The 55,976-nt window shown below is 68.5% G+C and carries 53 protein-coding genes and 1 tRNA gene (1 of these 54 only partly in view); 34 read left to right on the plus strand and 20 right to left on the minus strand.

What is annotated here, in order from left to right; all coding sequences use genetic code 11:
- The 4 genes from ACP96_RS07480 to ACP96_RS07495 all read left to right on the plus strand — a co-directional run.
- A protein-coding gene (locus tag ACP96_RS07480) for a thioredoxin domain-containing protein (protein WP_050032862.1) crosses the window boundary here: on the plus strand, positions 1-297 show its end. Its footprint begins 390 nt before the window's first position; the window shows 297 of its 687 coding nt (coding positions 391-687); its start codon lies beyond the left edge, outside the window; it ends in the stop codon at positions 295-297.
- A 75-nt stretch (positions 298-372) separates the two neighbouring features.
- A complete protein-coding gene (locus ACP96_RS07485; protein ID WP_050032863.1) occupies positions 373-1,632 on the plus strand; it encodes an MFS transporter in 1,260 nt (419 codons plus the stop codon).
- Positions 1,633-1,729: 97 nt separating this feature from the next.
- Complete coding sequence (locus ACP96_RS07490; RefSeq protein WP_050032864.1) at positions 1,730-2,503, plus strand: prephenate dehydrogenase/arogenate dehydrogenase family protein; 774 nt, start codon at positions 1,730-1,732, stop codon at positions 2,501-2,503.
- Positions 2,504-2,528: 25 nt separating this feature from the next.
- Entirely contained in the window at positions 2,529-3,986 is a 1,458-nt protein-coding gene (locus ACP96_RS07495; RefSeq protein ID WP_050032865.1) for a small ribosomal subunit Rsm22 family protein, read from the plus strand.
- Positions 3,987-4,028: 42 nt separating this feature from the next.
- Here the strand turns inward: ACP96_RS07495 and ACP96_RS07500 are convergent, their stop codons facing one another.
- Positions 4,029-4,283, minus strand: a complete 255-nt coding sequence (locus ACP96_RS07500) for a hypothetical protein (protein ID WP_050032866.1) — start codon at positions 4,281-4,283, stop codon at positions 4,029-4,031.
- A 60-nt stretch (positions 4,284-4,343) separates the two neighbouring features.
- The gene (locus ACP96_RS07505) at positions 4,344-5,066 is read right to left on the minus strand and encodes an SOS response-associated peptidase (protein WP_050032867.1); all 723 of its coding nucleotides are present in this window, start codon (positions 5,064-5,066) and stop codon (positions 4,344-4,346) included.
- Between the two features lie 86 nt (positions 5,067-5,152).
- On the opposite strand from ACP96_RS07505, the gene ACP96_RS07510 reads away from it, so the two are divergent.
- A complete protein-coding gene (locus tag ACP96_RS07510) occupies positions 5,153-5,917 on the plus strand; it encodes a ribonuclease H-like domain-containing protein (RefSeq protein ID WP_050032868.1) in 765 nt (254 codons plus the stop codon).
- Positions 5,918-6,275: 358 nt separating this feature from the next.
- On the opposite strand, the gene ACP96_RS07515 is transcribed toward ACP96_RS07510, so the two are convergent.
- Positions 6,276-7,424 (minus strand): polymer-forming cytoskeletal protein, encoded by a 1,149-nt coding sequence (locus ACP96_RS07515; RefSeq protein WP_050032869.1) that lies wholly within the window; start codon positions 7,422-7,424, stop codon positions 6,276-6,278.
- A gap of 153 nt (positions 7,425-7,577) precedes the next feature.
- Here ACP96_RS07515 and ACP96_RS07520 point away from each other — a divergent pair, with 153 nt between their 5' ends.
- The 3 genes from ACP96_RS07520 to ACP96_RS07530 all read left to right on the plus strand — a co-directional run bounded on the left by ACP96_RS07520 (position 7,578) and on the right by ACP96_RS07530 (position 9,364).
- The gene (locus tag ACP96_RS07520) at positions 7,578-7,760 is read left to right on the plus strand and encodes a DUF5786 family protein (protein WP_050026968.1); all 183 of its coding nucleotides are present in this window, start codon (positions 7,578-7,580) and stop codon (positions 7,758-7,760) included.
- A gap of 91 nt (positions 7,761-7,851) precedes the next feature.
- Positions 7,852-8,049 (plus strand): DUF5800 family protein, encoded by a 198-nt coding sequence (locus tag ACP96_RS07525; protein WP_050026971.1) that lies wholly within the window; start codon positions 7,852-7,854, stop codon positions 8,047-8,049.
- A gap of 112 nt (positions 8,050-8,161) precedes the next feature.
- The gene (locus ACP96_RS07530; RefSeq protein ID WP_050032870.1) at positions 8,162-9,364 is read left to right on the plus strand and encodes an LEA type 2 family protein; all 1,203 of its coding nucleotides are present in this window, start codon (positions 8,162-8,164) and stop codon (positions 9,362-9,364) included.
- Positions 9,365-9,547: 183 nt separating this feature from the next.
- Here ACP96_RS07530 and ACP96_RS07535 read toward each other — a convergent pair.
- The 3 genes from ACP96_RS07535 to ACP96_RS07545 all read right to left on the minus strand — a co-directional run bounded on the left by ACP96_RS07535 (position 9,548) and on the right by ACP96_RS07545 (position 11,196).
- Positions 9,548-9,722, minus strand: a tRNA-Trp gene (locus ACP96_RS07535).
- Between the two features lie 123 nt (positions 9,723-9,845).
- A complete protein-coding gene (locus tag ACP96_RS07540) occupies positions 9,846-10,073 on the minus strand; it encodes a DUF5795 family protein (RefSeq protein ID WP_050024053.1) in 228 nt (75 codons plus the stop codon).
- A gap of 100 nt (positions 10,074-10,173) precedes the next feature.
- A complete protein-coding gene (locus tag ACP96_RS07545; RefSeq protein ID WP_050024051.1) occupies positions 10,174-11,196 on the minus strand; it encodes a DUF5794 domain-containing protein in 1,023 nt (340 codons plus the stop codon).
- Between the two features lie 523 nt (positions 11,197-11,719).
- Between ACP96_RS07545 and guaB the strand changes: the two genes are divergently transcribed.
- The 3 genes from guaB to ACP96_RS07560 all read left to right on the plus strand — a co-directional run bounded on the left by guaB (position 11,720) and on the right by ACP96_RS07560 (position 16,018).
- On the plus strand, positions 11,720-13,207 hold the full coding sequence (gene guaB / locus ACP96_RS07550; RefSeq protein WP_050032871.1) for an IMP dehydrogenase: 1,488 nt from the start codon (positions 11,720-11,722) through the stop codon (positions 13,205-13,207).
- A gap of 151 nt (positions 13,208-13,358) precedes the next feature.
- Positions 13,359-13,955, plus strand: a complete 597-nt coding sequence (locus ACP96_RS07555; protein ID WP_050024049.1) for a HalX domain-containing protein — start codon at positions 13,359-13,361, stop codon at positions 13,953-13,955.
- A gap of 83 nt (positions 13,956-14,038) precedes the next feature.
- The gene (locus ACP96_RS07560) at positions 14,039-16,018 is read left to right on the plus strand and encodes a DEAD/DEAH box helicase (protein WP_050032872.1); all 1,980 of its coding nucleotides are present in this window, start codon (positions 14,039-14,041) and stop codon (positions 16,016-16,018) included.
- 86 nt (positions 16,019-16,104) lie between these two features.
- On the opposite strand, the gene ACP96_RS07565 is transcribed toward ACP96_RS07560, so the two are convergent.
- On the minus strand, positions 16,105-17,172 hold the full coding sequence (locus tag ACP96_RS07565) for a phytoene/squalene synthase family protein (protein ID WP_050024047.1): 1,068 nt from the start codon (positions 17,170-17,172) through the stop codon (positions 16,105-16,107).
- Between the two features lie 178 nt (positions 17,173-17,350).
- On the opposite strand from ACP96_RS07565, the gene ACP96_RS07570 reads away from it, so the two are divergent.
- A complete protein-coding gene (locus ACP96_RS07570; protein ID WP_050032873.1) occupies positions 17,351-18,496 on the plus strand; it encodes an acyl-CoA dehydrogenase family protein in 1,146 nt (381 codons plus the stop codon).
- Between the two features lie 26 nt (positions 18,497-18,522).
- Here ACP96_RS07570 and ACP96_RS07575 read toward each other — a convergent pair whose 3' ends face one another.
- Together ACP96_RS07575 and ACP96_RS07580 are read right to left on the minus strand one after the other, a co-directional pair.
- Positions 18,523-20,364 (minus strand): PH domain-containing protein, encoded by a 1,842-nt coding sequence (locus ACP96_RS07575; RefSeq protein WP_050032874.1) that lies wholly within the window; start codon positions 20,362-20,364, stop codon positions 18,523-18,525.
- The gene (locus ACP96_RS07580) at positions 20,361-20,825 is read right to left on the minus strand and encodes a PH domain-containing protein (protein ID WP_050024043.1); all 465 of its coding nucleotides are present in this window, start codon (positions 20,823-20,825) and stop codon (positions 20,361-20,363) included. The genes ACP96_RS07575 and ACP96_RS07580 overlap by 4 nt, the downstream gene beginning before the upstream one ends.
- 217 nt (positions 20,826-21,042) lie before the next feature.
- On the opposite strand from ACP96_RS07580, the gene ACP96_RS07585 reads away from it, so the two are divergent.
- The gene (locus tag ACP96_RS07585; protein WP_050024041.1) at positions 21,043-22,350 is read left to right on the plus strand and encodes a Glu/Leu/Phe/Val family dehydrogenase; all 1,308 of its coding nucleotides are present in this window, start codon (positions 21,043-21,045) and stop codon (positions 22,348-22,350) included.
- A 493-nt stretch (positions 22,351-22,843) separates the two neighbouring features.
- Here the strand turns inward: ACP96_RS07585 and ACP96_RS07590 are convergent, their stop codons facing one another.
- Positions 22,844-23,557, minus strand: a complete 714-nt coding sequence (locus ACP96_RS07590; RefSeq protein ID WP_050024036.1) for a YqjF family protein — start codon at positions 23,555-23,557, stop codon at positions 22,844-22,846.
- 69 nt (positions 23,558-23,626) lie between these two features.
- On the minus strand, positions 23,627-24,562 hold the full coding sequence (locus tag ACP96_RS07595; RefSeq protein ID WP_050032875.1) for a cation diffusion facilitator family transporter: 936 nt from the start codon (positions 24,560-24,562) through the stop codon (positions 23,627-23,629).
- A 138-nt stretch (positions 24,563-24,700) separates the two neighbouring features.
- Here ACP96_RS07595 and ACP96_RS07600 point away from each other — a divergent pair, with 138 nt between their 5' ends.
- The 5 genes from ACP96_RS07600 (at position 24,701) to ACP96_RS07615 (ending at position 31,559) form a co-directional block, all read left to right on the plus strand.
- Positions 24,701-26,134: a DUF7289 family protein gene (locus ACP96_RS07600; RefSeq protein ID WP_050032876.1), complete on the plus strand. Its 1,434-nt coding sequence runs from the start codon at positions 24,701-24,703 to the stop codon at positions 26,132-26,134.
- A 178-nt stretch (positions 26,135-26,312) separates the two neighbouring features.
- Positions 26,313-27,014, plus strand: coding sequence for an HD domain-containing protein (locus tag ACP96_RS07605; RefSeq protein WP_050024031.1), 702 nt, complete (start codon positions 26,313-26,315; stop codon positions 27,012-27,014).
- Positions 27,015-27,132: 118 nt separating this feature from the next.
- On the plus strand, positions 27,133-27,282 hold the full coding sequence (locus ACP96_RS18580) for a hypothetical protein (RefSeq protein ID WP_154020429.1): 150 nt from the start codon (positions 27,133-27,135) through the stop codon (positions 27,280-27,282).
- Complete coding sequence (locus ACP96_RS07610; protein ID WP_050032877.1) at positions 27,279-28,973, plus strand: COG1361 S-layer family protein; 1,695 nt, start codon at positions 27,279-27,281, stop codon at positions 28,971-28,973. The genes ACP96_RS18580 and ACP96_RS07610 overlap by 4 nt, the downstream gene beginning before the upstream one ends.
- An 87-nt stretch (positions 28,974-29,060) precedes the next feature.
- Entirely contained in the window at positions 29,061-31,559 is a 2,499-nt protein-coding gene (locus ACP96_RS07615; protein ID WP_050032878.1) for an efflux RND transporter permease subunit, read from the plus strand.
- Here the strand turns inward: ACP96_RS07615 and ACP96_RS07620 are convergent.
- From ACP96_RS07620 to ACP96_RS07630, 3 genes are read right to left on the minus strand one after another with little or no spacing between them, the layout of a single operon-like run.
- A complete protein-coding gene (locus ACP96_RS07620; protein ID WP_152663324.1) occupies positions 31,556-32,560 on the minus strand; it encodes a metal ABC transporter permease in 1,005 nt (334 codons plus the stop codon). The two genes, ACP96_RS07615 and ACP96_RS07620, sit on opposite strands and share 4 nt — an antisense overlap.
- Positions 32,557-33,336, minus strand: a complete 780-nt coding sequence (locus tag ACP96_RS07625) for a metal ABC transporter ATP-binding protein (protein ID WP_050024029.1) — start codon at positions 33,334-33,336, stop codon at positions 32,557-32,559. Before ACP96_RS07625 ends, ACP96_RS07620 begins: the two co-directional genes overlap by 4 nt.
- Complete coding sequence (locus tag ACP96_RS07630; protein WP_050024027.1) at positions 33,333-34,415, minus strand: metal ABC transporter substrate-binding protein; 1,083 nt, start codon at positions 34,413-34,415, stop codon at positions 33,333-33,335. Before ACP96_RS07630 ends, ACP96_RS07625 begins: the two co-directional genes overlap by 4 nt.
- 160 nt (positions 34,416-34,575) lie before the next feature.
- Here ACP96_RS07630 and ACP96_RS07635 point away from each other — a divergent pair, with 160 nt between their 5' ends.
- The 9 genes from ACP96_RS07635 to ACP96_RS07675 all read left to right on the plus strand — a co-directional run bounded on the left by ACP96_RS07635 (position 34,576) and on the right by ACP96_RS07675 (position 45,643).
- Positions 34,576-34,821, plus strand: coding sequence for a YhbY family RNA-binding protein (locus ACP96_RS07635; protein ID WP_050024024.1), 246 nt, complete (start codon positions 34,576-34,578; stop codon positions 34,819-34,821).
- The gene (locus tag ACP96_RS07640) at positions 34,821-35,738 is read left to right on the plus strand and encodes a mechanosensitive ion channel family protein (RefSeq protein WP_050032879.1); all 918 of its coding nucleotides are present in this window, start codon (positions 34,821-34,823) and stop codon (positions 35,736-35,738) included. Before ACP96_RS07635 ends, ACP96_RS07640 begins: the two co-directional genes overlap by 1 nt.
- 126 nt (positions 35,739-35,864) lie before the next feature.
- Positions 35,865-37,202: a Trk system potassium transporter TrkA gene (gene trkA / locus ACP96_RS07645; RefSeq protein ID WP_050032880.1), complete on the plus strand. Its 1,338-nt coding sequence runs from the start codon at positions 35,865-35,867 to the stop codon at positions 37,200-37,202.
- 6 nt (positions 37,203-37,208) lie between these two features.
- Positions 37,209-38,711, plus strand: a complete 1,503-nt coding sequence (locus ACP96_RS07650) for a TrkH family potassium uptake protein (RefSeq protein ID WP_050032881.1) — start codon at positions 37,209-37,211, stop codon at positions 38,709-38,711.
- Between the two features lie 79 nt (positions 38,712-38,790).
- Positions 38,791-40,359: a TrkH family potassium uptake protein gene (locus ACP96_RS07655; RefSeq protein ID WP_050032882.1), complete on the plus strand. Its 1,569-nt coding sequence runs from the start codon at positions 38,791-38,793 to the stop codon at positions 40,357-40,359.
- A 116-nt stretch (positions 40,360-40,475) separates the two neighbouring features.
- Entirely contained in the window at positions 40,476-40,916 is a 441-nt protein-coding gene (locus tag ACP96_RS07660; RefSeq protein ID WP_050032883.1) for a universal stress protein, read from the plus strand.
- Positions 40,913-43,195: an amino acid permease gene (locus ACP96_RS07665; protein ID WP_050032884.1), complete on the plus strand. Its 2,283-nt coding sequence runs from the start codon at positions 40,913-40,915 to the stop codon at positions 43,193-43,195. Before ACP96_RS07660 ends, ACP96_RS07665 begins: the two co-directional genes overlap by 4 nt.
- 68 nt (positions 43,196-43,263) lie before the next feature.
- Entirely contained in the window at positions 43,264-43,947 is a 684-nt protein-coding gene (locus tag ACP96_RS07670) for a potassium channel family protein (RefSeq protein WP_050032885.1), read from the plus strand.
- A 1-nt stretch (position 43,948) separates the two neighbouring features.
- On the plus strand, positions 43,949-45,643 hold the full coding sequence (locus ACP96_RS07675) for a potassium transporter TrkG (protein ID WP_050032886.1): 1,695 nt from the start codon (positions 43,949-43,951) through the stop codon (positions 45,641-45,643).
- A gap of 22 nt (positions 45,644-45,665) precedes the next feature.
- On the opposite strand, the gene ACP96_RS07680 is transcribed toward ACP96_RS07675, so the two are convergent.
- Complete coding sequence (locus ACP96_RS07680) at positions 45,666-46,031, minus strand: hypothetical protein (RefSeq protein WP_050024011.1); 366 nt, start codon at positions 46,029-46,031, stop codon at positions 45,666-45,668.
- Positions 46,032-46,158: 127 nt separating this feature from the next.
- Here ACP96_RS07680 and ACP96_RS07685 point away from each other — a divergent pair, with 127 nt between their 5' ends.
- Complete coding sequence (locus tag ACP96_RS07685; RefSeq protein ID WP_050032887.1) at positions 46,159-47,859, plus strand: acyl-CoA mutase large subunit family protein; 1,701 nt, start codon at positions 46,159-46,161, stop codon at positions 47,857-47,859.
- Positions 47,860-48,402: 543 nt separating this feature from the next.
- Here ACP96_RS07685 and ACP96_RS07690 read toward each other — a convergent pair.
- The gene (locus tag ACP96_RS07690) at positions 48,403-48,639 is read right to left on the minus strand and encodes a hypothetical protein (RefSeq protein ID WP_050032888.1); all 237 of its coding nucleotides are present in this window, start codon (positions 48,637-48,639) and stop codon (positions 48,403-48,405) included.
- 190 nt (positions 48,640-48,829) lie between these two features.
- Here ACP96_RS07690 and ACP96_RS07695 point away from each other — a divergent pair, with 190 nt between their 5' ends.
- The 3 genes from ACP96_RS07695 to ACP96_RS07705 all read left to right on the plus strand — a co-directional run bounded on the left by ACP96_RS07695 (position 48,830) and on the right by ACP96_RS07705 (position 51,367).
- Positions 48,830-49,591 (plus strand): 4-phosphopantoate--beta-alanine ligase, encoded by a 762-nt coding sequence (locus tag ACP96_RS07695; RefSeq protein ID WP_050024005.1) that lies wholly within the window; start codon positions 48,830-48,832, stop codon positions 49,589-49,591.
- A gap of 98 nt (positions 49,592-49,689) precedes the next feature.
- Positions 49,690-50,139 (plus strand): Lrp/AsnC family transcriptional regulator, encoded by a 450-nt coding sequence (locus ACP96_RS07700; protein WP_050024003.1) that lies wholly within the window; start codon positions 49,690-49,692, stop codon positions 50,137-50,139.
- Between the two features lie 73 nt (positions 50,140-50,212).
- Positions 50,213-51,367 carry a DUF63 family protein gene (locus tag ACP96_RS07705; protein WP_050024001.1) on the plus strand — a complete coding sequence of 385 codons (1,155 nt, stop codon included), beginning with the start codon at positions 50,213-50,215 and terminating at the stop codon, positions 51,365-51,367.
- 28 nt (positions 51,368-51,395) lie between these two features.
- Here ACP96_RS07705 and ACP96_RS07710 read toward each other — a convergent pair whose 3' ends face one another.
- Both ACP96_RS07710 and ACP96_RS07715 read right to left on the minus strand, forming a co-directional pair.
- Positions 51,396-51,692 (minus strand): DUF7111 family protein, encoded by a 297-nt coding sequence (locus ACP96_RS07710; protein WP_050023999.1) that lies wholly within the window; start codon positions 51,690-51,692, stop codon positions 51,396-51,398.
- 75 nt (positions 51,693-51,767) lie between these two features.
- Positions 51,768-52,310, minus strand: coding sequence for a carboxymuconolactone decarboxylase family protein (locus tag ACP96_RS07715; RefSeq protein ID WP_050023997.1), 543 nt, complete (start codon positions 52,308-52,310; stop codon positions 51,768-51,770).
- Positions 52,311-52,456: 146 nt separating this feature from the next.
- Here ACP96_RS07715 and ACP96_RS07720 point away from each other — a divergent pair, with 146 nt between their 5' ends.
- Positions 52,457-53,386: a 1,4-dihydroxy-2-naphthoate polyprenyltransferase gene (locus ACP96_RS07720; protein ID WP_050032889.1), complete on the plus strand. Its 930-nt coding sequence runs from the start codon at positions 52,457-52,459 to the stop codon at positions 53,384-53,386.
- A gap of 3 nt (positions 53,387-53,389) precedes the next feature.
- Positions 53,390-54,469 carry a mandelate racemase/muconate lactonizing enzyme family protein gene (locus tag ACP96_RS07725; RefSeq protein WP_050032890.1) on the plus strand — a complete coding sequence of 360 codons (1,080 nt, stop codon included), beginning with the start codon at positions 53,390-53,392 and terminating at the stop codon, positions 54,467-54,469.
- Positions 54,470-54,517: 48 nt separating this feature from the next.
- Here ACP96_RS07725 and ACP96_RS07730 read toward each other — a convergent pair whose 3' ends face one another.
- Entirely contained in the window at positions 54,518-54,931 is a 414-nt protein-coding gene (locus ACP96_RS07730; RefSeq protein WP_050026734.1) for a halocyanin domain-containing protein, read from the minus strand.
- A gap of 150 nt (positions 54,932-55,081) precedes the next feature.
- Here ACP96_RS07730 and ACP96_RS07735 point away from each other — a divergent pair, with 150 nt between their 5' ends.
- The gene (locus ACP96_RS07735) at positions 55,082-55,543 is read left to right on the plus strand and encodes a DUF5799 family protein (RefSeq protein WP_050026733.1); all 462 of its coding nucleotides are present in this window, start codon (positions 55,082-55,084) and stop codon (positions 55,541-55,543) included.
- 58 nt (positions 55,544-55,601) lie between these two features.
- Here ACP96_RS07735 and ACP96_RS17645 read toward each other — a convergent pair.
- Positions 55,602-55,976: zinc ribbon domain-containing protein (locus ACP96_RS17645; RefSeq protein ID WP_154020430.1), on the minus strand; the 375-nt coding region annotated here is incomplete at its 5' end.

Genomic DNA, 55,976 nt, shown 5'->3' on the forward strand with positions numbered 1-55,976 from the left:
GGGGTCGGCGCGCGGCAGGGCGCCGAGGCGTTCTTCTCGTTCGCCTCGGCGGCGTTCGAGTCTCAGGGGAACTACAGCGGAGAGGCGATCGGCGCCGCCGCGGAGGCCGCCGGCGCGGACCCCTGCGCCGCCATCGCCGACGCGGAGTTCGCGGCGTACGAGGAGGCGTCGATGAACGACCGGAGCGAGGGCGAATCGATGGGCGTCTCGGGGACGCCGACGATCTTCGTAGACGGCGAGGCGGTCGAGGACTACCGGGCGGAGACGATCGCGACGGCGATCGACGACGTCCTGTAGGTCCGGTTCCGCGGCTCTCCTCTCACGTGTTCCCGAGCGTCGGCCTTTTGAGCGTTCGGCACGTTTTATAAGTAGATGACGGAGGACGACCGCGGCGACCGGCGGCGGCTGGGCGCCGTCGTGCTCGCCGTGTTGATCTCGCAGGTGCTCCTCTACCCGGGGGTTCCGGATCTGGTGGTCGCGCTCGGGGCACCCGCCGGGATCGACGCCGGGATGTGGTTCCTCGTCGCGGAGTTCGGCGCGTTCGTGACCTTCGCGGTCGTCTGGGGCGCCGCGAGCGACGCGCTCGGACGGCGGGCGCCCCTGATCGTCGCCGGCGCGTTCGGGGGCGCGGCCTCGTACGTCGCGCTCGCCGCGGTCCCCGAGTTCGGGTTCGGCTTCCGGGCGGCGCTCGCGGTCCGGGTCGTCGGCGGCGCGCTCACCATCGGCGCCTTCTCGCTGGCGATCACCTCGCTGATGGACCTTCGGGGCGGCAACGGGCGCAACATGGGGACCGCCGGGGTCGCCATCGGGCTCGGCGCGGCGGTCGGCTCGGTCGTGGGCGGGGCGCTCGCCGAGCTGAACGCCTTTTACCCCGTCTACGCCGGCGCCGCGGTGCTCGCGGGGGCGGGAGTACTCGCGGCCACCGTCGACGACCGGGTCGTCGCCGATCGGTCGAACGCCCCGAGCGGGGGCGATTCGGACAGCGACGTGGGATTCCGCGACGTGCTCGCCCGGGCGCGGACGACCCGCGGACTCCTCGTTCCGCTCGCGTTCGGCTTCGTCGACCGGCTCACGGCCGGCTTCTTCGCGCTCGTCGGCGTCTACTACTTCCAGGACCCGGAGACGTTCGGCCTCTCGGCGGGGGCCGCGGGGGCGACGCTCGCGCTCTTCTTCGTCCCCTTCGCGGTGCTGCAGGCCCCGTTCGGCTCGCTGTCGGACCGGGTGGGGCGCTTCCTCCCCGTCGTGCTCGGGTCGGTCGCGTACGGGATCGTCACGATCGGCGTCGGCGTGGCGCCGGTATACCCTCTCGCGGCCGCGCTCATGGTGCTCGTCGGGGTCTGCGGCGCGTTGATGGCGCCGGCGACGATGGCGCTCGTCACGGACCTCGTCGAGCCGGAGGCCCGCGGCGCGGCGATGGGGCTGTTCAACGTGTTCGGCTCGCTCGGGTTCCTCGCCGGCTTCCTCATCGGGGGAACCGCCACCGACCAGTTCGGCTACACCCCCGCGTTCCTCGCGGTCGGCGGGCTCGAACTCGCCATCGCGCTGGCGCTGTTCCCGGCCGTGAAGGCGATCGCGCCGGGCGGCGGGCTCCTCGGGCTCGGCGGCGAAACCGGGGGGTCGCCGTCGGAGTGACTCCCTCCGACGCGGCTCCGAGCGGCCCGAGAGGTAGCCGTGCGCCCGCCCGAGTCGAGCCCTTTTAAGGCGCTCGTCCCCACCGTACGGACGACAGATGGACATCCTCGTGGTGGGCGCGGGCGAGATCGGCCGCTGGATCGCCGACACCGTGTCGGCCGACGAGTCGCCGATCGACGCGACCGTGGCGTTTGCGGACCGCGACCCGGACGTCGCCGCCGACGCGGCCGCCGGACGCGACGCGGAGGCGGTCCCGGTCGACGGCGACACGGCCCACGACGCGGTGTGTCTCGCGGTGCCGATGTCGGCCGTTCCCGCCGCCGTCGAGGCGTACGCCCCGCGCGCGGAGCGGGCGATCCTCGACGTTTCCGGAGAGATGACCGACGCGGTCGCGGCGATGCGCGAGCACACCCCGGGCCGCGAGCGCGCGAGCTACCACCCGCTGTTCGCGCCGCCGCGCGTCCCCGGCAACGTCGCCGCGGTCGTCGACGAGGGCGGCCCGGTGATCGAGGGGATCTCGGCCGCGATCGAGGCCGGCGGCAACGAGGTCTTCGAGACGACGCCCGCGGAGCACGACGAGGCGATGGAGACGGTGCAGGCCGGCGCGCACGCGGCCGTACTCGCGTGGCGGCTCGCGGGCGACGACGTGCGCGAGGAGTTCCACACGCCGGTCTCGGCCGCGCTCGACGAGGTTGCCGACACCGTGACCGAGGGGTCGCCCGCGGTGTACGCCGAGATCCAGCGCGCCTTCGACGGCGCCGACGACGTGGCCGCGGCGGCCCGCGAGATCGCCGACGCCGACTCGGAGGCGTTCGCCAACCTGTACGAGGCGGCCCGGGGCGACCGCGAAAGCCGCGAGCGACACGAGTGAGCCGATCGACCACGCCAGTGATTTCATGATAGACAGAGCAGCCGTCCGGAACAACGCCAACTACCTGCGCAACGTCAGACCGATCGACCCCGAAGAGATCGCGGAGTACATCGAGGGGGGCGCTCACCCCGCCGTCGTCCGCGAGACGCTCCGCGAGGAGGCGTTCGACCTTCGGCTCCGCGAGCGCGAGGACGGCGCCTTCGAGCCCGTCCCCGAGGAGCCCGTCTCCGACCCCCGCTGGGCGCCGACGGCGTTCCCGGAGGCGTACTCGTTTGCCCTCGAAGACCTGCTGGTTCGGGAGTTCGGCGCGAACTGGCACCGCGGGGACTCCGGCGACGAGCTGCGGGAGGCGGTGCGCCGGCTGAAGGACGACTACCTCTACGGGAACGACGTGGCGTACGACCGGGTCGCGGCGCTCGGGTACGCGATCTACCACCTGCCGGCCTACTACGCGACGGTCGGCTACGTCCTCGACGACCTCGTCGAGAACGGGCTGCTCGACCGGACCCTCCGCGTCCTCGACGTGGGCGCGGGCGTCGGCGGCCCCGCGCTCGGCCTCCACGACTACCTCCCCGACGACGCCGTCGTCGACTATCACGCCGTCGAACCGAGCGCGGCCGCCGACGTGCTCGATCACATGCTTGACGAGACGGGACGGAACTTCCGGCCGACGATCCACGAGGAGACGGCGGAGACCTTTTTCGGACTCGACGGGGGGGCGACGGGGAGCGGTGATGACGGAGGCGCGGCCCCCGACGCGTTCGATCTGGTCGTGTTCGGGAACGTCCTCTCGGAGCTCGAAGACCCGGTCGCGGTCGCCGACGCGGCCCTCAACCGACTCGCGGACGACGGGAGCGTCGCCGCGTTCGCGCCCGCCGACCGCAACACCGCCATGGGGCTCCGCGAGGTGGAGCGGGCGGTCGCGACCCCCGAGAGCGGCGTCGACACGTACTCGCCGACCCTCCGACTCTGGCCGAACGCGACCCCCTCGGACGGCGGGTGGTCCTTCGACGTGGCCGGCGACCTCGAGGTCCCGCCGTTTCAGCGTCGCCTCGACGAGGCGGCCGAGCGCGGCTCCGGAGACGAGCCCGGCGAGTTCGTCAACGTCGACGTGCAGTTCGCGTACGCGATCCTCCGCTCGGACGGGAAGCGGCGAGTCGACGTGCGGGCCAGCGACGGTCGCTGCGCGCGCATGGCCGACTCGGAGGCACACGTCACCGACCGCGTGAACTTCCTCGCCGTGAAGCTGAGCCACGACCTCAGCGACGGCGACAATGCCCTCTACCGCGTCGGCGACGGCTCGCAGACGGTGGATCACTACCTCGTCTGCACGCGGGAGACAGTGCTCAACGACGATCTCCGGACGGCCGACTACGGCTCAGTGGTCTTCGTCGAGAACGGGCTCGTGCTCTGGAACGACGACGAGGGGGCGTACAACGTGGTCGTCGACGACGAGACGGTCGTCGATCTCGTCGCGCCCTGAGCGGGCCGCGGTCTCCGCCCGTTGAGGGGCGAGAGAACGTTCTCACGGGCGGCTCTTCACGGTCAGCCCGTTCCCTCCGACCTCGTCGCGGACGACGAAGTAGAGCGCCCAGACCACCACGCCGCCGAGAAGGGCCGCGACCGTCCACGCGAGCACGTGGCGGCTGTTCCGATCCACCGCGTCCAGATAGATGATCAGAGACGCAAGCACCAGCGGGACGGCCACCACCGTAGCGAGGAAGAGGACGATGAACAGTTCCACGCCGCCGGGAACGCCGACTTGGAGGGGGAGGGGCATCAATCATCGTTTATCTAACATGAATATAAAGATTACTACAAACGGACACGTTGAGGACAGTCACCCGACCGGTTCGATCAGTTCCGGTGCGTCGACGCCGGGGGAGTTCACGCGCGTCGAGACCGGATGGGCCGTCATCTCGTCGGCCGGGCGCGGATCGAGCAACGCGGCGGCCTCGTCGGGGGCGCCACGGAGCCACGTCTCCTCCTCGTCTGGATCGAGGATCACCGCCATCCGGTGGTGGAGATCGGCGACGAGGTCGTTCGGCTCGGTCGTGACGATCGTGAACGTCTCTACGGGCCCACCGCCGTCGTCTGAATCGCCGCCTTCCTCCGCTCCGCCACCGAACGCCCCGAGCCCCGTCTGCGTCGTCTCGGGTTCCGGCGGCTCCCACCGCTCGTAGAGCCCGGCCATCGCGAACGGGCGGTCGTCCTCGAAGGCGACGCGGTAGGGGGTCTTGCCGCCCGATCTCCCGTCCTCCTCGACCCACTCGTAGAACCCGTCCGCGGGGACAAGACACCGCCAGCGCTCGAAAGCGTCGGCGAAGCTCCGCTTCTCTCGGACCGTCTCCGCGCGGGCGTTGATGAGGTCGAACGACTCGTCGGCCCACGAGGGAGTGAGCCCCCACTCCATCCGCGTCGCGGCGCTCGGGTCCTCATCGGCGATCACCGGGAGGTCTTGGCCGGGCGCGCAGTTGTAGCTGGGCTCGACGCCCGCGAAGTCGGCGTCGAACCGGGCTTCGAGGTCGGCGGCGGGGGTGAAGAGGGTGTAGCGGCCGCACATGCGTATCCGTTCTTTCCGCCTGCGGCAACATAAATCGCGCCGCCGCCTCCCGTCGGGTTTTTGCCCGCGCGCCGCCGCGATCCGGTATGCGCATCGAGAACAGCTTCATCCCGGTCGAGGGAGTCGGCGAGACGACGGAGCGCCGACTCTGGCGCGACGGCGTCACCACGTGGGAGACGTTCGACCCCGCGGTCGACGTGCCGGGCGTCGGCCCGACCACCGCAGACCGGATCGAGTCGTTCATCGCCGAGGCGCTGACGCGCCTCGACGACGGCGATTCCGCCTACTTCGACCGAACCTTCCCGAGCGGGGAGCGCTGGCGGCTCTACGAGAACTTCCGCGAGGAGACCTGCTTCTTCGACATCGAGACGACCGGCCTCGACGAGCATCGCAATCAGGTGACGACGGTGAGTTTCCATCAAGACGGCGAGACGACGACGCTCGTCGCCGGCGAGGATCTCACCGCGGAGCGCCTCCGGGAGCGGTTCGCCGACGCCAGCCTGCTCGCGACGTTCAACGGCGCGCGGTTCGACGTGCCCTTTTTAGAGACCTCCTTCGACATCGAGATCGACACGCCCCATCTCGATCTCATGTACCCCTGCAAGCGGATCGGGCTCTCCGGCGGGCTGAAGCCGATCGAGAAAGAGATCGGCATCGAGCGCGACCGCCCGGACATCTCGGGGCGGGACGCCGTCCGGCTTTGGCGCGAGTACGAGCGCGGCGACGACGACGCGCTCGAGACGCTGGTCTCGTACAACCGCGAGGACACGGAGAACCTCCGGACCCTCGCGGACGTCGTCACCGAGACGCTCCACGAGGACGTGTTCGTCGGCGCGAGCGTCGAGGGGTAGTCTCCGCAGACAGAGCGGCGAGCGATTTTGGGAGTAGGTATTGCAGATCGGTGGTGGTAACGTGGTATTTAAAAGCAAATGAGCGACGGCGACGGTCGCTTATAAAGAACGGTACGGTGGCGTGCGCCTGCGAGCGCCCGAAGGGCGCGAGCAGCCCGCACGAGGGAGTCAGTCGCCGGAGCGAAGCGGAGGCGACTGACGAGGCTGGGGAGGCGTGAGGTGCTGTGCGGTTGCGGGTGGGTGGGACTCAAAGCGCCCGCCTCGCCGGCTGGGGCTTTGGGGGTGTTCCCCGCAGCACCATCAACCACTTATGAACAGCCGACAGCAACTCCACTCGATCGCTTATAAACGACTTCAGCTACGTCGCTTCAGCGTCGGCGTCAAGTTCCTCGGGCTCTGGCTCATCCATATCTGAACCCTTCGCCGCCGAGTCCTCGGGATCGGACTCATCGGCAGAACTCTCACCGTCGGACTCGGCCTCCTCGCCGGTCGCGTCGCGTCCGTCGGCTGCGTCGTCCCCGTCGGGTTCGGTCACCGTTTCCGAGTCCGACGTATCGTCGTCCGTGAGGTCGTCACCGTCAGACGCTTCGTCACCGTCGGACTCCGCGTCATCAGCGTCCGTCTCGTCGCTCTCGGCCTCTCCCTCCCCGTCTCCACCTTCGTCGCCGCCGGTCTCCTGAACGAGCTTCATCTCGCCGCGGGCGCGGAGGGTGCCGTCGATCTCGGCGCCGTCGTGAACGACGAGGTCGCCGGCGGAGACGTCACCGAGGACCCGCGCGCCGGCCTCGACCGTGACGGTTCCGCCCCGAGTGGTGACGTCGCCGTGGATGACTGTGCCGGCGCCGACCGTGATCTCCTCGCGGGCGCGGAGGGAGCCGAACACCTCGTTGCGCTCGCCGACGCGGATCGACTCCGCGCGGAGGTTGCCGTGGAGCCGGCAGTCGTCGCCGACGGTCGCGGGCGTCGAGACGCGCCACGCGTCGTCGGAGATCTCGGCGCCGCGCGGGATCAGGAGGGGATCGCGCACCTCCTCGCCGTCAGCGAGCGCCTCCGCGAGGTTATCTGCCGCGTCGGTCTCGCCGAGCCGCAGGAGCTGGGAGAGGACGATGAAGTAGAAGACGAGCGTGGGGACGGGGTTCCGGATGACGATCCAGCCGTTCGCCTCGAACCCCTCCTCGATCGTCACGTCGTCGCCGATATCGAGGTCGCCGGAGACCATCAGCCGGCCGGTGACGGTCACGCGCTCGCCGAGGTACGCGTCCTCGCCGACGAGGACGTTGCCGTCGACGGAACACCACGTGTCGAGCCGGCAGTCGCCCTCGGCCTCGATGTCGTTCTCGACGCTCACGCGCTCGCCGAGGGCGACGTTGCGCCCGCGGAGCCCGAACTCCACGGTCGACTGGCCGCCCACGAGCACGTCGCCGTCGACGACGAGATCGTGCTCTTCGACGGTCGTCCCGGACGGGACAGTAAGCTCCTCTATCGGACCGCCTCCCCTCAGCGACACACCTGGAACACTCTCTCCGCCCGTATAAACCGTATGGGGTCGTCCGACGCTCGTCGGACGGCGAGGATCGATCCGTCTCGACTCTGTGTGCGACCCGTTGTCGAAGCGTCGCGGTGTCACTACCCTTTTGAAGCCGGCGCTGAAGGGATATACATGGGATTCGGATCGTACGACGAGAGCGAGCAGAAGGATCAGGACGTGGACACCGACGACGACAGCGCCGTGAACGTCCACGAGAACGACCACGACGGCGAGGTCTCCATCGAGGGCGGCGCGTCGACCGACGACCTCGTCGGGCGGCTCTCGGAGATGAAAGACGACGAAGACGACGAGTAGATCGCGGGGTTACCGACCACGGAACCGCTGCTTTTCCGGTTGGTGCGACCGTGTCACGCCCCTTTTATCCGGTCGAAACCAACCGACTTCCATGAGTACCGACCTGACGTTCACCGACGACGGCGTCGACGTCGTCTACGAGGGCACCGAGTTTGAACTCGACAAGGACTTGATCGAGGAGGCGACCGGGAAGGGCTACCGCGACGTCACCGACCACGAGGTGTTGCAGATCGTCGCCGAGGAGCCCGATCTCGACGGCGAACCGGTGCGGATCGGCGACGTGCTGTAAGCGGTCGCGGCGGTCGTAGCGGTCCGGACAACCTGACCGATAACTAATCCGGGTGATTTGCGATTCGATGCCGATGCGGTACGATTTTACGATCCGACTAGGTTGAGGGAGTATGAGTCCGAGCGACGCCGTCTCCGCGCTCGTTGGTTCGAAGCTCAGGATCGCGCTCCTCGGGGTGCTCGTCCTCGGTGGAGCCGTCGGCGGGGCGTTCACCCTCGGAATTCTCGGCGTGCCGAGCGTCGCCGCCGTCGACAACACCTTCGGAAATGTGACCAACGAGACCACGGAGATCGAGACGGATCTGGTCGTCTCCAACCCGAATCCCGTCGGGATCGGTCTCGACGGCGTCTCGGTGAACTACACGGTCTCGATGAACGACATCGAGATAGCGCAGGGCGGCCGGGAGGGCGTACGCGTCGGCACCGGGAACTCCACAGTGGATCTGGAAACGCACCTGCGGAACGAGGAGATCCCTCCGTGGTGGGTGAGCCACGTCCGCAACGGCGAGCGGACGGCCCTGGACATCGAGGCGACCGCGACCTCGGATCGACTCGGCCGGGGCGTCGACTTCTCGCAACGCCGCGAGATCGAGACGGATCTTCTCGGCGCCTTCAATTCCGACGAGACGCGACCGGTGAACGCCGACAGCCCCCTCATGAGCGATCCCGTGCTCTACGTCAACGAGACGCGGGGCGAGTGGGGGACCGTCAGCGAATCGGAGACGCCGATCGAGATGGCGTTTACCGTGTACAACCCGAACATCGAGCCGTACGCGGTCACGGAGATCGGCTACGACATCACCATGAACGGGGTGGAAATGGGTTCGGGCCAGACCGAGGAGGGGTACGTGATCCCCTCGCACAGCACCGAGACGGTCGAGTTCACGACGGCGCTCCAGAACCGCCACCTCGACGACTGGTGGGTCACCCACCTCGACGAGGACGTCCGCGGGCATCAGGTGACGGGCCTTCGAATCGAGTTCTACGCCGTGATCGAGTTCCCGGGGGGCGAAGAGGTCACCGTCCCGCTTGACGACCTCACCTACGAGGAGACGATCGAGACCGACATCTTCGGCGAGGGCGACGACGTGCGGGACGGAAGCGACTCGTCCGGCTCCGAGGACGGGTCCAATTCCGAGGACGGCAGGAGTGAGACCGACGGCGGTACGTCTGATGACGGTAACACGACCGATGGCGAAAACGGAACCGACAGCGACGGTGGCACCTCCGAAAACGAGACCGACGACGGGTCGGGAGACGGAACGGAGAACGAAACCGACGACGGGGACGATGACGGCGGCGTGCTCCCCTTATAACGACTTGTAGGCGATTACGTTCGCATTCGGGCTGTCGGTCCGGATTCTGACCCGACCGGCGAGTTCTTCCACCCTCAGCCAGTTCTAAAGGAGTCGGACACAGATCGCCGGCACTAACCGGGACTATTCGAGGACTGGTATTCGGAGACGTTCGCACCGCTCAGCGGTTAGAAACCGAGATAGTGGGGCCGGAGGGATTTGAACCCCCGATCGACTGATATCTCCGGTGCGCCTCGGAACTCCAGAGGGTCGTCAACACGACCGATGATCAGTCGGCCGCTCGGTATATCAGTCTGGAGTGTCGTCCCGGGCGCAAGCCTCTGGAGTCAGTCGCCATGCCTGGCTTGGCCACAGCCCCGCGCTATCTCGTTAACGCTGCTTACCGAAACGCGGATAAAGGGGTTTCGATCGCGAGCGATCGGGCGACGGGACGGCCGAGCGGGGCGGGACGAGGCAGGGCGAAGACGGCGACGCCGCAAGCTTACTCGTCCCGGTCGTCGGCGCTCCAGTCGCACTCCTGGCATTTGTAGCCCGTGACGAATTCGGTGACGCTCGGCATGTAGCCGACGGTGATGACGTCGCCGCCGCACTCCGGGCAGTCGCGGTCGGCGTCCGCGATCGATTCGGCTTCGAGGATCGACTCGCCCTCGACCAGCTCCGCGAGCTTCTCGGGCGTCACCATCCGCCCCTGCACGACGCGATTGGACATACCCGCCGTACAGCGCCGAGCACCTAAACCCCGGCGACACGCCGGGGGAGAGAACGAGTCCGTCCGACCGCGTTCCCTAGTCTCCCGGCTCAACCGGCGCCTACAGCCACGGCGCCCGAGAGTCGTCGTCCGCGAAGGGGTCCGTGCCGTCCCCGTCGTCGCTCGCGGTCGAGGGATCGCCGCCGTTGGCGAGCACCGCCACGTCGTCGTCGACGATGGGGCCGGGAGCGGTCGGGGCGTCGAGCGGCGGTTCGGACTGCTCCACGTCGCTCTCGTCGTCCCCGGCGCCATCGACATCGCTCGTGCCGTCGGCGTCGTCCCCGGCGCCAGCGTCGGGGTCGTCACCGTCGTCGCCGACGCCGTCGCCCGCGGGGCCGTCCGCCGGTCCGGCGTTCGGATCGTAAGCGAACAGGGTCGTCACGCCGAGCACCGCCAGCGCGATGGGGGCCTCAGTCTGCATGAGGTCGAAGGGGCCGAGCAGGATCGGTAACGCGAGCACGCCCAGCGCGACGGCCGAGCCGAACCGGAACCGGTCGATGTCCACGCGCCCGCGGAGGTGCGGCGACAGCAGCGCGATCGACAGCGCGAACGCGACGCCGACGCCGGCCGCGGCGGCACCGTTGAGCACGTACTCTGGAGAGGCCCGAATGGCGAACCCCGACGGCTCGAAGCTGGCGACGAGCCCGAGCGAGATGATGACGCCGGGGCTCGGCAGGTACTCGCCGATCTCCGAGCTCGCGGTCTTGGCGGCGATCGTGAGGATCACCAGGCCGGCGAAGCGCTCGAAGACGGGGAGATTCAGGAACCCCCTGAACGTGGGTGCGAAGGCGGCCTCAAGCGCGGCGAGCGGGATGACGATCGCGCCGATCAGCAGCACGGATCCGGCCATCTGTCGGCGGCTGCCGTCCATCTCCGCGAGGATCACCGCGGCGGTCGCGGAGCCGCCGAAGATGAGAATGCCCGTCTCGATCACGCCCGTCGCGGTCGTCAGGACGCCGGCGACGACTAAGGCGGGGAAGATCCCGTCGATGAGCGGCAGCACCATCACCGTCGCGAGCAGCTTCGTCGCGCTCCCGACTCGCTGCTCCAACCGGAGGGCGATCGGGTGACGAGAGGTGCTCATTCAGGGACGATGCCCCTGACCGACGGGTACATGGTGGGAAGCGGACGACCCGCGATAGCCGAGGGCCCGGCGTACGGAGTCGAATCCGCGAGTGGCCCGACGAGCCCATGTAAAGCGTTTGCGCGAATTGCCGGCTGTAAAGCGGGCGCCGAGATTGAGAATCGGCTGGCCGGCGATGCGCGCGTTCACGGGACTGTCGGAGTCCATACCTCATATACGTGTTTTGGTTGCGTTAAAGGTTGTGTGAGGTGTGCCCGCACGGAACGAGAGATCGCTGCAGAATATTTATATATGGTTCGTAGATGTGACGACGCAATCCGGATACGAGCAACAATTCATCGGCCTCCGTCGCCCTCGACGCCAGATCCGTGTACGGTCTTCTTCTCGTCGGACCGAGGGGACACGAACGATACCGATCCGAGTGTAGTGCACAAGTATGCATATTACGTGAATCTGGATGACAACGACGTACACGTCCGTGCTGACTCGCAACGCTTTTTATCGGCGACTCACGACGGTTTATATGGCGACAGACTCCGGTCGATTCTCGGCGAAACTCGACGTCCCGGAAGCGCTGACGTTCGACGACGTGCTCTTAAAGCCCAAGGAGAGCCGCGTCGAGCCCGACGACGCGGACCTCTCCGCGCGCGTCTCGAAGAACGTCGAACTCACCGTCCCGGTTCTCTCGGCGGCGATGGACACCGTCACCGAGAGCGACCTCGCGATCGCGATGGCCCGCGAGGGCGGGCTCGGCGTCCTCCACCGCAACATGACCGTCGAGGAGACGGCCGCGGAGGTCGAGCGCGTCAAGCGTGCGCACGAGCTGGTCATCCGGCGCGAGAACGTCGTGACCGTCTCGCCCGACGACACGGTCCGCGAGGCCGACGCCGTGATGGAGCGGCAGGGCGTCTCCGGCGCCCCGGTCGTCGACGGGGACGACACGGTCTTGGGGATCATCTCGGGCACCGACATCCGTCCCTACCTCGAGGTCGGCGAGGACGACGCCGTCAGCGAGGCGATGACCGATGAGGTCATCACGGCTCCCGAAGACGTCGACGCCCGCGAGGCGCTGGAGCTGATGTACGACCACAAGATCGAGCGCGTCCCGATCGTCGACGACGCCGACGGGCTGGTTGGGCTCGTCACAATGCAGGGAATCCTCCAGCGCCGCGAGCACGAGGAGGCCGCCCGCGACGAGGACGGGCGCCTGCTCGCCGGCGTCGCGGTCGGTCCCTTCGAGGAGGAGCGAGCGATCGCGGCCGACGAGGCCGACATCGACGTGATCTTCATCGACTGCGCGCACGCCCACAACCTCAACGTGCTCGACTCGGCGCGGGCGATCAAAGAGACCGTCGACGCCGACGTGGTCGTCGGCAACGTCGGCACGCGCGAGGCCGCCGAGGCCGCCGTCGACTTCGCGGACGGGCTGAAGGTCGGTATCGGTCCGGGCTCGATCTGCACCACCCGCGTCGTGAGTGGCGCGGGGATGCCCCAGATGACCGCCGTCTCGCAGGTGGCCGACGTGGCCGCCGAACACGGCGTCCCGGTGATCGCCGACGGCGGAATTCGCTACTCCGGCGACGCGATCAAGGCGCTCGCCGCGGGCGCGAGCGCGGTCATGCTCGGGTCGTACTTCGCCGGCACCGACGAGGCGCCTGGCCGCGTCATCACGATGCAGGGGAAGAAGTACAAGCAGTACCGCGGCATGGGCTCGGTCGGCGCGATGAAGTCCGGCGGCGGCGACCGCTACCTCAAGGAGGAGGACGAGGACGAGGAGTTCGTCCCCGAAGGCGTCGAGGCGGCGACCCCGTACAAGGGGAGCCTCGCCTCCGAGCTCCACCAGCTCACGGGCGGCATCTGCTCCGGCATGGGGTACGTCGGCGCCGGGACCGTCCCCGAGCTCCACGAGCGCGCCGAGTTTGTCCGCGTCTCCAGCGCCGGTCAGACGGAGGGCCACCCGCACGACGTGATGATCACCGACGAGGCGCCCAACTACAGCCCGAACGAGTGACGCGGCGACGGCGCGGGTTCGCGAGTTCGACTTGACCCCACGGCGGATTCGAACCGATCCGGAACCGGTGACGTGGACCCGAAGAGGTATTTTAATATAGTCCGCGGAGAGACGAAACGTGTGAGCGAACACGTCGTCGCTCCGAGAATCCATGAGTGAGCAACCGCCGCTGGTCCTCGTGGTGGAGGACGAACCAGACCTGGCCGACCTGTACGCCGCGTGGCTCGGCGACGAGTATCGCGTCCGGACCGCGTACGGCGGCCAGGAGGCGTTAGACGAGATCGACGAGGCCGACGACGAGGTCGACGCGATACTTCTGGACCGACGGATGCCCGGGCTCTCCGGAGACGAGGTTCTCTCTGCCGTCCGGGAGCGCGGCATCGACTGCCGCGTCGCGATGGTCACCGCCGTCGAACCCGACTTCGACATCCTGAGCATGGGCTTCGACGACTACCTCGTGAAGCCGGTCACCAGCGACACCCTCCGCGAGACGGTCGAGGGGCTGCTCCGCCGCGGCGAGTACGACACAGAGATGCAGGAGCTGTTCTCGTTGACCTCGAAGAAGGCGATGCTGGAGACCGAGAAGAGCGCCACCGAGCTCGCGGACCACGAGGAGTACCAGCGGCTCACCGACCGGATCGAAGCGCTCCGGTCGCGGGCCGATCAATCGCTGGAGGCGGTGACCGAGGACGACGACGACGACTTCGAAAAGCTGTTTCAGGAGTTCGACACCGACGCCGACGAGTGACTACCGCCGTCGACGCGTGATCGCCGCCGTCGATGCCGTCCCGCGCGACTTTTTAAATACGTTCCCGCCGAAGGCGGTACCCAATGCGCGTTCGCGATCTCCCGCTCTCGGAGCGGTTCGTCGATCACTTCGCCGACCGGGGGATCCGAGAGCTGTATCCGCCGCAGGCGGCCGCGGTCGACGCCGGCGTCTGCGAGGGCGAGAACGTCGTCGCCGCGGTGCCGACCGCCTCGGGGAAGACGTTTATCGCCGAACTGGCCCTTCTGACCGCGGACGGACCCGGACTGTACGTCTGTCCGCTCCGGGCGCTCGCCCGCGAGAAGTACGAGGCGTTCGCGGCGCTGCCCGGCGTTGAGGCCGCCATCTCGACTGGCGACTTCGACGCGTCGGGTGAGGCGCTCGCGGGCACCGATGTGGTGGTCGCCACGAGCGAGAAGGTCGACTCCGCGATCCGCAACGGCGCGTCGTGGGTCGACGATCTCGCCTGCGTCGCCGTCGACGAGGTCCACCTCCTCGGCGCGGAGCGCCGCGGCCCGACCCTCGAAGTGACCCTCGCGACGCTCCGCCGCCGGAACCCCGAGCTACAGGTCGTCGCGCTGTCGGCAACCGTCGACAACCCGGAGGCGATCGCGGAGTGGCTGGACGCGGCCCTCGTGGAGTCCGAGTGGCGCCCCGTCGACCTCCGAACCGGGGTCGCCGTCGGCGGAGACGTGACGTTCGACGACGGGACGGCGATATCGGTCGAGGTTGGGGACGGCACTGCGGCCGGAAACGGCGACGGTGCCGGAAGCGACGACTCACCCGACGACACCGAGGTCACCGCCGCCCTCGTCGCCGGCGCGGTCGATCGGGGCGGTCAGTGCCTCGCGTTCGTCCGCTCGCGGACCGAGGCGGTCGCGCTGGCCGAACGCCTCGTAGACGACGGGCTCGCCGAACGGCTGGGGGTCGAGTCGGCCGCCGCGGCCGCGGGCGACGAGGCCGCCGACGTGGACGGCAGCGCGACCGGTCGACAGCTATCCGATTGCCTGCGGTCCGGCGTCGCGTTCCACCACGCCGGCCTCCGGGCCGGCCACCGGGCGGTCGTCGAGGAGGCGTTCCGCGACCGCGAGCTCGCCTGCATCTGCGCCACACCGACGCTGGCCGCCGGCGTCAACGTCCCCGCGCGGCGGGTCGTGGTTCGCGACCAGAAGCGATACACAGGGTCGGGGATGGAGTGGCTCCCCACGCTCGAGGTCCACCAGATGTGCGGGCGCGCCGGGCGTCCGGGGATGGACCCGTACGGCGAGGCCGTGCTCGTCGGCGACGCGGACACCGAGGCCGAACTCGTGGCGCGGTACGTCGAGGGGGAGCCGGAGGCTGTCGAGTCGAAGCTCGCCGACCCGGCGTCGCTGCGGACGCACGTCCTCTCGGCGGTCGCGACCGGGTTCGCGGAGACGGAGGCCGAGATCCTCGGCGTGTTCGAGGGGACGTTTTACGCGCGCGAGGCGGGAGCCGGCGGACTGGCCGACGCCGTCGCTGTCGCGGTCGACGACCTCGCGGCGGCCGGGCTGGTCCGCCGGGAGACAGGCGGAGGCGGCGTCGAGGCGTACCGACTGGTCGCCACCCCGGTCGGAGAGACGGCCTCGAAGCAGTACGTCAGACCGGAGACCGCAGAGCGGATCGTCTCCGGGCTCCGGACCGCGGCGGGGATGTCGAACGCGACGACGCTCACCGTTTTCGAGGTTATCTGCGACACGCCAGACATGCAGGACACCTACCTCGGCAACGCGGAGCGCGCCGATATCTACCGGTTCGCGCGGGCGAACGCGGGCGCGCTAACGACCGCGATGGACGAGACGGACGACTTCGAGGAGTGGCTGGAGTCGGTGAAGACGGCGCGGATCCTCGACGAGTGGATCGGCGGCGCGACCGCCGAGGAGCTGGTGGAGTCGTACCGGATCGGGCCGGGCGACCTCGACTCCCGCGTCGAGCGGGCAGAGTGGCTGTTGAGCGCGGCCGAAGCGCTCGCCGAGACGATCGGGGTGCGCGTGCCGGCGATCACGAGGGCGCGCTCGCGGCTGTGACTGGAGCGGGGCGAAAGCGGGCGAGAGCAGGGAGAGCGAGAAGAGTGAAGAGCGAGAAGAGTGAGAAGAGGGAGAGAGGACGCCGGTCAGTCCGCGGGCTCGACCGCTCGGTGGAAGGGGGTCCGCGCGATCGTCTGCCGGAGCTCCGCGAGGGAGCCGCGGCCGGCGTCGTTGGCGACGGACATCACCGCGAACACCTCTTGCCGAGAGATTTTCACGCCGGTCTCGGTGAGTGCGTCCTCGGGGCGGGAGCTGAGCTCGCGGAGGGTGCCGACCGCGAGCAGGTACGGGACGGTCCACGCCTCCATCGTGTTCCCGTTCGAGAGCGGCATCGTCTCTAGGTACGCCTGCGCGTCGTCGAGGAACGATCGGGCGTACTCGGCGGTTCGGTCGACGACGCGGGCGGACGACTCGCGGTTCTCCGGGTGGACGACGCGCTCCTGATCGACCCCCTCGTCGGCGAGCCACTCGGCGGGGAGGTAGACGTTGTTCTCCTCGGTGTAGTCGTCGTACACGTCCTTCGAGACATTCACGAGCTGTAAGAGGAGCCCGAACTCCTCGGCGGTGTCCCGGAGGCGGCGCGCGCGGTCCTCCGTGATGTCGCCGCGGGTGAGCAGGTTCGTGATGAGGTTGCCGACCGTGCCGGCGGCGTAGTAGCAGTACTGCTCCAACTCGTCGCGGTCGTCGATGCGGAGCCCGCCCTCCGTGGCGTGGCGGTCGACGAACATCGCCATGCCGTCGACCATCTCCACCACGGGCGGGACGATCGCCTCGCGGGCCTCGGGCTCGAACTCGGCGAAGGTCGCCACGATCGTCGGCGCCTCGGCGACGACTTCCCAGTCGTCGTTGCGCTCTTCGGGCGCGGGGAGCCACTCGTCGACCGCGTCGCGGAATGCCGCGATGTCGGTGTCCTTATCGGGGTCGATTGCGCGCCGGTACGTCCGCAACACGTCGCTCTGGGCTTTCGGGGGGATGTGTCCGGCGTCCTCGACGGTGTCGGCGACCCGACAGAGGAGGTACCCCACGCAGATGTGTGAGGCCATCGGCTCCTCCAACACGTCGACCGTTAGCGCGAAGGTCCGGGAGACACCCTGAACCGCCTCGTGACACCATTCGAGGTCGGGCTCGACGGGACCGTGTGCTCGTCCGCTCATTCGGTTACAGGCTCTTACGGCACAACGCATAAAAAGCCTCGTGGAACGACGGGGACGCTCACAGAACCGATCGAGGCTCCGCGGTGTCCGCTTTTCGCTCGCGTCGCGTTCCGCCCAACACCGAATCCGTGTACAACCGTGTAGAAACGGCTAAGTTCCCGTGCGGCCACCGGCGATCATGGACTTCTCCCTCTCCGGAGAGCAGCGTCAGATCCGGGACACGGTCGCGGAGTTCGTCGACGAGGAGGTCGTTCCGCGCGCCGCCGAGATCGACGAGACCGACGAGTTCCCGGCCGACCTGATCGACGAGATGGCCGATCTCGGGCTGATGGGGATGCCCTTCCCGGTCGAGTACGAGGGCGCCGGGCTTGACTACCACAGCTACGCGATCGGACTCGAAGAGATCTCTCGCGGCTCCGGTGGACTCGGAACCGTCGTCGCCGCCCACACCTCGCTCGCGGGCAACATGATCTACGAGTTCGGCGACGAGCGACAGAAGGAGGAGTACCTCACCGCGCTCAACACCGCCGACGACATCGGCGCCTTCGCGCTCTCGGAGGCCGAGGCCGGCTCGGACGTGCCCGCCATGTCGACCACCGCGGAGCGCGACGGGGACGGCTACCTCGTCAACGGCGGGAAGCTCTGGATCTCGAACGGCTCCGTCGCGGACACGGTCACCCTCTTCGCGAAGACCGACCCCGACGCGGGCCGGAAGGGCATCTCCTCGTTCGTCGTCCGGCCCGAGGAGGACGACGGGTTCGTCGTGGAGGGGACGGAAGACAAGCTCGGCGACAAGGGGTGTCCGACCGCCGAACTCCGGTTCGACGACATGTGGGTCCCCGAGGATCGCCTCCTCGGTGAGGAGGGAGAGGGGTTCGTTCACGCGCTGAAGACGCTCAACGGCGGCCGGATCACTATCGCGGCCCGGTCGGTCGGGATCGCACGCGCCGCGCTCGACGAGGCGAAGTCGTACGCGCAACAGCGCGAGCAGTTCGACCGCCCCATTTCCGATTTCCAGGCGATCCAGCACAAGCTCGCCGACATGGACACGAAGGCGCGCGCCGCGGAACTGCTGATGCACGAGGCGGCCGACCTGAAGATCCGCGACGAAGAGTACATCAAAGAGGCCGCGCAGGCGAAGCTGTACGCCTCCGAGATCTCCCGCGAGGTCGCCAACGAGGGGATCCAGATCCACGGCGGCTACGGCTACACGAAGGACTTCCCCGCGGAGCGCTTCTACCGCGACGCGAAGCTGTCAGAGATCTACGAGGGGACGAGCGAAGTGCTGCGGAACACGATCGCTCAACAGCTCCTCGACGAGTAGGGCGGTACGGCGACGTAGGCGACGCGCTATCTCTCGCTGTCGTTCGTATCGTCGCTGGGGTTGTCAGCGCCGCCCTCGTCGTCATTTTCGTCTCTCTCGTTACCGCCCATGTCCGAGGGGTTACGGTCCACCGCGTACTCGCCGGTGTCGATCCGTTCTGCCGGCTCGGAGTAGTCGCGATCGCTTCCCGAGAAATCGGGGCGGATAACGCCGTCGTCCGGGACCTCCGTCCGGCCGTCGTCGCTCTCGCCGCGGTCGTCGGGAGAGTTCCCGTCGTCGACACCGGAGGTCGACGCGTCGCCGTCATTGGTCGAGTCGCCGTCTTTACCGGACACATCTGCGCCGCCCTCGAACCACTCGAACCGGTCCCGTCGCTCGCGGTGCTCCACGACGGCGACCCGGAGTCGCTCCCGGAGAGTCTCGCGAAGGTCGACCGCCTCCTCGGTCGCGAAGTCGACGGCCGCGGCGTCGTTTCCGGCGATAGAGCTGCTGCCGGCGGTGTCGGCGACGATCGTCGCCACGTCCCAGCGGCGCTGGAAGACGGTCCGCGTGTCGATGACGTTCTGGATCCGGTAGTACGGAACGACGGTCACCGTCCGGCTCCAGAACCCGTTTCGGGTGAGGAGGTGGTCCTCGCCGAGCCAGTAACCGCGGTGTTTCCACTTCAGGTGCGCGGCCGGCGGCACCGCGAGTAGGAGCGCGGCCGGGGCGTACCACGGGGCGCCGGCGCCGAGGTACCAGTCGATCCCGAACGCGACCGCGACGAGCAGGCCGACGATGATGGTGTAGCGGAACGCGTACCGCCACCGGATCCGCTTGGGCGGCCGGTTGAATCGCGGGTCACCGAACGACTCGACCTCGCGCGCCAGCCGGTACACCCGGTCGGTCGTCGCGATCGGGACGGCCGCCTGACTCTCCTGTTCGCTGCCCTGTCCGGGGGCGTAGCCCGCGGTCTCGATCGAGAGGCTCGCGTAGCCGAGCGCGCGCTTCGCCGGATTGTCGGCGATCCGGAGCGACTGCACCTTCTCCGTGGGGATCGAACCGCTGTACCGGCGGAACAGCCCGCGCTCGTACCGGAGTTCGTCGCCGGCGCGGGAGAGCCGGAACCCGTAGTAGTTCGAGAAGGCCACCCCCGCGCCGAGGATCCACGACACGAGGAACAGCCCGCCGACGCCGACGATCGCGGTCGCGGTGAGCGCGACCGCCGACGCGTCCGGGATGAAACCGGAGAGCACCGGAACCGACCCGGAGCTTAAGAAGATCAACAGCCCGATGAGCCGACCGTCGAACGACAGCGCTCCCACCAAGGCGAGCTCGCCCGGCGAGATCGCGAACAGTTCCTCCTCGTCCGGGCCGACCGCGTCCGCCCCGGAACCCGTCCCGACATCCACCTCGCTTCCGGCTCTGTCCGCGCCTTCACCGTGCGCCTCCGTGCGAGATCCGGTCGACTTGCGGCGTTGAACCTCTCGTTGGAGTCGCGTCGCCTCGCCGGGCGTGACGAAGCGGATCGACCCCTCGGTGCTGGAGCCGCCGGCGGTCTCCAAGTCCACCGCGGCGACCCCGATCGCGCGCTGGATCACGCTCCGACTCACGTCGACGTTCTGGATCCGGCGATAGGGAATCTCCCGCTCGCGCCGCGAGATCACGCCGGAGGAGATGTCGAGGGTGTCGTCGGTCAGCTCGTAGTCGAACCGCCGGTAGTACGCCACCTCGTACCCGATCGCGGCGAGGACGACCGCGCCGGCGACGCCGATCGCGACCGCGAACCCCCAGCCGGGGTTGTTGTTCACGACGAAAAAGAGGATCACGACGATCCCGGACACCTTCTGGAGCGCGCGGTACGGGACCGACTGGGGCGCGAGCTTCACACCGCGTCCTCCCCGTCCGCGCGGATGGCCAGTCGTTTCAGCTCCTCGCGGAGGTCGCTCGCGCCGTCGGCGGTGAGGCCGGGAATGCGAACGTCCGCGCCGCGAGAGCCGGCCGTGTACACCACGCAGGAGGCGAGCCCGACCCCGCGCTCGACGGGACCGCGCCGGGAGTCGACGTGCTGGATCCGCACCAGTGGTACCGTCGTTCGGACCTCCGTGACCACGCCGCGGTCGAGGTACAGCGCGTCCTCTCGGATCTCGTAGCTCCAGCGCCGGTACCGGAGGAGCGCGTGCCCCACGCCGAGCGTGAGGAAGATCGCGCCGGCGGCGATCGGCGCCCACTCCGGAAGCCGATCGAAGTAGACCGCGCCGGCGAACGGCGCCGTCAACACCGCGGCGATGAGAACCGCACGGAGGACCCACACGACCTGAACCCGGGGATGAAGCGTCTGCGTCGTCATCGACGCACCCCCGGCGCGCGTCCGAGTGTCATGCGCCGTCGTTGTCGGCCCCGACGTATAAGTCCGGGCGGAAACGCCGGGGTCGGCCGCCGTCGATCCGTCGTCGACGATGCGCCGACATCTCGCCGCCGGTTCGCCGGTTCAGCATGGGTGATATTCTCTGTCACTGGCGATAATTGCCGAAACCGATATCACTCGGGCCCGAGTCGAGCCCACCATGGCCGACGATCCGTTCGAGAATATGCTCGCACAGATGGACCGCGCTGAGGAGTACGCCGACGTGGATCACGGCATCTTCGAGCGGCTCAAACACCCGGAGCGAACGCTCAAGGTGACGCTCCCGGTCGAGCTGGACTCCGGCGAGGTCGAGGTGTTCGAGGGGTACCGCTGTCAGTTCGACAGCGCCCGCGGTCCGTTTAAGGGGGGCGTTCGGTTCCACCCGTCTGTCACCCAGCGTGAGGTCGAGGCGCTCGCCGGGTGGATGACGTGGAAGACCGCGCTGGTCGACCTCCCGTACGGCGGCGCGAAGGGCGGCGTCATCTGCGAGCCGAAGGACCTGACCAAGGACGACTTGGAGAGCCTCACCCGGCGGTACACCGAGGGGATCCGCCGGATGATCGGCCCCGAGACCGACGTGCCCGCGCCGGACATGAACACGAACCCGCAGACGATGGCGTGGATGATGGACACCTACTCGATGTACGAGGGCCACTCCGTCCCGCAGGTCGTCACCGGGAAGCCGCTGGAGATCGGCGGGACGCCGGGGCGCGTCGCCGCGACCGGCCGCGGCGTCTCCATCGTCACCGAGCGCCTGTTCGAGTACCTCGACCGCGATCTGTCGGACGCCAGCGTCGCGATTCAGGGGTTCGGCAACGTCGGGTCGCACGCGGCCCGGCTCCTCGACGAGGCGGGCGCGCGGATCGTCGCCGCCTCCGATGTGACCGGCGCCGCCTACGACCTCGACGGGCTCGACGTGGCGGCGCTGGCCGCCCACGTCGACGCCGGCGGCCTGATGGAGGAGTACGTGGCCGGGGAGCCCCGGGCCACGCTCGAGGACCGGCGCACCAGCGGGAGGAACCAGTGGGACGACCCCGAACAGATCACGAACGAGGAGCTGTTGACGCTCGACGTCGACGTGTTGATCCCGGCCGCGGTCGAGGGCGTGATCACCGCTGAGAACGTTCACGACTTGCGGACCTCCGCGATTGTCGAGGCGGCCAACGGGCCGACGACGGTCGCCGCCGACGAGGTGCTCACGGAACGGGACATTCAGGTCGTCCCCGACATCCTCGCGAACGCCGGCGGGGTCATCGTCTCGTACCTCGAGTGGGTCCAGAACGCCCAAGAGTTCTCGTGGCCGCTGGAGACGGTCAACGCCGAGCTGGAGCGCCGCATCGGCACGGCGTTCGACCAGACGATCGACCAGTACGACCAGAAGGAGCTGCCGGACCTCCGGACCGCGGCGTACACGCTCGCGCTCGAACGCACCGCGAGCGCCCACGAGTACCGCGGGCTGTTCCCGTAGACGGCGATCGATAGCGGGCGTACGCGTATCGAGTTGGCTGAGTGGTTGTTTATAGGTGAATGAGTGGTGTTGCTGCCGGCTATTTATAAGCCTCTGACCGCATGATAAAGACCTCCAAAGCCCCAGCCGCTCGCTCATACGTGATCGACGACTCCGCGGAGAATGCCTCCAAAGCCCCAGCCGCGACGACTCGGAGGCCTTGCTGCGCGCCTCGCTCGCGTTGCTCGCTGCGGTGCTTACTGCGGCCGCCTTCGTCCTCGCGGCTGCCCCTTTGAGTCCCGCCCGACCACACAGCACCTCACGCCTCCCCAACCTCGCCGCGGCCGCCGATGGCGGCCGCGGGCTCCCTCGCACCGTCGTCGCCGGCGGCTTCGCCGCCGGCTGCCAGAGGGACCTTCGGTCCCTCGCGGTTCGCGGCCCTACGGGCCGCTCACCGGGGCGCGCCACCGCATTGTTCCTTATAAGCGATCGTCGGTGCTGTTCAATTGCGACTTCACGAGACCGATCGGATCCGGTCCGCGCCCACCTCGATCGGCTCCGCGTAGTGAACGATCGGCTCACCGTCGGGTCGGTCGAAGCCGTTTGCCTCGAACAGCGTGTTCGCCCGAATGTCGACGGTCGCCTCCCGGAGCGTCCACGGCTTATGGTCGATCTCGCCGCGGTACAACCGGTTCCCCTGGGCGTAGAACCGGTAGTTCTCGACGAGGAAGGCGTCGAGCGACCCCGGCTCGGCGACAAACGCCTCGCCCGTCGGCTCGTAGGTCGCGTCGAACCGCACGTGGGGAACGCCGGGATGAGTCCGGCGGCTGGTGAACCGGACGGGGCCGCCCGCGGTCTCCGAGCGGTCGGCGCTCCTCGGGCGAGAGACGTTCATCTCCGCGCGGTAGTACGGCAGCGCGAACAGCCGTCGCGCGAGCGCGACGCCGATCGGGTCGTCGGCGTCGAGGTTGTAGAAGTAGACGCCCGGTCCGTCGGCCCCCTCGACGTAGGTTCGGAGGTTGAGTTCCGGGAACGAGAGCCCGAGGGGCGCGCCGCGCGGGCGGATGTCGTCCATCACGAAGGCGACGACGCTCAGGTAGGCGTCGCCCTCGTGAGTGCCGACCGAGAGTCGGTCCGGGAGCGTCTCGGAAACGACGGCGGGATCGACCGGCCAGTGACAGAACAACGCGTCGCGCCACGTCATCTCCAACAAGCGCCGCTTGAGCATACGAACGGGAGGGGCGCCGGCGGGTTAACCCGCACGCCGAGGCGGGGACAGACAGAGCGAGACGAACGGTTAGGCGTCGTCGCCGTCGTCCTCGCCGCCCGCGTCCGCGGCGTCCTTCCACTCGCCGACGCCGGACGGGTCGAGGTGGACGTGCACGTCGCCCACGTCCTCGAGGTTCCGGAGCCCTGTGACCAGCTCCGTCTCGATGTCGTGGGCCTCCCGGAGCGTCAGCTCGCCGTCGACTTCGACGTGGACCTCGACCTCGAGGTCGGTGCCGTCGTAGAACACCCTCAGGTCATGAACGCCCTCGACGGCGGGATTCTCTCGGAGCGCGACGGTGACGCGCTCGCGATCGGCGGCGGGCGGCGCCGCGCCCACGAGGTACGTGACGTTCTCGCGGCCGATCTCGATCCCCTGATAGACGACGAGGACGCTGACCAGCGCCCCCGCGATCGGGTCGAGGATCGGGAACCCGAGGAAGACGCCGAGGACACCCACCAGCGCGGCGATCGTCGTGTAGATATCGTTGAGGCAGTCGGCCGCCAGCGCGGTTAGTGCGGTCGACCCCAACGTCGCGTTCACGCGATCGGTGTACCAGTAGAGGAGGTACATGTCGGCCATCGCGAACAGCAGCGCGGCGACGAGGACGGGACTTGCGGCGACCTCGACCGGGCCGACGAGCCCTAGCGCCGACTCCCGGAGGAGCAGCAACCCGAGCAACACGATCGTCGCGCCCACGAAGAGCGCAGTGAGGGGCTCGATCCGCTGGTGGCCGTGCGGGTGCGTCTCGTCGGCGTCGTCGTACCGCGACCCGCCCCAAACCAACACGACCGCGCTGGCGATGAGGTCGGCGACGGAGTGGGCCGCGTCCGCGAGCAGCGCGATACTGCCGAACGCCACTCCTGCCGCCCCCTCGACGGCGATCTTCAGCGCGTTGCCGGCGACGTTCACCCCGGCGGCCCGCTGGAACCGCGCCTTCTCGTCGCTTCCCCAGGGGCCCCACATACGTGTCGGTGGTTCCCGCCCGAACTTAAGAACCTCGTCGTCCGGGGCCACCGCAAGCCGGACCCGCGCCGTCCCGAGGGGTATCAGAACTGATTGCCGGCGGTCGACTGTTAAATACTTCGGCGACGAACGTTCCGTATGGAGTGCAGTGAGCGCGGCCAGAGCGAGGTGATCGGGGTCGTGCTCCTGTTGGGGATCACGATCGCCGCCGTGACGGTGACGGTGGCGACCGGGAGCGCGGCGCTCGGGCTGGTCACCGACGAGGCCCGGTCGGCGAGCGTGGAGAACGGGATGTCGCAGCTCAGCTCGCAGTCGAGCCTCGTCGCGCTCGGCGAGACGGACGCGCGTCGGTTCGACCTCGGCTCCGTCGACGGCGGACAGCTCCGCCTCGACAAGGAGGCGGGGCGCGTCGAGGTGCGTATCGAGCAGGGAGATAGCGATACGCCCATTTATAACGGATCCCTCGGGACCTTGGAGTACGTCGGCGAGGACCGAACCGTCGCGCTCCAAGGCGGCGGCGTCTGGGCGAGCCAGAACGGCCACGGCCGGATGATCTCGCCGCCGGAGTATCACTACCGCAAGAGCACGCTCACGTTTCCCGTCGTCGGGTTGACCGGCAACGAGTCGACCCCGTCGAGCGGGACCGGCGTGGTCCGACAGACGCCGGATGACCCCGACGCCGTCGACGCTCCCGAGAACCCGCTGCAAAACGGGACGGTCGTCGTCGAAGTACAAAGCGAGTACTACGAGGGGTGGTACGACTTCTTCAGTCAGCGCTCCGACGGCGACGTGACGAAGGACGACGCGAACCGGACGACGACGGCACGGCTGGTGGTGCCGGACGAGGTGAGCTTCGACAAGGCGCTGGCCGTCAGCGACCCGGACGGCTACTCCCACTCCGGAAAACCGGACAACGAACTGAACGAGGGCGACTACGTCGAGGGGATGAGCTTCCCGTCTCCGAGATCGCTGATCGCCAATCAGATTGCCGCGGCCGCCGCCGACAACGATAACACCACGGAGTCCTGCGTGACCGCGAGCGGGTTCGACGGGTGCGGGACGGTCGAATCCGGGGTGTATTACTTCGGCGGCGACGCCGAGGTCACGGGCGATCTCAGGTTCGACACCAGCGACGGCGACATCGTCGTCGCAGTCGACGGCGACTTCGACATCGGGGACAACGACGTGACCGTCGAAGACGGCACCAACAACGTCACCTACTACGTCAACGGCTCGCTCGATCTGCAGGGGAGCCCGACCGTCAGCGTCGATAACACCAGCCGAAACCAGTTCTACGTCAACGAGGGATTCCTCGACGGGAGCGCGGGCGACGGGGGCCCCACGATTGAAGCGATCGTCTACGCCCCGAACGCGGACGTGGTAACCAAGGGGAACCCGACGCTGAGGGGGGCGTTCGTTATGAAGTCGCTCTCGACCGGTGGGAACGCGAAGGTCGAATACGACGATTCCCTCGGGGAGCAAAAGATTCGGGTCACCGGGGGAGCGGGAGAAAATCCCATCACCTACCTCCACGTGAGCGAGAACGAGGTCGAGATCGAGTTCGACCGGTAACTCCGTTTGAGGGCAGCGGTCGGCTTTGACCGCCGGGATCGGATTCGATCGTTCGCCCGCGATATCGAGCCGGAAGCGACGACCGATCCGAACGATCGACGGTCAACAGCCCCGTCGTAACGACTAAGAACGAAACGCTCCTCGGTTACGGTAATGAAATACGAGCTTTTCGACCGAGGTGGTCCCCGTGGGCGTCGAGATTAAGGAAACGGAGGTGAGCGACGAGGACTTCGAGGAGATGAAGGGGTTTGTGAGAGATTACCTCGCAGCCAGCGTCGAGAGCGAGGAGGACGGCGGTCGGATGCGCTGGTACCCGTGGCACTCCGCGGACTACCGGTTCAACCACATCCTCAACGTCGTCGATCTGGCGGTCGACATCGCCGAGAGCGAGGGGGCCGACATCGACGTGGTTCGCGTGGCCGCGGTGTTCCACGACGTGGCGAAGCTGGAGGCGGAGCAGGACGTTCACGCCGAGGCCGGCGCGCGGGTCGCCCGCGAGTACCTGCAGAGCCGCGGCAACTACCCGGAGTCGTTCATCGAGGAGGTGTGCGGCGCGGTCGTCGACCACTCGTACACCGGCGATCTGACCGACGTGTCCTTAGAGAGCCGATGTCTGATGGAGGCCGACTTACTCGATAAGGTCGGCGCCAACGGCGCGGTGTTGATGATCCTCCGGATGGGGTACGAGTCGCGCACGCACATGGACTCCGCGAAGATGGTCGATCGGGTGCTCCAGCGCGCCCGCGACCACACGGATCGCGTCGTCTCCGACACCGCCGAGAGCATCGCGCACCGGCGCATCAAGCGCGTGAAGTGGCTCCGCGAGTGGCTCGAAGAGGAGGTTGCGCGGATGGACGCCGAGGGCGTCACCGACCGCTGACGGCGCGGATCCGAGGTTCCCGCCCGGCTGACTGAACGGCCCCGGAGAACGCCGCCCCAGTCGGCGAGGCGAGCGCCGGCGCCAACACGCTTATTCTCCGGGCGTCCGACGCGAACGTATGAGCCGATTTGACCCCTTCTCGGGGCGGTCCACCGGTCTCGGTGCCGTCGCGGTCCAGCCCTCCACCGTCGCGGTCCAGCCCTCCGATGTCTCGGCAGATCCCCCCGCCGTCCCGGTCGACGGAGCGGGAGTCGGGGGACAGAGATGAGTCGGTCCGCTCGGATCGCCACGCTGGCGCTCGCGTTCGTCGCGGCCGGGGCGTTCGTCGCCGCCGTCGCGCTCTCCGGCGCAGCCGCGTCCGGATCCAGCGACGCGCTCGACCGCGGGCAGGCGGCGCTGGTCGGGGCCGACGCGACCGGGGAGGACATCGCCGCCCAGACCACCGATCGACAGATCCGCGGCTCCCCCGTTCTCGACCTGTACCTCTCGCAGCGGACCGTACCGAGCGGCGCCGAGTCGACGGTGACCGTCGACATCCTCAACACGGGACAGATGGAGATGGGTAACGACCTCGACCCGCGCGTGACGACCGCCCGCGGGCTCACCCTGGAGGTCGACGACAGCGACGTGCCCATCGAGGTGGGCGACGGGACGACGGTGGTCGGCGACGTGCGGACCGACGCGAGCCCGGTCTCCGCCCAGCTCGACGTGACGGTCCCCGACGATGTTCCGGACGGGCGCTACGAGGTCGAGGTGACCGCCCGCTACCGATACACCTTCGAGGTGGTCCCACAGTTCAACAACCACAAGGACACTCGCGGAACCAAACGCGCCGACTTGACGGTCGTCGTCGACGACGGAGCCCGGTTCGCGATCCTCGACACCGAGACCGACGCGCAGGTGGGCGGGAGCGGCGACGTGACCGCAACGCTCCGGAACGTCGGCGACGAGGTCGCTCGCGACGCGGTCGTCACCGGGAGCACGACCGGGAGCGGGGCCGCGATCGGCGGGAACGGCAGCGGCGAGGCGTTCGTCGGGGACTGGGAGCCCGGCGAGAACCGGACCGTGACGTTCGACTCCACGGTCTCCCCGGACTTCGGCGGAGGGGCGTACGCGTTCGTCTCGACGGTCGACTACCGCGACCGCGACGGGATCGAGGAGACCGCCCCCGCCTCGCGGGCGGGTGTCGTCCCGGCCCCCGAGCAGTCGTTCTCGGTCGAGGACGTCGAGGGCACCTTGGAAGTCGGCTACTCGGGGACCGTCTCCGGGACGCTCACGAACGAGGGCCCCCTCGATGTCGACGACGCGGTACTGGTCGCGGACCCGCAGAGCCAGCGGGTGAGCCTCGGGGAGAGCCGGTACGCGCTCCCCGAGGTCCCGGCGGGAGAGTCGGTCGAGTTCTCCTTCGACGCGGACGTGAACGGCAACGCCGACCCCGGACCGCGGCAGTTCCGGTTCACGACGGAGTACTCGAGCGGCGACTCGACGATATCGGTCGACGAGACCCGCCGGATCGAGGTCGCGCCGCGCCAGCCCGAGTTCGATCTCGTCGCCGACAACACGACGGTGCCGGCCGGCGAGACGCGGCGGGTCTCCTTCGAGATCACGAACCAGCGGCCCGAGACGCTCTCGTCGATCAACGCCGGGCTGTACGCCGACAGCCCGCTTTCGGCCCCCAACGACGAGGCGTTCGTCGACGAGCTCGAACCCGGGGAGTCGACCGAGATCTGGTTCGAGGTGTCGGCCGCGCCCGGCGCCAGCGTCGAGACCCATCCGATCGAGCTCGACTTCCGGTACGACGACGAGCGCGGGAACGACCGCATCTCGGACGTGACCCAGTACCCGATCGAGGTGACCGAGCCCACCGACGACGGCGGGTCCCCGGTCGGCTCGTTCGTCGTCGGCCTGCTCGTCGTGGTCGCCGTCGCGGGTGCAGTCGTCTGGTACCGGCGGCGGTAACCGGATGACGGGTTTCACATTCGAACGAGCACGCGGGCAGCCCCTTCCGGGAGGGGGCGGGATCCGACCCGACCGCCGGAGGCGACCGTGACCGCGGCCGACCGGCTCGTCGAGCGCGTCGACGAGTTCGTCACCGAGCGGCCGATGACGGTGATCGCCGTCTTCCTCCTCGTGAGCGTCGTCGCCGTCGGCGGGATCGGGGGGATCGAGACGAGCGCGGGCGCCGACCAGTTCACGCAGGACATCCCGGCTCAGCAGGCGCTTGACGACATTGACGAGGAGTTCGAGACCTCGATCGGCGGGTCGGCCACCGCCGCGCAGGTGATCGTCACCGACGACAACGTGCTCTCTCGGTCGGCGCTGATACGGATCTTGGAGACCCAAGAGCGGCTGGAGTCGCGATCGACGCTCAGAGTGGGATCGACGTCGAGCCACGCGGACGCGATCGCTCGCCAGCTCGACTCGACAGCGGAGACGCCCGCCCAGCGCCGCGACGCGGTGGCAGAAGCGACGCCGCGAGAGCTGCGGGCGGCCATCGACGACGCCGACGCGTCCGGTGCGGTGGAGTCGCAGGTGTCGGTCGACTACAACCCGACCGCCCAGACCGCCGGTGCCTCGATCGTCGGGATCACCTACGACGTGCCCGACGCAGCGACGACCGCCCGAGTGACGGAGCTGCAGACGCGCAGCGTTGAGGTCGTCGACTCGGTGCCGGGCAACGAGGCGGGCGACAACGCGATCCTCTTCGGGGACGGCGTGCTCCAGTCGGAGATTACCGCGCTGCTCGGCGACACCGCGATCATCGTGTTCCCCGCGGCGCTGCTTCTCATTCTGGGCTTTTTGGTGTTCGCCTACCGCGACCCGATCGACATGGGAATCGGGCTCGCGTCGCTGCTGCTGTCGCTTCTGTGGACCTTCGGGTTCATGGGGTACGCGGGGATTCCGTTCTCCGACTCCCTCGTCACCGTCTTCCCGCTGCTGCTCGCGGTCGGGATCGACTTCGGGATCCACATCGTCAACCGCTACCGCGAGGAGCGGGGTGAGGGACTGGGGATCGCGACCGCGATGCGGACGACGACCGACCAGCTGCTCATCGCGTTCCTGCTCGTGACGATCACCACCGTGTTCGGGCTGGTCTCGAACGTGGTGAGCCCCTTCGAACCCAACCGGGACTTCGGGATCGTCGCCGCCGCCGGGATCGTGTTCACGCTCGCGGTCTTCGGGGTCTTCCTCCCCGCCGCGAAGGTCCTCGCGGACCGCTGGCGGGAGCGGCTCCCGATCCCCGCGTTCGGCACGACCCCGCTCGGGACGGGCGGATCGCGGCTCGGCCGCGCGCTGCACGTCGGCGTCGACCTCTCACGGGTCGCGCCCGTCGCGGTCGTCGCCGTACTGCTCGTCGGCGGCGCGGTCGGGGGCGCGTACGGAACGGGGGTGAACACGGAGTTCTCCGAGGAGGCGTTCTTCCCCGACGAGGACCGGCTGGAAACGTACTCGAACCTCCCGGGGCCGTTCGCGCCGACCGACTACACGTTCCTGCGGGTGCTCACGCTGTTCGAGGAGGAGTTCGAGCAGGACTTCGTCGGGAGCGTGACGCTGTACGTCGACCAGTCGGTGAGAGACGACGACGCCTTGGAGCTCATCGACCGGACCACGCGCAACCCGCCCGACACCTTCGCGACGACCGACGAGCGCCGGGCGGCCTCGACCAGCGTCGTTACCGTCATCGAGGACCAGGCGGCGCAGGACCCCGAGTTCGCGGCGGTCGTCGACCGCAACGACCGGCTCGGCACGGGGGTCCCCGACCGCAACGTCGACGAGGTGTACGACGCGCTGCTCGACTCCTCTGCCGAGGGACAGGCCCGCGGTTACCTCGCGGAGGACCGCGGGAGCGCGCGGATCGACTACACGATACGGCCCGGCGTCGACGACTCCGAGGCGGTCGCGGACGTTCGCGATCTCGCCGAGCGCACCCCCCTAGAGGCGGTGCCGACCGGGAGCCTCGTCGTCAACGAGGCCGTGATCGACCGGCTCACCGAGTCGGCGATCCGGAGCCTGGTCGCCGCGTTCGCGCTCACGGCGGTCTTCCTCGCGCTCTCGTACGCCTATCTGGAGGGGAAGGCCGTGTACGGCCTGCTCAACCTCGTTCCCGTGCTCGTCACGGTCGGGCTGCTGGTGGGGTCGATGCGACTGTTTTCGATCCCGCTGACGCCGATCAACGCCCCGATCCTCTCGGTGTCGATCGGGCTCGGGGTGGACTACACCGTCCACTTCGTCCACCGCTTCGTCGACGAGTACAAGGCGGGACACGCGATCGACGAGGCGTTGGACATCACCATCGCCGGCACCGGCGGCGCGCTCACCGGCAGCATGCTCACGACCGTCTGCGGGCTCGGCGTCCTCTGGCTCGCCGTGATCCCCCTCCTGCAGGACTTCGGCCTGTTGCTCGCGCTGGGCGTGCTGTACGCGTACCTCTGTTCGATCCTGCTCGTCCCTTCGCTCGTCGTCGTCTGGGGCCGGTACGGTGACCGGGTCGGGCTCGGACTCGGCGACGGGCTCCGCGAGACCCCCGGCGAACGCGCGGACTAGTCGCTCGTCGACTTGTCGGCCCCGCCGGCGCGCTCGGGGGTCTCGTCCCGCGCGCGCCGCGACTGCGCCTTCCCGGCGAGCACCGCCGCGACGTAGACTCCGACGGCGACGAGGACGATGGTGCCGCCGGCGGTCGTGTTGTAGCGGAACGATAGCGTGATCCCGACGAGCACGGCGATCTGCGCGAGCACGACGGAGGCGAGCAGCGCCTCGCGGAAGCCGCGCGCGAGCTGGGCGGCGGCCGCGACGGGGACGACGAGCATCGCCGCGACGAGGATGACGCCCATGATCTGCATCGCGCCGACGACGACGAGCGCGGTCAGCGTCGTCATCAGCCGATTGTACCAGGGGACGTTGACGCCGGCGACGCGGGCCGCAGTCTCGTCGAACGTCACGTACAGCAGCTGTTTGTAGGTGACCGTGACCACCAGCGCGACGACCGCGAAGAGGGCGACCAGCAGGACGGCGTTCTCCCGCGAGACCGTCGAGAGGTTCCCGAACAGGTACTGGTTGATGCCGACCGCGAGCCCGCCGGAGTTCAGGCTGATGAGGACCGCGCCGAGCGCGAACCCGGTCGAGAGCACGATCGCCATCGACACGTCGTTGTACGCGTCGGTGGTCTCGGAGATCAGCTCGATCGCGAGCGCCGCGATCACGGCGACGACGATTGCGGTGACGTACGGGGAGATCCCGGTGCCGAGCAGCGAGTTGACGAACAGCCCGACCGCGACGCCCGCGAACGCGGTGTGCGCGAGCGCGTCGCCGATCAGCGCGAGCTGGCGGTGGACGAGGAAGGTGCCGACGAGCGGCGCCATCACCGCGATGAGCGCGCCGACGAGGAACGCGTGGTGCATGAACACGTACTCCAACATCGCGATCCCCAGCCGCTCGCCGACCCAGCCGAGCGCGTCGCTCCACAGCCCGACGAGCCACGAGAGGAGGTCGTAGGGAGCGCTCACCAAGAGGACCGAAGCGACCGCGGAGGGTACCGCCGGGATCACGTCCGGAGCCCTCCCTCCTCGCGGCGCACGTTCGTCCCGTAGGCGCGGTCCAGCGCGTCGCTGTCGGCGAACGCCGCCGGGTCGCCGTCGAAGTACACCTCGCGGTTGAGACAGACGACCCGCGAGGCGTGCTCGATGACGGCGCCGATGTCGTGTTCGACGAGGAGGACGGTCAGCCCGTCCGCGACGAGGCCGTCGAGGAGGTCGAAGAAGGCGTCGACGGACTCGGCGTCGACCCCGACCGTCGGCTCGTCGAGGACGAGCAACTCCGCCTCGCCGGCGAGCGCCCGAGCGATGTAGGTCCGTTGGCGCTGGCCGCCGGAGAGCGCGGTGATCTTCCGGTCGGCGAGGTGTTCGATCCCGACCGTCCGGAGCGCGTCGCGCGCGTGCTCGCGGTCCGCGGCGGTGACTCGACCGAACCCGGCGTGCGGGAACCGGCCCATCAGGACGACCTCGCTCACGGTGATCGGCATGCGCTTCTCGTCTTCGGTCACGTCCTGCGCGACGTAGCCGACGCGCTCTCGCTCCGCGAACGCCCGGGCGGGGTGGCCGAGCAGCTCGGCCGACCCCGAGTCGGCCTCGTGGAGCCCCAGAAGGAGCCGGAGCAGGGTGCTCTTCCCGGAGCCGTTCGGCCCCACGACCCCCACGTACTCGCCGCGCTCGACGCGGAGGTCCACGTCCTCGACCACCGGGACGGCGGCGTACCCGAACGTCAGGTCCCGGGCCTCGACGAGGGGGGAGTCGTCGGCGTCGGCCGGTGCTGGTTCCCCGCTCATGGCTCGAAGTTCCGCCCGTAGTCGGCGAACGTCACGTCCTCTGGGTCGTCGACGCCGAGCAGGATCCGGAACGTCGGGAGGTTCACCTCGCGGGCGATCTCGAAGTATCCCCACCCCCGCTCGACCCACGACTCGGCGGTCCCCGCGTACGGCGTCACGGGGTAGTACGCCTCGATATCGGTCTGTTCGAGCAGTTGGCGCGCCGGGCGAATCGGCTCGAAAACGGCGGCGCCGATGTGCTCGATGTCGTTCGCGGCGATCGCGTCCTGCGCCCGCTGCATGTCGGCCGGCCGCACGTCGTTGCTGGCCGCGAGGTTCACGACGAGGGGCTCGATCGTCGCGTCGTAGCGCTCCGAGAGGTAGCCGAAGGCGTTGTGCGCGGCCAGAAACGCCACGTCGCGCTCGGCGGCGTCGAAAGCCTCCTGCCACTCCTCGTCGAGGGTGTCGAGCTCTGCGTGGAGGGCGGTCGCGTTCTCGCGGATCGCCGCCTCGTGGTCCGGGTCGACCGCGGCGAGCCCGTCCGCGAGGTTCGCGACCGCGCCCTTCGCGCGCCGGGGGTCGAGCCAGAAGTGTGGGTCCTTCGCTCCCTCGACCGCCTCGTCCTCCGTCAGCGAGTCGGCGAGGTCGATGAGGTCGATCCCGGCCCGGGCGTTGATGAGTTCGGTCTCGGTCGATTCGGCCGCGAGCGCGTCGATCGCCCGGTCGACCCACGGCTGGAAGTCCGGGCCGACGTGGACTAAGGCGTCGGCGTCGGTGATCCGGCGCTGGATCGAGGGGTCCGGCTCCCAACCGTGGCCGTGGAGGCCGGTCGGAACCAAGTTCTCGACCGCGATGTCCGTCCCCTCGGCGAGCGAGTCGGCGAAGTCGTAGAACGTGAAAAACGAGGCGACGACGGTGTATTCCGCGTCGGCGGTATCGGCGTTGCCGTCGCCGTCACCGGTTTCGCTGTCGTTGCCGGTCGTGGCTACGTCGGTCGCGTTCCCGGTGCAGCCGGCGAGTCCGCCCGCGAGGGCGCCGGCCCCGAGCGAGGCGAACCGACGCCGAGAGACGTTCGGCAAGCCGTTCGCGTCCGTGTGCATACCGGCGTTTAGATCGTATGAGTATAATATACTTCTGGTCAAAGAAAAAGATTAGACTAATCTAATTTCTGGTAGCCGATCCTCCCTCGTCGTGACGCGCGAGCCCGCTCAGCCGCCCGCGAACCTCAAGCTTCAATGCGCGCGGCCGATTCCACCGCGTATGAGCGACCAACAGCTTCGAAAGGAGGCGCACGACCTCGACGTCACCGTCTGGGTCGGGAAACACGGTATCGACGCGGTCGTCGACGAGACGGCCGACCAGCTCGACGACGCCAAGCTCGTGAAGGTGAAGTTCCTCCGAGCCGCGCGGGGCGGGACCACGACCGACGAACTCGCCGCGGAACTGGCCGCCGCCGTCGGCGCGGACCTGATCGAGACCCGCGGCAACACGGCGGTGCTGCACTGATGGGCGCCCCCGCGGAGGCGGTCGGAACCGTCGCGGTCGCGGGCACGCTGGAGCCGTATCTCGGCCCGCTGACCGGGCTCGTCGTCGACGCCGCGATCTTTCTCGTCGTCGTCGTCGCGACGTACGTCTTATATAAGGCGGTCATCGCGTCGCTCGCCCGGCGCGTGTTCGACAGGCAGGGCCTCGACGAGCACGCCCGGCGGCCGCTCCAGAAGATCGTCGCGTTCCTCGTGCTGTTCGCCGGGGTGACAGTCGCGTTCGGCGCGGCGGGGTATCAGGGGTTCTTACGGTCGCTGGCGACGATCGCGGCCGCGGCGACGCTCGCGATCGGCTTCGCGCTCCAGGACGTGATCAAGAACTTCGTCGCGGGCGTGTTCATCTACACGGACAAGCCGTTCCGCATCGGCGACTGGATCGAGTGGCAGGGGAACTCGGGAGTCGTCGAGGACATCTCCTTCCGGGTCACCCGCGTGCGCACGTTCGACAACGAGCTGCTCACGGTGCCGAACCACGCCCTGACGAGCGACGTGGTGAAGAACCCGGTCGCGAAGAAGACGCTGCGCCTGAAGTTCGTCTTCGGGATCGACTACGAGGACGACGTGGAGAAAGCGACCGACATCATCGTCGAGGAGGCCGAGCGGAGCGACGCCATCCTCGACGACCCCGCGCCCTCCGTCCGACTGACCGAACTGGCCGACTCGTACGTCGGGCTCCAGTCGCGGATCTGGATCGACGATCCCTCGCGCGCCGACTTCGTGAAGGCGCGTGCCGACTACGTGAAGGGGGTCAAGGAGCGATTCGACGAGGAGGACATCTCGATCCCGTTCCCGCAGCGCACCGTCTCGGGGCGCAACGAGTGGACGGATCCCTCGTCGTTCGGCGGACCGGCGGCGACCGACGCCGGCGGGGAGTCGTAGGCGTTCGGCGGGGAGTCGTAGCCGCCTGTCGGAGAGTCGTAGGCGCCCGTCGAGCGCGATCCCTCGCGGCGGCCCGCCCGGCTCCCGATAGTAACGAACTTGAGGGTCGGGTCTCTGGTTGGGCCCATGCATGTGGTCGTCATCGGGGCCGGCGAGGTCGGGACGAGCATCGCTGCGAGTCTCGCGTCGAGCCACGAGGTCGTCGTCGTCGACGTCGATCCGGACCGCGCGGAACAGCTCAAGTACGAACTCGACGTGCTCACGATCGCCGGCGACGGGACGACCTCGGAGATCCAGACGGCGGCCGACGTCGGTCGCGCGGACATGGTCATCGCCTGTACCGACAACGACCAGACGAACCTCGTCGCCTGCGGGACCGCGAAGACGCTCGGCGACGGATTCACCATCGCCCGCGTGAAGAGCACGGACTTCCTCCGGACCTGGGAGGGGAACGAGGGCGCCTTCGGCGTCGACTTCATGGTGTGTACCGACCTGCTGACCGCCGAGAACATCGTTCGCGTCATCGGGTTGCCGGCGGCGATCGACGTCGACCCCTTTGCCAGCGGGCTCGTCCAGATGGCCGAGTTCGAGATCGCGGAGGACAGTCCCGTCGCCGGACAGACCGTCTCGCAGGCCGACCGCTTCGAGTCGCTCACGTTCGTCGGCCTGTTCCGCGACGGCGAGATGACGATCCCGCGCGGCGACACCGGCATCGCGGTCGGGGACCGCGCGGTCGTGATCGGGAGCCCGGAGAGCGTCCAAGCGTTCGCGACCGATGTGGCGCCAGAGACGACTCCCGGCCGCGCCGACGAGATCGTCATCGTCGGCGGCAGCGAGATCGGGTACCAGACCGCCCGGCTGTTGGAGGAGCGCGACTTCAAGCCGCGGCTGATAGAACAGGACGCCGACCGCGCGCGGTGGCTCGCGGAGACCCTCCCGAACACGGTCGTGATGGAGCACGACGCCACCGACACCGAGTTCCTCTCCAGGGAACACGTCGACGACGCGGACATCCTCGTCACCGCGCTTCGCTCCGACGAGAAGAATCTGCTCGTCTCCGTGCTCGCAAAGCGACTGGGCGTCGACCGGGTGATCGCCGTCGTCGACAGCCCCGATTACGTCACCGTCTTCGAAGAGATCGGCATCGACATCGCGATCAACCCCCGCACCGTGACCGCCGAGGAGATCACGCGGTTCACCTACGAGAGCGTCGCGGAGAACATCGCCGTGTTGGAGAACGATCAGGCCGAAGTCCTCGAACTCGAACTCACCGAGGGGTGCGGGCTCACCGGTCGTCCGATCTCGGAGATCGTCGCCGACAGCGACGCGCGGTTCGTCATCGGCGCGATCACCCGCGACCACAAACTGGTCACCCCTCGCGGGGACACCGTGCTTCAGGCCGGCGACCACGTGATCCTGCTCGTGGAGTCCGACTCCGTGAGCGACATCACCTCGATGGCGTGAACAGTCGTGAGCACCAACATCCGGGTCGGCTGGCGCGCGAGCGTGGGCCTCACCGGAGACGTCCTCGCCGCGCTCCCCGTTCCCTTGGCCTTCCCGCTCCTCATCGCGCTCTACTACGGTGAGTCGCCGCTGCCCTTTATCGCGGCGATCGCGGTCTCGCTCGCGCTCGGGGCGGCGTTCCGGTCGGTGCAGGACCCCGAGGTGAACCTCGGCCCCCGCGAGGCGTTCCTCGCGGTGGCGATGATCTGGTTCCTCGTCGCCGCGGTCGGCGCGATCCCCTTCGTCGTCGCGGGCGTCGGGACGGTCGCGCACCCGGTGAACGCGATGTTCGAGGCGATGAGCGGGCTGACGACGACGGGCGCGACGGTCCTCGTCGACTTCTCGGTCCACTCTCGGTCCGTCATGATGTGGCGGCAGGTGATCCAGTGGCTCGGCGGGCTCGGGATCCTCATCCTGGCGACCGCGGTGCTCTCCGAGGTCGGCGTCGGCGGGGCACAGCTCATGGAGACGGAGTCGCAGACGCAGGACGTCAACAAGCTCACGCCGAAGATCTCGCAGACTGCACAGCTTATCTGGGGGATCTACTTCGGACTCACGGGGCTCGCGGTCGTCGTCTACTTCCTGCTCGGACTCGCCGTCGACCCGCAGATGGACCTGTACAACGCGGTCGCACACGCGTTCACGTCGGTCGCGACGGCCGGATTCTCGCCGGAGCCGGATTCCGTCGGCGCGTTCCACCCCCTGATCCAGTGGGCGGTCGTCCCGTTCATGGTGATCGGTTCGACCAGCTTCGTCCTCATCTACTTCGCCATCAACGGCGAGCCGATGCGCCTGTTGAAGAACGAGGAGTTTCACTTCTACCTCGGCGCGATGGGGACGCTGGCGTCGATCGTCGCCGTCGGGCTGTTCCTCGATCCCAGCGTCACGTACGGCGCCGAGGGGACGATTCGCCACGCCGTCTTCAACGTCGCGTCGATCGTGACGACGACGGGGTACGCCAGCACCGACTACGTGCTCTGGGCGCCCGCGGCGAAACACATGCTGTTCATGGGGATGTTCATCGGGGGAATGGTCGGGTCGACGACCTGCTCGATCAAGTCGCTCCGGTGGCTGGTCGCGCTGAAGACGTTCCGGCGGAACCTCTTCACCTCCATTCACCCGGAGGCGATCCGCCCGGTCCGGATCTCGGGGAAATCGGTCGACGAGGGCGCGATTCGCGACATCTACGCGTACCTCCTCTTGAGCATCGTCATCTTCTTTCTGCTCGCGGTGGTCATCGTCGTCGACGCCGAACGGGCGGACCTCCGGGTCACCGAGTTCGAGGCGCTCGGCGCGGCGGCGACGACCTTCCTCAACATCGGTCCCGCGTTCGGCGAGGCCGGCCCCTACGGGACGTTCGCGAGCTTCCCGATGAGCACTCGGGCCGTGATGATAGTCTTGATGTGGATCGGCCGGATCGAGATCATCCCGGTGCTTGTGCTGTTCACGAAGGCGTTCTGGACCTCGTGATGCCGTTTTCGTCTCCTTGCGCCGCCCCTTCGACAGTTTAATACAGCGAACGGGCGACTCCCATATCGATCGAGTAACTATGTCGTGGGGCGTCAACTGGAAGGCGAGCGTGGGGCTTCTCGGGGTCGGGATCAAGTACCTCGCCGTCACGATGCTCGTGCCGCTCGTCGTGGCGCTCGTGTACGGCGAGGACATCTGGGTGTTCCTCGTCTCGATGGCGCTCGTGGCGGGGGTCGGAGTCCTCGTCGAGCGGGTTGATCCGGACCCCGACCTCGGGCCGCGCGAGGCGCTGCTGTTCGTCTCGCTCGCGTGGCTCGCGGCCGCGGCGATCGGCACGGTCCCGTACCTGATCGCCGGGTACAACACGGCGTCGACGGTCGGGCTCCAGACTGGCTCGATCGGCGCGCTCACGGAATCGGTCATCAACGCGCTGTTCGAGTCGATGAGCGGGTTCACCACAACGGGCGCGACCGTCCTCGGCGAGATCAGCACGGACCGGCACTCCCACGCCCTGATGATGTGGCGCCAGCTCACGCAGTGGCTCGGCGGCATGGGGATCATCGTCCTGATGATCGCGATCCTGCCCGAAGTGGCCGTCAACGGCGCCCAGCTGATGGAGTCCGAGGCGCCCGGCCCGGAGCTCCAGAAGCTCACGCCGAAGATCGCGGAGACGGCGCGCGCGCTCTGGCTCATCTACTTCGGCTTCACCGTGGTGTACATCGCGATCCTCTACGGGCTCCACGTCTTCGGGATGGCGCCGAACATGGACCTGTACAACGCGGTGGCACACGGCTTCACCACGCTCCCGACCGGCGGGTTCTCGCCGGAGGCCGACAGCATCGCGGCGTTCTCGGCCGCGGTCCAGTGGGTCGTCATCCCGTTCATGGTCGTCGCCGGCGTCAACTTCGCGCTGTTCTGGCACGTGCTGCGCGGCGAGGCCGAGATCATGCTGAAGAACGCCGAGTTCCGCGCCTACGCCGGCGCGCTCGCGGTCGTGACCGCCCTGCTCGCGGTGTTGCTGTTCCGCGGCGCGGCGCCGGTCATCGAACTGGGCGGCGCGACGCAAGGCGTCACCGAGAACTCGCTCCGACAGGCCGCGTTCCAGATCGGCTCGCTGCTCAACTCGACCGGGTACGCGACCGCCGACTTCGCGCAGTGGGACACCCACGCGCAGATCCTCCTCATGTTCGCGATGTTCATCGGCGGCTCTGCCGGTTCGACCGGTGGGGGCGTCAAGATCGTGCGGTGGCTCATCGTCGGGAAGGCGATCCGGCGGGAGCTGTTCACCTCGGCGCACCCGGACGTCGTGCAGCCGATCCGGCTCAGCGGGAGCGTCGTCGACGAGGACGCGATCCGCGGAATCATGTCGTTCACGCTCCTGTACGTCGTCTTATTTGCGGTCTCGGCGGTGTTCCTGTCTCTGGACGCCGCACGTATCGGAACCCAGCTGACGATGTTGGAGTCGACGAGCGCCTCTCTCGCGACCATCGGGAACATCGGTCCGGGGTTCGGCCGGCTCGGCCCGTTCGGGAGCTACCTCTTCTTTCCGGACACGTCGAAGCTTCTGATGATCTTCCTGATGTGGATCGGCCGGCTGGAGATCGTCCCGGTGCTCGCGGTGTTCATCTCGGCGATCGATGCCCGGTGACCGTCGACGGAGATGGTTTTACGGGTGGAAATCGTATTATAGTTGGTCTCCAACGTGCTAATTCTCGGTACCCGGAGAGCGTATCTTCTTAACTGACGAGCGAGATACCGATCGGTATGACGAGCTCCGACGAGACCGACGGTCAGGACCTGCTCGGCCACGTGCTCCTCCCGGTCGCACACGAGGAGGATGCGCTGGCGACGGCGCGGGCGCTCGAACCCTACGACCCGGAGCACGTGACCGCGCTGCACGTCGTCGAGAAGGGCGAGGGGGTCCCGGACAAGACGCCCGTCGAGCAGTCCGAGGAGCTGGCCGCCGAGTCGTACGCGGCGGTCCGGACGGTGTTCCCGGACGCCGACGACCACACGGCGTACGCCCGAGATATCGTCGGCGCGATCTTCGACGCGGCCGACGAAGTCGACGCGAGCGCGGTCGCCTACCGCTCGCGCGGCGGGAACCGCCTCATGCAGTTCCTCTCGGGCGATATCTCGCTGAAGATGGTGACGAACGCGCCGCTTCCCGTAATTTCGCTCCCGCAGGTCGACGACGAAGAATGAGCGACGAGGAGCTCGCGAAGGACCTCGGGCTGGTGTCGGCGATGACGATCGGTATCGGGACGATGATCGGGGCCGGGATCTTCGTCCTCCCGGGCGTCGCCGTCAACGCCGACGGCGGCGCCGGGCCCATCGTCGTCGTGTCGTTCGTCGTCGGCGGCGTGATCGCGATGGTGAACGCGCTCTCCGTCTCGGAGCTCGGCACCGCTATGCCGAAGGCCGGCGGCGGCTACTACTACATCAACAAGTCGCTCGGCCCGATGTTCGGGTCGATCGCCGGGATGGGCGACTGGATGGGACTCGCGTTCGCCTCTGCGTTCTACTGTATCGGATTCGGCCAGTACCTCGCGGTGTTCGTCGGCCTACCGACGATCCCGGGGCTCAACGCGATACAGGTGGGCGCGCTCGTCGCCGGAGCGATCTTCATTGGCGTGAACTACATCGGCGCGAAGGAGACCGGCGGGATCCAGACGGTGATCGTCGGCCTCCTGCTCTCGATCCTGGCGGTCTTCGCCGTCGCGGGCTTCTTCTCGTTCGACTACGCGACGCTCGCGGGCAACGAGGGCGGGCTCGCCCCGGGCGGCTACGGGGCGATCCTCCCGGGAACCGCGCTCGTGTTCGTCTCCTTCCTCGGGTACGCGAAGATCGCGACGGTCGCCGAGGAGCTGAAGAACCCCGGACGGAACCTCCCGATCGCCATCATCGGGAGCGTCGGCATCGTCACCGTGATCTACGCGGTCCTCGTCACGACGATGCTCGGCGTCGTCCCGTGGCCGGAGCTCAGTCAGGACGCGCCGGTGGCGCAGGCGGCGCGCGTGGCCTTCCCCGAGTCTATCGGTCCCCTCACCGGCGTCGCGGGCGCGGCGGCCGCCGTGATGACCGTCGGCGCGCTGCTGGCGACCGCCTCGTCGGCGAACGCCTCGATCCTCGCGTCGGCTCGGATCAATTTCGCGATGGGGCGCGACAAGATCGTCACCAACTGGCTCAACGAGATCCACCCCAACTACGCGACCCCGTACCGGTCGATCCTCGTGACGGGCGGGCTCATCGTGGTCTTCATCGCGCTGTTGGGCCGGGACATCGAGATCCTCTCGAAGGCCGCCAGCGTGCTCCACCTCATCGTGTACGCGCTGATGAACGTAGGGCTCATCGTCTTCCGCGAGGCCGACGTGCCGGAGTACGACCCGGACTTCACCGTCCCGTTCTACCCGCTGACCCCGATACTCGGGGCGGTCCTGTCGCTCGGGCTCGTCGCGTTCATGGACGGGATCGAGATCGCGCTGTCGGGCGCGTTCGTCGTCGCCGCCGTGGCGTGGTACTTCGTCTACGCCCGCGACAAGACCGACAACCAGGGTGTGCTCTCGGAGCACATCCGGAGTCGCGAGGCGGAACTCCCAGACCAGGTCGTGGGCGCGGCGGACGCGGTCGCGCCGAACGGATCCGGGGACGACGGGCCGACGATCATGGTCGCGGTGTCGAACCCGCGGACCGAGAGCGCGCTCATCACGCTCGCGGGCGCGATCGCCCAACACGAGGGCGGACGCGTGCTCGCGACGCACATCGTCACCGTCCCCGACCAGACATCGCTCGAGACGGCCGCCGAAAACCGGAGCGGGCTCGATCAGTCCTCCGAGGAACTGCTCGCGGCCGCCGCCTCCGACGCCGAGGCGTTCGACGTGCCCATCGAGACGAAGACGATCCTCTCGCACCGGGGGATCGAGGAGGTGTTCGACGCCGCGCGCTCGAACGACGCCGACACCGTCGTGATGGGCTACGGCGGGACGCGATTCGCGGGCGGGCGCGTCGAGGGGTCGCTGGACGAACTCGCCCACGACCTCCCGTGCGACTTCCTCGTCCTGGACGGCCAGCAGTTGGACCTGTCGGACGTGCTCGTGCCGACCGCCGGCGGCCCCTCCTCCGACCTCTCCGCGGAGGTCGCGAAGGCGCTCCGGGACACGGTCGGCATCGACGTCTCGCTGCTGTACGTCGCCGATTCGGGAGAGGAGGAGTCCGGCCGCGAGTTCCTCTCGGGCTGGGCAGACGGCCACGGACTGGACGACGCGACCCTCCGTATCGAGACCGGCGACGTGGAGGAGACGATCGGCCGGCTCGGCGAGGAGTACGACCTCGTGATCGTCGGCGCGACCGAGCGCGGCCTGCTGTCGCGGATCGTCCGCGGATCGCTGGCGTTCGAGACGATCGAAACCCTCGACACGCCGGTGTTGCTCTCTGAGCGACCCTCGTCGCGGTCGCTGTGGGAGCGGCTCTTCGGCGGGCGCTGAGGTCGGGGGGAGCCCCGTTTCGACGCGGAACGGTAGGCTTTCGGTGGTCGCTTCTGAAACGCCGCCACATGTATCTGATCGTCGTGGGTGCGGGCGACATCGGGACGCCGCTCGTCGATCTCGCGACCGAGAGCGGGAACGAGGTCGTCGTCATCGAGCGCGACGAGGAACGGGCGGAGCGCGCGTCGAGACAGTACGACTGCCTCGTTCTCAACGACGACGCGACCTCGAAAGAGACGCTTCAGGACGCCGGCGCCGACCGCGCCGACGCGCTCATCTCGACCACGGATCAGGACGCGACGAACATCATGGTCTGTCTGCTGGCACAGGAACTGTCGGTCCCGAACATCGTGTCCGTCGTCCACAACCCCGAGCACATGAGCGTGTTCGAACAGATCGGCGTCAACACGATGCAGAACCCGCAGAGCCTGATCGCGGAGTACCTGTACCGCGCGGTGAGCCGGCCGTCTGTCGTCGACTTCATGCACATCGGCGAGGAGGCTGAGGTGTTCGAGATCACCGTCGGGGCGGACGCGCCGATCGCCGGGAAGACGCTGCGCGAGGCCGACGAAGCAGGTCTCATGAGCGGACAGACGCTGATCGTCGCCGTCGAGCGCGACGGGGCGGACACGCCGATAACACCGCGGGGGAACACGCGAATCGAGGCGGGGGACCTGCTCACGGTGTACTCGGGGAGCGGCGTGACCCCCGAGGTGACTGACGTGTTCGGTCACCCGGAGGACCACGGCTGAGATGGCCGAACGGAACGGGGGCCGCGTGCCGACCGATCTGGCCGTCATCGCGCGGGACATCGGTTCGCTCCTCCTGATGGAGGCCGGACTGATGACTCTCTCCGTGCTCGTCGCCCTCGGGTTCCGGGAGTTTCACGCGGCCCTCGGCTTCCTCGTCGCGGGCGGCGTGACGGCCCTCGCCGGCGGACTCGCCAATCGCCGGTTCGCCGACGCCCCGGAGCCGAAGATGAAACACGGGATGGTGATCGCCGCGGGCGGGTGGCTCATGGTCGCCGTCTTCGGCGCCCTCCCGCTCTTCTTCACGGCGTGGCTGACGCCGCCGGCCGTCATGGACGCGTTCGTCCCGGCCGCCGCGGACACGTCGTCGTGGGAGCCGATCGGCGTCGGCGGGACCGCGACGCTCTCCAGTCTCGCCTACTTCCGCGACCCGCTGCACGCCGTCTTCGAGAGCATGAGCGGCTGGACCGGGAGCGGTCTGACGATGGCGATCCACGAGCCGTCGCTGCCGCGGGCGGTCCAGTGGTGGCGGTCGTTCATCCAGTGGGTCGGCGGCGTCGGCGTCATCGTCCTCACCGTCTCGATCCTCTCGCGTCCCGGCAGCGGGAGCTACGCGCTCTATCGGAGCGAGGCCCGGGAACAGAAGATCCACCCGAGCGTCGTCTCGACGGTCCGGACGGTCTGGAAGCTCGTCGTCGGGTACACGCTACTTGCCTTCGCGACCCTGTTCGTCGCGATCCGAGCGAGCGGGAGCGCGTACGCCGAGTCGCTCTCGCTCGGCGAAACCGCGTGGCAGGCGCTCAACCACGCCATGACGGGCCTCACGACCGGCGGGTTCTCCGTCACGGACAACTCGATCGCGACGTACGGCTCGCCGCTGGTCGAGGCCGCGCTGCTGCCGATCATGATCCTCGGCGCGATCGCGTTTCCGGTCCACTACGTCGTGCTCAGAGATCGAAGCCCGCGCGAGCTGGCGCGAGACCTCCAGACGAGATGGCTTTTCGCCCTGCTCGGGGCCGGCGTCGTCGTGCTCTCCGCGCAGAACGTCGCGTCCGTCCCGGTCGTCTCTGGTGCGTTCGCGACGGAGTCGTTCCTCTCGTTCCCGGTCCCGCTCCTCGACGGAGCGGGGCTCGACGCGGTCCGAGATTCGACGTTCCAGTGGATCAGCGCGATGAGCGCCACCGGCTTCCAGTCGGCCCCGATCGGCGACTGGGTCGCCGGCGCCAAGGTGATGGTCGTCGGCGCGATGGTGCTCGGCGGTGCGGCCGGGTCCACCGTGGGCGGTATCAAGATCGTCCGCGGCTACACGGTGGCGCGCGGTATCGCGTGGCAGTTCTCTCGGGTGTTTCTGCCGAAAAGCGCGGTCGTCACCGCCCGCATCGGCGATCGGACGTTAGACCGCGAGACGATGGAACGCGAGTTCGGCGAGGCCGCGATCGTCACCCTGCTGTGGCTCGTCGCGCTCGTCGTCGGGAGCCTCGTGCTCGTCAACGTCGCCGGCCCGGAGTTCGGCTACGCCGACGCGCTGTTCGAGGTCGCGAGCGCGCAGGGGAACGTCGGGCTCTCGTCGGGGATCACCGGCCCGTCGATGTCGCCGCTGGCCGAGGGTATGTTCGTCCTCAACATGTGGATCGGCCGGCTGGAGATCATCCCGGTCCTCGTGTTCGTCCGAGCCGTGCTATACGGTCTGAACCCGTGAGACCGGCGACTGGGTCCCGAGGTTAGTCGTCGTCTTCGGCGTCGGTGTTCACCCGACCGATAAACGACCAGTGGGTTTCGCGAGTCCCGTCGGGGAGGGTCTCTTCGGTGACGTGGTAGAGGTACGGGCCGTGCGGGCAGTCGTCACACCCATCCTCACAGAAGTGCTGTTTCACGACCGCGGTGTACCCCTCGTGTTCGGTGACCCGGAGCACGCCGTCGCCGAGTTCCGGGTCGATCGGAAACTCCGTCGCCTCGTGAGACTGGAGCAGTTCCCGGGCGAAAACGATCGATTTGCGGAGCCCCTTCGGCGACAGGCCCTCCAAGTCGGCAACGATCTGGTCGGACAGCCCTTCCGGCGGCTCGGGAGTCCGCGAGGAGTCGGTCATAACTGCGCGTTTACTCCGCGAGTATTTAACAAGTCCGCGGGTGATAACCCCCTGAAAAGGCGCTCGTGGCTCCGATCCTTTCAGAATATAATGAATATTTATACGCAATCGGCGGGTAGCGGACGGTATGTACGACGACGAGGAGCTCTCCGAGATCCGCGAGGCCCACGCGGAGTGGGAGGCGGAGACGCTCGATCCGACCCTCGACAGGCACGGGGAGCGGAACGACCGGTTCGCGACGGTGTCGAACCGCGAGGTCGATCGCGTATACACCCCCGAGGACGTGGCCGATATCGACTACGAGGCGGACCTCGGCTTTCCGGGCGAGGAGCCGTACACGCGAGGCGTCTACCCGACGATGCACCGCGGGCGGACGTGGACGATGCGGCAGTTCGCCGGGTTCGGCACCGCCGAGGAGACGAACGAGCGCTTCCACTACCTGATCGACGAGGGACAGACCGGGCTCTCGACCGCCTTCGATATGCCCTCGCTGATGGGGCTCGACTCCGACGATCCGATGTCGCTCGGCGAGGTCGGCAAGGAGGGCGTCGCCGTCGACACGCTCCGCGACATGGAGGTGCTGTTCGACGGTATCGACGTGGGCGAGGTGTCCACCTCCTTCACGATCAACCCGAGCGCGCCAGTGATCTACGCGATGTACGTCGCTATCGCGGACCAGCAGGGCGTCCCGCGCGAGGAGCTCCGGGGGACCCTCCAGAACGACATGCTCAAGGAGTTCATCGCGCAGAAGGAGTGGGTGATCCCCCCGGAGCCCTCCCTCGATCTCGTGACCGACACGATCGAGTTCGCGATCGAAGAGACCCCCAAGTTCAAGCCGGTCTCGGTGTCGGGGTACCACATCCGGGAGGCGGGGTCGACCGCGGTCCAAGAGCTCGCGTTCACCCTCGCCGACGGGTTCGCGTACGTCGAGGACTGCCTCGACCGCGGGCTCGAGATCGACGAGTTCGCCCCGCAGCTCTCCTTCTTCTTCAACTCCCACAACTCGGTCTTCGAGGAAGTGGCGAAGTTCCGCGCCGCCCGCCGGATCTACGCGCGGATCATGGGCGAGTGGTACGGCGCGGAGGCCGACGCCTCCAAGCAGCTCAAGTTCCACACCCAGACCGCGGGCCAGTCGCTGACGGCGCAGCAACCCCTCAACAACGTCGTCCGCGTCACGCTCCAAGCGCTGGCGGGCGTGCTCGGCGGCACCCAGAGCCTCCACACCAACTCCTTCGACGAGGCGCTCGCGCTCCCCTCCGAGCGCGCCGTGCGGGTCGCGCTCCGCACCCAGCAGATCATCGCCGAGGAGTCGGGCGCGGCCGACATCGTCGACCCGCTCGGCGGCTCGTTCGCGGTGGAGGCGCTCACCGACGAGGTCGAGGCGGAGGCGACGGCGTACATCGAGGAGATCAGGGAGATGGGCGACGGCTCGGTCCGCGACGGCGTGCTCCGCGGGATCGAGGACGGGTACTTCCACCGCGAGATCCAGGAGGCTTCCTACGAGTACCAGGAGCGCGTCGATTCGGGCGAGGAGACCGTGGTGGGCGTCAACGCCTACCGGGCCGAGGAGGACCCGGAGACCGACCTGCTCCGCGTCGACGAGACGACCCGGGAGCGCCAGCTCGACCGGCTGGAGACGGTGAAGGCGGAGCGCGACGACGACGCGGTCGAGGCGGCGCTGGACGACTTGCAGGCAGCGATCGACGCCGACGAGAACGTGATGCCGGCGATCGTCGCGGCCGTGAAGGCGTACGCCACGATGGGCGAGATCATGGCGGTGTTCGAGGCGGAGTACGGGACGTATCAGGAGCGGATCGGCGTCGCGTAAGCGTGTGAAGCTGGCAGAGCGGCCGTTTATAAGCGATCGAGTGGTGTTGCTGGCGGCTTTTTATACGTCGTCGATCACGATGTGGCGGTGAACACCTCCAAAGCCCCAGCCGCGAGGACAGCGCACGCTCGTTGCGCTCCTCGCTCGCGTTGCTCGCTGCGGTGCTTACGTCACCTGCGCCGTCCTCGCGGCTGCCCCTTTGGGTCCCACCCCGACCGCACCGCACAGCCTCACGCCTCCCCAGCCTCGTCAGTCGCCCTCCGCTTCGCTCCGGGCGACTGACTCCCTCGCACCGTCGGTGAGCGGCCCATGGGCCGCTCACCGGGGCGCGCCACCGTATTGCATTTATAAGCTATCGTCGCTGCCGCTCATAAGCATTCAAACACCGTCTCACCGGCACCGATCTGCGTCAGCAACTCCCCGAACCGGCCATCGCTGTACCCGTACTGATCGCCGTATGCCGGATATCCGTTAGCGATACAGCATTTCAAGAGCGTCGAGAATGAAAAACGGGGACGACGAAACGGACAGATTGACCGCGCATTACGCCATCTCGATCGGACGGGCAGACTCCGCACACCATGCGTTGCCTCGACGACCCGCCCGCCGGAGATCGAGCTCGACGACCGACCCGGCGTCGAGCGCCGACAGCTCGGCTTCCACGTCGGGATCGTCGTACTCGACGACGTACAGCGTCCCGTTGCGTGGGTATTCACGGAGCGTCATCGCCCCGTGGTCGTTACACGCTCTCACGACCGTATACTTGCCAGTCCGATTCATCACATCTCGATGCTATTTGTTCCAGTCCCTTAGTTATGAATTCCAGTCTCGCCGTTATCCTGTTCTTACCGACGGACGCGGCCGCGTTGCTAGCGTGTTGAGATTGATCCGAGATCAATTCGAGAGCGATCCTGAGCCGCGAGCCGACTGCGAACGGTTCACTTTAATCGGCGCGTCGCCTCGCTCGGGTATGACGGAGACGGAGATTCCCGAGGATCACCCGCGCTACGCGTCGCTCGTGACGCGCCACCGGATCGAGGCGGGCGTCGAGAAGGGGATCACCTCGAAACAGGGGCTCATCGCGCAGGGCCGCGGCGAGGCGTTCGACTACCTCCTCGGCGAGCGCACGCTCCCGAGCGCGGACGCCGCCGAGCGCGCCGCAGCGGCGACGCTGCTCACGGCCGATCGTCCGGTGCTCTCGGTGAACGGCAACGTCGCGGCGCTGGCTCCCGCGGAGACGGTCGAACTCGCCGAGGCGGTCGACGCGGACATTGAGGTGAACCTCTTCAACCACACCGACGATCGGGTCCGGCGGATCGCCGACCACCTCCGGGAGCACGGCGCCGACGGGGTGAAGGGGCTCGCGGGCGACGGCGAGATCCCCGGACTGGACCACGCCCGCGGCATCGTCGACGCCGACGGGATCGAGGCGGCCGACGTGGTCGTCGTCCCGCTGGAGGACGGCGACCGCGCCGAGGCGCTTGACGCGATGGGGAAGACGGAGATCGTGATCGACCTCAACCCCGGGAGCCGGTCGCCGCGCACCGCCGACATCCCGATCATCGACAATCTGATCCGAGCGGTGCCGAACGTCACTGCCCACGCGCGGGAGCTGGCCGACGAGTCACCCGCGGTGCGTCGCGACGCGATCGACGCGTTCGACGCCGACGAAGCGCTCGCCGATGCGGAGGCCGCCATCCGCGAGGGCTCCTTCGAGATGTCCGACACCTAACCCCGGACCGCGAGAAGCCCGACGAAACGTTCGCTCGCTGACGAATTCGGGGGTGTCGGCGTCGGAAGTGCAAAGGCCGCTGGCAACGTATGGCACGCATGGAACTCGACGAGACGGACCGTTCGATCCTCCGGATCTTGCAGGAGGACGCCCGGACGCCGTTCTCGGAGGTCGCGCGCCGTATCGATATGTCCAGCGCGACCGTCCACGACCGGGTGAACCGCATGGAGGAGGCGGGTGTCATCGAGGGGTACCACGCGTCGATCGATCCGAAGGCGGTCGGCTACGGCGTCAGCGCCTTCGTCGGCCTCCGCGTCGAACAGGGACGCGAGGAGGACGCCTTGGAGCGGCTCCGCGATATCGACGGCGTCTGCGAGATCCACCTGACCACCGGCGAGTGGGACGTGATCCTCAAGGTCGTCGCCGCGAACACGGACAGCCTCCGCGAGCTGATGTTCGAGCGCGTCGCGGAGATGGAGGGGTTCTCCCGGTCGCAGACGATGATTATCCTCGACACCGACTACGAGGCCGACGGGCCACCGGTGTGAATGCCCCGGGCGAAGGACGCTTCGACGACGCGGGACCGGAACTCTCAATTCGGGCACCCTCCCAACGAAGAGCATGAGCACACGGGTCGAGGAGCGGTTCGGGCTGTCGCCGGAGCGCGCGTGGGCCGCGATCGTCGGCGGCGTCGCGGCGCTGCTCGCGATCGGGTCCGCCGTCTTCCCGCGGATCGTGTACGATCGGTTCCTCTGGCGGTACTTCTGGGGGCCGGTCGCGGCCGACGGACAGGGCGCGCAGTGCGCCGTCCGCGACGCGAGCGGGACCGAGCTGCTCGGGAGCTCGTCGGCGTGTTCGGCGGCCGTCGAGGCCGGCGAGATCGTCGCCGAGCCGGGGTACACCACGGTCTCGACCGTGAGCTACGTCGTCATCCTGCTGGCGATGCTGATCGGTGTGGTCTTCCTCCTCCGGCGGCTGGATATCGGCACCGAGCTGCGCTTTTTCTACGCGCTGTTCCCGTTCATGCTGCTCGGCGGCGCCCTCCGCACCGTCGAGGACTCGGGGATCGCCGCGATGCGGGCCGGCGTGGAACCGCTGATCCCGTTCCCCGTCAGCGCCCTCCTGATCAGCCCGTTCATCTACTTCACGGTTTTCGGCGTGACGCTCGCGTGCGTCCTCGCAGCGTACTCGCTCGAGGACCGAGGCGCGGTCGACGACTACGCTCGGCCCCTGTTCGCGATGGGCGCCGCCGGGCTCGCGCTCGCGTTCGGCTACCTCTCGTACCTCTCGGCCGCGACCGACTACGTTCAGTTCTACCCGATCGTCCTCGTCTTGACGCTGGGGATCGCAACCGCGGCGACCGCGGTCACGTGGAAGCTCGCGACCGCGTACGTGCCCGAGGTCCGGCAGGGGACCGGCGTCGCTGGGATAATTATCATCTGGGGTCACGCGATCGACGGGGTCGCCAACGTGATCGGGCTCAACTGGATGCCGGCGCTGACGGGGACGGCGAACCTCGTCCCGAAACACGTGGTCAACGCGCTGATCGTCGACTGGACCGGTCGGCTGCTCCCGCAGTCGATCGTCTCCGTCACCGGCGACGCGTGGCCGTTCCTGCTGGTGAAGCTCGCGGCGGCGACGTTCGTCGTCTGGGTGTTCAACGGCGAGATGTTCGACGAGTCGCCGCGCTACACGCTGCTGCTGCTCATCACGGTGCTCGCGGTCGGACTCGGTCCCGGCAGTCGGGACATGCTCCGCGCGACGTTCGGGATCTGAGAGCGGCGAACCGCGTCACATCCCGGAGTTACATCCCCATGTCGGCGGCGGCCTCGGGGACCGGGAGGTCGCCGACGGCGACGCCGAGCAGTTCGGCGGCGTGGTCGAGCGCCATGTCGAACCCGTAGTATCGCTCTAACTCGTCGCCGGTCGGGCCCGGGCGGACCTTCAACATCGCGTAGCCCTCGGCGTTCTGGGCGATCGTCGCCCCTCGACCGTCGGCCGAAAATGTGAGGCGTCGCTCGCCGTCTGTCTCCTCGTAGCGCGCGTCGATCGCATTCCCCTCGTCCTCCTCGCTCCCCTCGCCTCCCGCCGTGTCGCTCATACGCACGGTACGTTCCGACCCCTGTCGTATCTGTCGGTCGACAAGGTCGCTGTCACTCTCGGTGTCGTCGTCGATCTACCGCGGATCCCACCCGTGGAACTCGGTCCCCGGCTCCAGATCGAGGTCGAGCGCGTCGATGATCCCGCCGAGGGCCTCGTACCCGCTCGCGGCCGCGGCGATCCCGACGACCGTGTCGTCGTCGTACCGAGCGGCGGCCTCGTCGTGGACGACCGCGTCGACCTCGCCCCGGACGACCGCGAGCGCGTACTCGACGAGGGCCGTCTCGTCGGCGTCGAGGGGACCGCGGTCGTCCGCGCCGAGCGCGGCGATGACCTCGTCGTCGATCCCGACCCCGCGGGCGATGTTGACGTGCTGATGCCACTCGTAGCGGTTCGTCGTCTCGCGGGCGACCGCGAGGATCACGAGCTCTCGCTCGCGGTCTGAGAGCCCGCTGTCGGTCCACAGCGATCCGAGGAACGAGCGCAGTCCCGCGAGCACCTCGGGGTTGTTGCCGATCGACTGGTAGACGTGCAGGGGCTTCCCCTGCAGCGACGACTCCAGCAAGTCCTCGTACTCGTCCGGCACGTCCGACGCGTCAACGTAGGGCACGCGAGCCATGGCTGCGTCTCTCCACCCAGAGTGATAGGTATGCGTGACTCGGTAGCGCTCGCCGCGATCGGGAGCGCTCCGACCGGATCGCCGTGTTCCGTCCGCCCGCTCGCCGGATGGTAAGTTTAAGGGACGACACGGCCCTACCGGAGACAATGAGTACCGAAGTGTCGCGGCGGCGGGCGTGGGTGATCGCCGCGCGACCGCAGACGCTCCCTGCGGCGGCGGCGCCGGTGATCGTCGGCGTCGGGCTCGCGGTCCGGGACGGGGCGTTCGCCCCGCTGCCCGCGCTCGCGGCGTTCGTCGGCGCGGCGCTGATCCAGATCGGGACCAACTTCGCGAACGACTACTACGACGCGATTCAGGGGGCCGACACCGACGACCGCGAGGGGTTCACCCGCGTCGTCGCCAGCGGTCTCATCGAGCCCGGAGAGGTGAAGCGGGCGATGTGGCTCACGTTCGCGGCCGCGGTCCTCGTCGGGACCTCCCTCGTCTACGTGGGCGGCGTCCCGATCCTCGTGATCGGGCTCGCCTCGGTCGCCGCGGGGATCGCGTACACCGGGGGTCCCTACCCGCTCGGGTACCACGGGCTCGGCGATCTGTTCGTGTTCGTCTTCTTCGGCGTGATCGCCGTCACGGGTACGTACTACGTGCAGGCCGCCGCGCTCGCGGGCGGGGCGTTCCCGCTCTGGATCCCGGAGGGGACCGTCACCCTCGCGGCCGTCGTCGCGAGCCTCCCGATCGCCGCGCTGTCGACGAACATCCTCGTCGTCAACAACGTCCGCGACCTGGAGGAAGACGCGGAGACCGGGAAACGCACCCTCGCGGTCCGGTTCGGCTACCGGTTCTCGCGGGGTCAGTTCCTCGCGCTGCTCGCGCTCGCGTACCTCACTCCCTTCTGGTTCCTCGCGGAAGGGTACGGGCTCCCGGTGCTCCTCCCGCTCGTGACCCTCCCGCTCGCGGCCGGCGTGGCCCGTACCGTACTGACCGAGACCGCCGGCGACGCGCTCAATCCGGCGCTCGAATCGACCGGGAAGCTCCTCGCGGCGTACGCGGTCGCGTTCGCCGTCGGGCTCGTGGTCTGACTCATGCGGCTCAGCCCCTTCTCGCTCGGACTGACGAACTCCCTCGAAACCGCGTGCGGCGCGATCGATCGACGTGAGGGGTTCCTCGTCGCCGTCGACCCCGAGTCCGACGGCGAACCGGTTCCCGCGCCCGGCCTCGGCGAGGCGACGCCGCTCCCCGGCTGGACCGAGTCGCTGTCGGCGTGCGAGGCGGCGCTTCGCGAGGTCGGAGACGGAAACCGTGGGAAAGAACTCGTGACAGACGCGCTCGACCGACTCGATCCCGCCGAGACGCCCGCAGCGCGTCACGGGCTCGCGCTCGCGCTCGCGGACGCGGCCGCCCGCGACGCCGGCCGTTCCCTCTCCGCGCACCTCGCCCGGGCCGAGGACCTTCCCGCGCCCGCCGAGGCGGTCCCGGTCAACGCGACGATCGGCGACGGCGGCCCGGAAGCGACCGCAGACGCCGCAGAACGCGCTGTCGATTCGGGATTCGACTGCCTGAAGGTGAAGGTCGGCGCGCGCGATCTCGACGCCGACGTCGACCGCCTCCGAGCCGTGAGGCGGGCGGTCGGCGAGGACGTCGCCCTGCGGGCCGACGCAAACGGCGCGTGGGACCGGGAAACCGCCCGAGAGGCGATCGAGCGACTCCGGCCGCTCGACCTCGCGTACCTCGAACAGCCGCTGCCGGCCGATGACCTCGACGGGGCGGCCGCGCTCCGGGAACGCCGGAAGGGAGTCCCGATCGCGCTCGACGAGTCGCTCGCGAGCCGCGGGCTCGACGCGGTCCTCGACGCCGGCGCGGCCGACGCCGTCGTCCTAAAGCCGATGGCGCTCGGGGGCCCGGACCTGGCGCTGGCGGCGGCGAAGCGCGCGCGAGAGGCCCGCGTCGAGCCGGTCGTCACCACCACGATCGACGCGGCCGTCGCGCGCGCCGCCGCGGTCCACGTCGCCGCCGCGATCCCCGACGTGGTCCCGTGCGGACTCGCCACCGGCCCGCTTCTCGACGCCGACCTCGCCCCGGACTCCTGTCCGGTCGCGGACGGCGCGGTGGCGGTGCCGTCCGGCCCCGGTCTGGCCGGCGACGCGTTCGACGACCTGCCGTAGCTCGGGGCGGGGCGGTGAGAAAGCGTCTCTCCGCCTCACTCCACGACTTCAATCGCCCTCCACGACTTCGATTCTCCCCTCCATCCCGCGCGTCTGGTGCGGCGTGCAGACGTACTCGAAGACGCCCGCCTCCGCGAACGCGTGCTCGAAGGTGTGTCCCTCCTCGCCGGTGAGTTCGGACTCGAAGACGCCGCTCTTCTCGACCACGTTGTGCGCGCCGCCGGCGCCCGTCCACTCCCAGACGACGGTCGCTCCGGCGTCGACGACGAGGTTCGCGGGCGCGAAGACGAATCCGGCGTCGGCGCCGACGGCGACCGTCACTCGCTCCTCGCCCGTCCGGTCGGCCGGCTCCGGATCGTTCTCGTCGCCGCCCGGGAGGACGGCGTCGGCACAGCCCGCGAGCGACGCGGCGGCGACGGTACCCACCGCCGCGAGCGTCGCTCGTCGCGTTCGATCGGTCATAGCGGATCGACGCGGTGGACGGTATAAATCCCCTCGTGAACGCCGACGGGTCGGCAACGGGCACACGGTCGGACGGACCGGCGGACGAGGGAACCGGTGGACCGGCGGACGAGGGAAGGGGCTTTTACCGCCACCGCCGAAGGGGGGCGTATGAGCGATTGGACCGACGCGATCGTCGGCGAGCGCATGACCGTCGACAACCAGTTCACCGACCGAGTGTCGGCCTCGCAGTTCTCCAGTCAGGAGTGGGGGCTGATCATGACCGCGACCGAGTTCGAGATCGAGAACGCCGACGACTCCGAGGACGCCCGGATCGTCGCCGACACCTCCAGCCTCCCGGCGATCATGCCGGAGCTCGAGAACGTGCGGTCGCAGGTCGCGGCGATGGGCGGCGCCCCCGGCGGCGACGCCGGCGGGAGCGGGGGATCCGGCGGCGGGCTCGTCGACTCGATCAAGGGTGCGCTCGGGCTCGGCGGCGGGGGCAGCGACGGCCCCTCCGACGAAGAGCTCGAAGCGGCCGAGCGCCTCGTCCAGGAGTACGCAGACGAGCTACAGGCGCACCTCGAAGAGGCCGGCAAGTGGGAGCAGGTGCGAGTCGCGTATCAGGAGTGACATCCTCCTCGCCGTAAACGGCGAGGCTTCCCGTGCCGCAGGTGGGATATTTGCCGGTCTACGACACGACCTGTTCTCTCGTGTGAAACGTCCCGCTCTCGCGGTCGAACAAGTGTGTCGATGGCTGTGCCACACAGCCGTTACTCCTATCCTCGCCGTGAGGACTCGGAGTTATCTTCTGACGCATATTCTCTGCCCCGTTACAATCCGCGTTGGCTACCAACTCACACGACGAGCAGACGTACAGGCCACGTTCGACACGGTTCGATTTCGTGTCGTCGCCACACGATGAACACGTTTTCGAGGAGTTCCACTCGTTTTCTTTCAGCACCTCAACACCCCGCATCTCGCCTTTGTATGCGAGGTATTGGTAGAGACGGTTGAACGCCCACGAGTGGAGCTTCTTATTCCCCGTTTTTTTTTTTTTTTTATT

The organism is Halorubrum halophilum (assembly GCF_000739595.1).
In the GTDB taxonomy this organism is placed as follows: domain Archaea; phylum Halobacteriota; class Halobacteria; order Halobacteriales; family Haloferacaceae; genus Halorubrum; species Halorubrum halophilum.

Excerpts from the sequence above, each read along its gene's own strand:
- ACP96_RS07595 (WP_050032875.1), bottom strand. The coding sequence starts at position 24,562 with ATGTGGGGCCCCTGGGGAAGCGACGAGAAGGCGCGGTTCCAGCGGGCC.
- ACP96_RS07545 (WP_050024051.1), bottom strand. The coding sequence starts at position 11,196 with ATGAGCACCTCTCGTCACCCGATCGCCCTCCGGTTGGAGCAGCGAGTC.
- ACP96_RS07540 (WP_050024053.1), bottom strand. The coding sequence starts at position 10,073 with ATGTCCAATCGCGTCGTGCAGGGGCGGATGGTGACGCCCGAGAAGCTC.
- ACP96_RS07630 (WP_050024027.1), bottom strand. The coding sequence starts at position 34,415 with ATGCACACGGACGCGAACGGCTTGCCGAACGTCTCTCGGCGTCGGTTC.
- guaB (WP_050032871.1), top strand. The coding sequence starts at position 11,720 with ATGGCGACAGACTCCGGTCGATTCTCGGCGAAACTCGACGTCCCGGAA.
- ACP96_RS07580 (WP_050024043.1), bottom strand. The coding sequence starts at position 20,825 with ATGACGACGCAGACGCTTCATCCCCGGGTTCAGGTCGTGTGGGTCCTC.
- ACP96_RS07530 (WP_050032870.1), top strand. The coding sequence starts at position 8,162 with ATGAGTCCGAGCGACGCCGTCTCCGCGCTCGTTGGTTCGAAGCTCAGG.
- ACP96_RS07490 (WP_050032864.1), top strand. The coding sequence starts at position 1,730 with ATGGACATCCTCGTGGTGGGCGCGGGCGAGATCGGCCGCTGGATCGCC.
- ACP96_RS07670 (WP_050032885.1), top strand. The coding sequence starts at position 43,264 with ATGTATCTGATCGTCGTGGGTGCGGGCGACATCGGGACGCCGCTCGTC.
- ACP96_RS07625 (WP_050024029.1), bottom strand. The coding sequence starts at position 33,336 with ATGAGCGGGGAACCAGCACCGGCCGACGCCGACGACTCCCCCCTCGTC.
- ACP96_RS07735 (WP_050026733.1), top strand. The coding sequence starts at position 55,082 with ATGAGCGATTGGACCGACGCGATCGTCGGCGAGCGCATGACCGTCGAC.
- ACP96_RS07655 (WP_050032882.1), top strand. The coding sequence starts at position 38,791 with ATGTCGTGGGGCGTCAACTGGAAGGCGAGCGTGGGGCTTCTCGGGGTC.
- ACP96_RS07695 (WP_050024005.1), top strand. The coding sequence starts at position 48,830 with ATGACGGAGACGGAGATTCCCGAGGATCACCCGCGCTACGCGTCGCTC.
- ACP96_RS07560 (WP_050032872.1), top strand. The coding sequence starts at position 14,039 with ATGCGCGTTCGCGATCTCCCGCTCTCGGAGCGGTTCGTCGATCACTTC.
- ACP96_RS07510 (WP_050032868.1), top strand. The coding sequence starts at position 5,153 with ATGCGCATCGAGAACAGCTTCATCCCGGTCGAGGGAGTCGGCGAGACG.
- ACP96_RS07675 (WP_050032886.1), top strand. The coding sequence starts at position 43,949 with ATGGCCGAACGGAACGGGGGCCGCGTGCCGACCGATCTGGCCGTCATC.
- ACP96_RS07685 (WP_050032887.1), top strand. The coding sequence starts at position 46,159 with ATGTACGACGACGAGGAGCTCTCCGAGATCCGCGAGGCCCACGCGGAG.
- ACP96_RS07730 (WP_050026734.1), bottom strand. The coding sequence starts at position 54,931 with ATGACCGATCGAACGCGACGAGCGACGCTCGCGGCGGTGGGTACCGTC.
- trkA (WP_050032880.1), top strand. The coding sequence starts at position 35,865 with ATGCATGTGGTCGTCATCGGGGCCGGCGAGGTCGGGACGAGCATCGCT.
- ACP96_RS07600 (WP_050032876.1), top strand. The coding sequence starts at position 24,701 with ATGGAGTGCAGTGAGCGCGGCCAGAGCGAGGTGATCGGGGTCGTGCTC.
- ACP96_RS07500 (WP_050032866.1), bottom strand. The coding sequence starts at position 4,283 with ATGCCCCTCCCCCTCCAAGTCGGCGTTCCCGGCGGCGTGGAACTGTTC.
- ACP96_RS07555 (WP_050024049.1), top strand. The coding sequence starts at position 13,359 with ATGAGTGAGCAACCGCCGCTGGTCCTCGTGGTGGAGGACGAACCAGAC.
- ACP96_RS07720 (WP_050032889.1), top strand. The coding sequence starts at position 52,457 with ATGAGTACCGAAGTGTCGCGGCGGCGGGCGTGGGTGATCGCCGCGCGA.
- ACP96_RS07635 (WP_050024024.1), top strand. The coding sequence starts at position 34,576 with ATGAGCGACCAACAGCTTCGAAAGGAGGCGCACGACCTCGACGTCACC.
- ACP96_RS07680 (WP_050024011.1), bottom strand. The coding sequence starts at position 46,031 with ATGACCGACTCCTCGCGGACTCCCGAGCCGCCGGAAGGGCTGTCCGAC.
- ACP96_RS18580 (WP_154020429.1), top strand. The coding sequence starts at position 27,133 with ATGAGCCGATTTGACCCCTTCTCGGGGCGGTCCACCGGTCTCGGTGCC.
- ACP96_RS07705 (WP_050024001.1), top strand. The coding sequence starts at position 50,213 with ATGAGCACACGGGTCGAGGAGCGGTTCGGGCTGTCGCCGGAGCGCGCG.
- ACP96_RS07640 (WP_050032879.1), top strand. The coding sequence starts at position 34,821 with ATGGGCGCCCCCGCGGAGGCGGTCGGAACCGTCGCGGTCGCGGGCACG.
- ACP96_RS07710 (WP_050023999.1), bottom strand. The coding sequence starts at position 51,692 with ATGAGCGACACGGCGGGAGGCGAGGGGAGCGAGGAGGACGAGGGGAAT.
- ACP96_RS07520 (WP_050026968.1), top strand. The coding sequence starts at position 7,578 with ATGGGATTCGGATCGTACGACGAGAGCGAGCAGAAGGATCAGGACGTG.
- ACP96_RS07700 (WP_050024003.1), top strand. The coding sequence starts at position 49,690 with ATGGAACTCGACGAGACGGACCGTTCGATCCTCCGGATCTTGCAGGAG.
- ACP96_RS07690 (WP_050032888.1), bottom strand. The coding sequence starts at position 48,639 with ATGAATCGGACTGGCAAGTATACGGTCGTGAGAGCGTGTAACGACCAC.
- ACP96_RS07495 (WP_050032865.1), top strand. The coding sequence starts at position 2,529 with ATGATAGACAGAGCAGCCGTCCGGAACAACGCCAACTACCTGCGCAAC.
- ACP96_RS07725 (WP_050032890.1), top strand. The coding sequence starts at position 53,390 with ATGCGGCTCAGCCCCTTCTCGCTCGGACTGACGAACTCCCTCGAAACC.
- ACP96_RS07610 (WP_050032877.1), top strand. The coding sequence starts at position 27,279 with ATGAGTCGGTCCGCTCGGATCGCCACGCTGGCGCTCGCGTTCGTCGCG.
- ACP96_RS07485 (WP_050032863.1), top strand. The coding sequence starts at position 373 with ATGACGGAGGACGACCGCGGCGACCGGCGGCGGCTGGGCGCCGTCGTG.
- ACP96_RS07585 (WP_050024041.1), top strand. The coding sequence starts at position 21,043 with ATGGCCGACGATCCGTTCGAGAATATGCTCGCACAGATGGACCGCGCT.
- ACP96_RS07525 (WP_050026971.1), top strand. The coding sequence starts at position 7,852 with ATGAGTACCGACCTGACGTTCACCGACGACGGCGTCGACGTCGTCTAC.
- ACP96_RS07660 (WP_050032883.1), top strand. The coding sequence starts at position 40,476 with ATGACGAGCTCCGACGAGACCGACGGTCAGGACCTGCTCGGCCACGTG.
- ACP96_RS07505 (WP_050032867.1), bottom strand. The coding sequence starts at position 5,066 with ATGTGCGGCCGCTACACCCTCTTCACCCCCGCCGCCGACCTCGAAGCC.
- ACP96_RS07565 (WP_050024047.1), bottom strand. The coding sequence starts at position 17,172 with ATGAGCGGACGAGCACACGGTCCCGTCGAGCCCGACCTCGAATGGTGT.
- ACP96_RS07570 (WP_050032873.1), top strand. The coding sequence starts at position 17,351 with ATGGACTTCTCCCTCTCCGGAGAGCAGCGTCAGATCCGGGACACGGTC.
- ACP96_RS07715 (WP_050023997.1), bottom strand. The coding sequence starts at position 52,310 with ATGGCTCGCGTGCCCTACGTTGACGCGTCGGACGTGCCGGACGAGTAC.
- ACP96_RS07590 (WP_050024036.1), bottom strand. The coding sequence starts at position 23,557 with ATGCTCAAGCGGCGCTTGTTGGAGATGACGTGGCGCGACGCGTTGTTC.
- ACP96_RS07665 (WP_050032884.1), top strand. The coding sequence starts at position 40,913 with ATGAGCGACGAGGAGCTCGCGAAGGACCTCGGGCTGGTGTCGGCGATG.